We start from the raw sequence: 55,534 nt of genomic DNA, 5'->3' as shown, positions 1-55,534 counted from the left end.
CGTGCGTGCGCGGCTGCACGGGCGCCAGCGTGGACCTGTCGAGCGCCAACCCGAACGCCGAAGCGCAGCTGTACTCGCTGGTCGCGGTCGGCACGCCCGACGTGACCTCGCTGCCGAGCAATCTCGGCACCTTCGGCACCAGCGCCCTCAAGACGGCCCTGAACCTGTTCGTGCTGGGCGAACTGCAGCGCAACGTCGCCCGCGCGCTCGGCGTGGACGTCTTCAAGATCAACGCGGCCCTGCCCGGCGAGAACGGCAGCAGCGGGTTCGGCGCGACCTTCACGGTCGGCTCGTACCTGACGCGGGAACTGTACCTGCAGTACCGCGTGGACCTGAGCGGCCAGGGCCTGCTGGACGCCACGTACACCACGCCTGACAACCGCTTCACCTTCAAGGCCAGCACGCCGCTCACGGGCCTGGATTTCAGCACGCTGCAGCCGTCCTTCTCGGCCGCGTACAACTTCACGAACCGCAGCAGCGTCGCGCTGGGCGTGCAGTCCGGCATCAGCACCAAGTTCAACTTCAGTTACGTGTACCGCTGGTGACGGCCTGGAGGCAGCCCGCCTCCCGGGGCACGGAAGCACGGCAGCAGAACGCCGCCCGGTGATCCCGGGCGGCGTTTCGGTGGGCGGTGACGGTCAGGCCGTCAGCGGGGCACGGTTCAGCGGGTGGTCAGCGGTTGGCGCTCGCGCGGGGTTCCAGCGCGTAGAAGGCGACCACGGCGACCAGCGCGCCGACCCAGCCGGGCGCGGAGCCGAGCTCCAGCTGGAAGTCACGGCCGAGAACCGTGCTGCCCAGACGGCCGATCAGGGCGTTGCCCTGCTGCTGCGCGACGACGTTCCAGCCGGTGATCGGTTCACCGAAGAAGCCCGTCACGCGGTCCACGCCGCGCAGCGTGAGCTTCTCGCTGCCGACGTTGCCCTTCAGCTCGCCGGAGTCGAGTTCGATGACGACCGGGTCGTTGCCGACCGTGCCCTGCACGCCGCGCTCCGTGATCTCCAGCTCGATGTCCTTGCCGTGCACCTTGCCGCCTGCGCGGCCCCTGATCCGGTCGCCGTCGATGGAGCAGCGGATGTCGTAGCCGCCCTCCCCACCCAGACGACCCTTGAGAAAGTCTTCCATGCCGGGCAGTATAGCGGGCCGCTCGCGTTTCGCGCCGTTGCAGGGACCGCCGCCGTGTGAGGGCGCTCGCCCGGTCCGGCCGGGAGGGTCGTCAGGGGGCGCGGCCCGTCCAGCCGAGCCGTTCGAAGTACGCGCGGCGCGTGAGGGTGGGGCCGTGCTCGCCGAGCTGCACGCGGCCCCGGTCCCAGCGGAGCAGGATCAGGTCCAGCGCGCCGCCGAGCATCCACGCGCCGAACCACGTGGGCGGCGGGTCCGACCACCTCAGGGTCTGCCCGTCGTACGCGAGGTGCGGGCAGCTCAGGTCGTGGGCGGCCCAGAACATCGCGCCGCCCTCCGGGAAGCGCTGGGCACGCACGCGCAGCGGGCCGCTGCGGCGCTCCCAGTCGTACTGCGGCGCGTGGTACACCTCGGCGTACAGGCCGTACACGTCCTGCTGCACGGCGTGCCGGTCGGCGCGCGCACGGGCCTCCTCGCGGCCCGTGAGGGTCAGGCTGTCGAGCTGTGCGTTCAGGGCCGCGAGTTTCGCTTCCTGCACGCGCAGCTGGTCGCGGGCGGTGGGCGGCGGCGGGGGTGGGGGCGGGTCGCCGTCCAGGCTGCGGGCCGGGTCGAGCGGCGTGCGGTCGGTCCAGCCGGCCACCTCGCGCAGCGTGCCGTCCTCGATCATCCACAGGCGCGTGGCGACCTCGCGCGCGAAGCGGCGGTCGTGCGTGACGATCACGACCGCGCCGCCGTACGCCTGCACGGCCTCCTCCAGCGCTTCGAGGGCCTCCACGTCGAGGTGGTTGGTGGGCTCGTCGAGCAGCAGCAGGTCCGCGCGCAGGGCACTGACGAGCGCGAGGCCCGCGCGGGCGCGTTCGCCGCCGGACAGTTCAGCGGGCGGTCTGCGCCAGTCGTCGGGCCGGAAACCCGCGCGGCCCAGCAGGGCGGCGGCCCGCGCGCCGAACCGTTCATCAAACTGCACGTACAGGCCCTCGTCCGGGTCGAGGCCATGCCACGTCTGGTCGAGCGTGACGACGCTCACGCCCGGCGCGACGCGCAACACGGGCGGCCCGTCCGGCGTGACGGGGTCCGGCTGGTCCTCGCCGGACAGCAGGCGCAGCAGGGTGGTCTTGCCGGTCCCGTTCGCGCCCATCAGGGCGACGCGGTCCCCCTGGCGGATCTTGAGGGCCGCGCCGCGCAGCACGGTCCGGCCCTCCCCGCCCGCCGGTCCCGGCGCGTACGTCCGTGACAGCCGCTCGCCCCACAGCAGCAGGCGGGCGCGGGCCTGCCCGGCCAGGAGGCGCATGTGCAGGCGGCGCTCGCTGGGCGGCGCGTCCACCACGGCGGTCCGCGCGAGGCGCGAGCGGACGGCGCGCGACTGGCGGCCCCACAGGTCGAGGCGGTCGGCGCTGCCGCTCAGGCGTTCCTCCTCGCGGCGCGCGAGGCGGTGCGCGCGGCCCTGCGTGCGCCGCTCCAGTTCACGGAGGCTGCGGGCGCGGCTGTACCCGCCGGGGTACTCGGTGGCGTCCCCGTGTTCGATCCAGACGCTGCGCGTCGCGACGCGGTCCAGGAATTCCCGGTCGTGGCTCGTGAGGATCACGCCGCCCGCGAAGTTCAGGAGGGCGTCCTCCAGCCACTCGCGCATGCGGATGTCGAGGTGGTTGGTGGGCTCGTCGAGCAGCAGCAGGTCCGGCTCCCGGACGAGCGCGAGCGCGAGGCTCAGACGGGTGCGTTCCCCGCCGCTGAGCGTCGCGGCCTCCCGCTCGCGGTAGCGGGCGAGGTCCAGCACCGAGTACACGCGCGCCGCGCGGCTCGGCCAGCCGTACCCGCCGCTGTCCTCCAGCCGCCGCTGCAGCGCCATCCACGCGTCGAGGCGCGCGGGGTCCCCGAGCTGCGGTGCGAGGGCGTCCAGTTCGGCCCGCAGGGGCGCGTACGGGTCGGCGGCGTTCATCAGGGCGGCCACCGTCACGCCCGGCCCGAAGACCGGCTGCTGGTCCAGCACGGCGACCCGCAGGCCGTCCTCGCGCCACAGCATGCCGTCGTCCGGGCGGCGCTCACCGGCCAGCACGCGCAGCAGGGTGGTCTTGCCCGCCCCGTTCCGGCCGAGCAGCGCGGCGCGCTCGCCCTGCCGGAACGTGAGGGTCAGGCGGTTCAGGATGACGCGCTCCCCGTACAGGACGCTCAGGTCCTCCGCCTGCAGCAGCGTCCTCATGCTTCCTGTCCTCCCGGTGGTCGTGCGTGTCCTGCGGCGTTCACGCGCCCAGGGTAGCGCAGCCGCGCAGGCGGAACTGCGCCCGCAGGGGCAACCCACAGCGGAACGTGAACTCCGCATGAGAAAGACCGGGCGAACACGCGGTCCGCCCGGCCCGATCGACCGTGGTTACTTCAGGTCGGCCTGAATCTGGTCGAAGGTCTTCCCTTTCGTTTCCGGCACGAGGCGCAGCACGAACACGAACGCGAGGACCGTCACGGCCGCGTAGATGAAGAAGGTTGGGCTGGGACCGGCCGCCTGGATCAGCAGGGGGAAGGTCAGGGCCACGATGAGGTTGCTGCCCCAGTTCGCCATGGTGGCGACGCTCATGGCGCGGCCACGTACCTCCTGCGGGTAGATTTCCGAGATCAGCAGCCAGAACACCGGCCCGAGCCCGATGGCGAACGCCGCGATGTACAGGGCGAGGCTCAGCGCGGCCGGCAGTCCGGCGCTCTTCTGGAAGAACGACAGGCCCAGCGCGGCGAGGCCCAGCACCATGCCCGCGATGCCCACCAGCAGGAGCGTGCGGCGACCCGCGCGGTCCAGCAGGAACTGCGAGACGACCGTGAACAGCACGTTCACCACGCCGATCCCGGCCGTGGCGAGAATGGCCGCGCCCGCGCTCTGCAGGCCCGCCTGCTGGAAGATGGTGGGGGCGTAGTAGATGACGGTGTTGATGCCCGTCACCTGCTGGAAGATCGCCAGCCCCACCCCGATGATGAGGGCCGTGCGCACGCCGGGGCGCAGCAGGGCCGCCCAGGAGGCTTCGCCCGTCTCGGCCTGCAGTTCGCGGCGCAGGTCCGCCATCATGCTGTCCGTGAGGGTGTCGCTGGTGGTGCTGCGCGCCACGGCGGCCCGCGCACCCGCGTCGTCCCCGCGCGCCAGCAGGAAGCGCGGACTTTCCGGCAGCAGAAACAGGCCTGCGAACATCAGCAGGGCCGGAATGGCGGCGATGGCGAACATCCAGCGCCACCCACCGTCGTACGCGAACACGTAGTTCACGCCGTAACTGACGAGAATGCCGATGGTGATGAGCAGCTGGTTCGCGGTGACGAGCGCGCCACGGTACTGCGGCGGGCTGATCTCGCTGATGTACAGCGGCACCACGAAGCTCGACAGGCCGATCGCGAGGCCCACGATGACGCGGCCCACGATCAGCAGTTCCGGGGTGTTCACGAACGCCGTGAACAGCGCGCCCGCCGCGAACAGCAGACTCGTGCAGAACAGGCTCGTGCGCCGACCGAGGCGGTCCGTGAGGAACCCGCCCGCGAGCGCCCCGAAGAACGCGCCGCCCAGCACGGCCGACACGATGACGCCCTGCATGAGCGGCGTCAGGTTGAAGTCCTTCTTGATGTACAGCAGTGCCCCGCTGATGACGCCGGTATCGAAACCGAACAGCAGGCCGCCGAGGGCCGTGATGACGGCCGCGATGATGAGGTAGGAGCGGCGCAGCTGGCCGCCCGCCGGTTGGGAGGGTGAAGCGATACTCATAGGTTGACCTCTGGGTCCGGGCAGAAATGCCGGAACGACAATTCAGGATGATACGCCGTTGCGTCCAGGCGGGTGAAACCGCTTTAACATTTCACGAACCTTCCCGTAAAGAACTGTCATCAGAAGTCGTAACGGGCCGGGGAACGCCTGCATCCCGGACGCGCGACGACGCATGGACCGGCGTGGGGACGCGTGACCGGTCCGGTCGGAGATCGGCAGGCTGACCGTGTGCGGCTCGGCGATCCAGACCGTGAGAAGCGCCAGCCCAGGCCACGTAAGTTTCTCATCAGAAACCAAGGAAAAGTGGATAGTTCATAAATCACTTTTTATGGGCCGTTCAGGGCCTGAAGGCGGACAGCCCTCAGACTGGCTCCATCGCCCGCAGACGCGGGAACGCCCGTCCACACGACAGGCGCGCCATTGCGGAATCAGGAGACCCATGAAGAACATTTGGATGCTGAGCATGCTGTTGACCGTCACGCCCGCCCTGGCGACCGCCCCAAGCGCCACCTACGTTCAGGTGCAGTCCACCGATGCCAACGATGGAGCCGCCGAGAAGGCCGGTGCCGCCGTGGACAACGCCGCCGCCGCCACCGGTGAGGCTGTCAACAACGCTGCAGCTGCCACCGGGAAAGCAGTCGAGAATGCGGCGGCCGCCACCGGTCAGGCCGTGGACAATGCCGCTGCCGCGACCGGTGAGGCCGTCGACAACGCTGCAGCCGCCACCGGTCAGGCGGTCGACAACGCCGCAGCCGCGACGGGCCAGGCCGTTGACAATGCCGCCGCAGCGACGAGCGCCGCCGCCGCGAACACCAAGGACGCCGTCAACAACGCCGTCGACCCCAACCGTGACGGTGTGGTCGACACCAACAACGACGGCGTGGCCGACACGCGGCAGATCCCCTGGGGTCTCCTGGGCCTCTTCGGTCTGCTCGGCCTGCTGGGCGGACGTCGCCGTGAGGAGCGCGTCACGGTCACGCCCGGCGTGGTCACCACTCCGGCCGACCGCCGCTGACCCGACCCGGGCCGCTGGTCCACGGCGTGCCGTGAGGACGGGCGACCAGCCAGACGAATGCCGGGCCTGCAACACTGCAGGCCCGGCATTTCACGTTGCGTAGATTCCAGGCCGCCGCTGAGCGTCCGGGGCCGTCCGTCGTGAGGGCGGCTGGTTCCGGAATCCGGACTCAGACGGTTTTGATCCGATTACAGGGATGGCGGAAACAGCGCCGACATCCCTTCCATCTCCTCAAAACCGTACTTGTTGGTGCTCGCTTCGCTCGGCTGAACTCCAAAAGTTCAGCTCAAAATCGTATCAGACGGCTTCCATGCGGGTCTTCAGGAAGTTCGTCATGACGGCGCCGCGCCTGTAGAAGGCATTGTCCATGATCTTGACGTACAGCGGGATGGTCGTCTTGGGTCCCTGGATGACCGTCTCCTCCAGCGCGCGCTTCATGCGGGCGATGGCCTGCTCGCGCGTGTCGTGGTGCACGATCAGCTTGCCGATGAGGCTGTCGTAGTGCGGCGGGATGACGTAGCCGCTGTAGGCGTGGCTGTCGACGCGCACGCCGGGGCCGCCCGCGAAGTGCACCTCGTCGATCTTCCCGGCGGCCGGACGGAAGTCCTTGTCGGGGTCCTCGGCGTTGATGCGGCACTCGATGGCGTGCCCGCGCAGCGTGATGTCGGACTGCTGGAGGGCCAGGCCCTCACCGGCCGCGATCATGAGCTGCAGGCGCACGAAGTCCAGGCCGGAGATCGCTTCGGACACGCAGTGCTCCACCTGGATGCGGGTGTTCATCTCCATGAAGTAGTAGTTGCCGTCCCGGTCCACGATGAATTCCAGGGTGCCTGCCCCGGCGTAGTTGACGTGCCGGGCGAGGCGGACGCCCGCGTCGAGGATCTCCTGACGCAGCGTGTCGGGCAGGGTGCTGGGGGCTTCCTCGATGAGCTTCTGGTTGCGGCGCTGGATGCTGCAGTCGCGTTCCCCGATGTGGATGACGTGGCCTTCCCCGTCGCCCATGACCTGCACCTCGACGTGCCGGAATTCCTCCAGGAACTTCTCCATGATGATGGCGGGGTCCCCGAAGTACAGGCGCGCTTCCTCCTGAGCCTGCCCGAACGCGGCTTTCAGTTCCTCCTGGGTGCGGACGACCTTCTGGCCGCGTCCGCCGCCGCCCGCGCTGGCCTTGAGCAGCACCGGGTAGCCGATCTGCTTCGCGGCGAGGAGGGCCTCGTCCGTCCCTTCGAGGACGCCGGTGCCGGGCACGACGGGCACGTTGCTGTTCGCGGCGATCTCGCGGCCGCCCGCCTTGCTGCCCAGGGCGCGCATGCTCTCGGGCGTCGGGCCGATGAAGGTGATGCCGTGCTCGCGGCACATCTCGGCGAAGTCGGGGTTCTCGGCCATGAAGCCGTACCCGGGGTGGATGGCTTCGGCGCCGGTCATGAGGGCGGCCGAGAGGATGTTGGGGATGTTCAGGTACGAGGCGTTGCTGGCGGCCGGGCCGACGCAGACGGACTCGTCGGCGAGCAGGACGGGCAGGCTGTGCTCGTCCGCCTGGGAGTACACCACGACGGTCTTGACGCCCATCTCGCGGGCGGTCCGGATGACGCGCAGCGCGATCTCGCCCCGGTTGGCGATCAGGATTTTCTTGAACATGTCTGCCTCCGGCAGGGTCGGGGGGTCAGCGGGTCAGGATGGGGTGCGCCCTGGGCGTGACGCCCCTGCACCCTCGGGCCCGCTGACCTTCCGACCTCATTCGATGATGAAGAGCGTCTGGCCGTACTCGACCGGGTCGCCGTTCTTGACGAGGATCTCGCGCAGGGTGCCGCTCGTTTCGGCTTCGATCTCGTTCATGAGCTTCATCGCTTCGATGATGCACAGCACCTGTCCGGCGGCGATGGTGTCGCCGACCTTCACGTACGCGGCCGCGTCGGGGCTGCTGGAAGTGTAGAAGGTCCCCACGATGGGCGCCTTGACGGGCGTGCCGCTCGCGGCGGGCGCGGGGGCCGGGGCGGCAGCGGGCGCCGTTTCGGCTGCGGCAGGCACGGCGGGCGTGGGTGCGGCGCTGGCGGGCGCGCTGGCCGGGGCCTGCTGCGCGGGCACCGGGGCGGGCGCGTACTGCGGCTGGGCGTACACGACGGGCGCTTCCGCGCCGCGACGGATGCTCAGGTCATAGTCGGCGGTCTTCAGGTTGAACTCGCGGACGTCGGCGACTTCCAGCGCCCGCAAAATCTCTTTCAGGTCTTTGGGGTTCATAGCGACTCCTTGTGTTGCGTCCGGCGCCTCGGCCTGCCGTGGGTCCTGCTGGGCTGACGGCACGGCCGCGAACGTCGGGGGTTCCTCGGTGCCCACAGCATAACGGACGTTCGGCCCGCGTCCGCCCGCTTGCACCCGGTACAACGATGCAGACGAAACCGCCCCCCCGTGAGGGAGGGCGGCACGTTCAGACGAGCGGCACGTCAGGCGCGGCTGAGGTACTCGCCGGTCCGGGTGTCCACGTTCACTTCGGTGTCCTGATCCACGAACAGCGGCACCTGAACGATCGCGCCGCCTTCCAGCACGGCGGGCTTCGTGCCGCCGGACACGGTGTCGCCGCGCACGCCGGGGGCCGTCTCGACAATCTTCAGCACGACCTTGTTGGGCAGCACGATCTTGAGGGCCTTCTCGCCGAACATGGACACCTCGACCTCCATGTTCTCCTTCAGGAACTTCGCGGCGTCACCGGCCAGCACGGGCGGCAGGGACACCTGATCGAAGGTCTCCATGTCCATGAACATGAAGTCGTCGCCGTCCTTGTACAGGTACTGCATGGGCTTGGTCTCCACGAAGATGTCCTGCAGCTTTTCGGTGCTGTTGAAGGTCCGGTCGACGATGCTGCCCGTCTCGAGGTTACGGAACTTCGTGACGACCTTCGCACCGCCGCGGCCCATCTTGAGGTGCGAGTAGTCCAGGCACTCCCACAGGCCGCCGTCCATCTGCACTTTCGTGCCGTTTCTGAGATCCGTTACGCTAATCATGGTGTTCTCCTCTGTCCTGAACGCGCGGGCCGCCGGTGACCGCTGTTGGCCTCCGGCTGGCCCGCCCTTCAGTCGTCCGCGCTCGCCCGGTCCCGGAACCGCAGGGTGCAGCGTTGTGGTGCAGTCCCGTGCGGTGCCGGGGGTCGGGGGGCAGACAGCAGGCTCCATACTAGCGCAGCGCACGCCACGCTGTCCAAACACGCGGCAGGGCGTGACGCGCCCGCAGGTCGTTCGGTCCGGTCTCAGGGCAGGGCGCGCAGCAGGGCAGGCACACCGCCCGGGTACGCGCTGGCGTTCACGCCGTCGGCCCGCAGCAGCCGCGCGGCCAGGGTGCTGCGAACCCCGCGCTCGCACAGCACCACCACCTCGCCCGCACCCGCCGTGAGGCCGTGCCCGCCGTCCTCGATCACGTCCAGCGTGAGCGTCACCACGCGGTTCGGCAGGGCGGGGAGCGGCACGGCCGCCCGCAACGGCGCGGGCCTCAGGTCCACCAGCAGCGCCGAGGCGTCCGGCAGGCCCGGACCCGGCGCGGACGGGGGAACGGCAGGGGACTGCGGGTCGGGCGTGGACATGCAGGCAGTGTACCCGCACGCGCCTCCCCCCTGCCCGCCCGGGCGCCCACTCACGGGGCCGCGACCCGGCCGCACGGCACGATGCGAAATGCGACCACGCACAATGCGGCTCAACTCAGGGTCCGGCCCGCACTCGCCCTGTATGCTGGGCAGCATGAACGAGCTCAACCCGAAAGACGCCCAGGCCCGCCTCCAGCAGGGCGCCCTGCTGATCGACGTGCGCGAACCGAACGAGTACGACGAGGTCCACGCGACCGGCGCGCAGCTCATGCCGCTCAGCGACTTCCAGAACAGCTACGCTTCCCTCCCCAGGGACGCCGAGATCATCATGATCTGCCGCAGCGGCGCCCGCAGCGAACGTGCCGGTCAGTTCCTGATCGACCAGGGCTACGGCAACGTCAGCAACCTCACGGGCGGCACGATGGCCTGGGTGCAGGACGGCCTGCCCACCGGTGACGACAAGTGACCGGCGACGCGCACACGGACGCGGTGGACACCAGCGCCGGGGACGGCGTGTACAGCGGCGCGCTCGTGAACCCCAGCACCACGCCGGTCGCGGAGGGCCTGCCCAGCCAGGCGCAGGTGCTCGAAGCGCTCAAGGTCGTGAAGGACCCGGAGATTCCCGTGAACGTCGTGGACCTCGGCCTGATCTACGGCGTGGACATCAGCACCGCCGGGAACGTCGAGATCACCATGACGCTCACCTCGGTCGGCTGCCCCGTGCAGGACCTGATCCGCGCGGACGCGGAGATGGCCGTCATGCGCCTGGACGGCATCAATCAGGTCGAGGTGGAGTTCGTGTGGTCGCCGCCGTGGGCGCCCGACAAGATGAGCGACGACGGCAAACGCCAGATGCGCATGTTCGGCTTCAACGTCTGATACGGTTTTGATCCGATTCCAGGGATGCCGGAAAAAGCACCGACATCCCTTCCACCTCCTCAACACCGTACTTGTTGGTGCTCGCTTCGCTCGGCTGAACTCAAAAAGTTCAGCTCAAAACCGTCTGATCGGGATTCCGGTCCACCGGGCAATGCACACCTGAGGGGCTGCAGGGCGCAGGAACAGACAGGAGGGCGGCGGTTCCCGTGGGGGCCGCCGCCCTCTGCTGTCCCGGCCGGGTCAGCCGCCCAGATAGGCGTGCAGGACGCGTTCGTCGTTCACGAGCTGGTCGGACGGGCCGGTGAAGGTGACCTGTCCGGCCTCCATGACGTACGTGCGGTGGCTGTGCTGCATGGCGAGGCGGGCGTTCTGTTCGACGAGGAGCATGGTGACGCCCTGGGCATTCAGTTCGCGCAGGATGCCGAAGATTTCCAGCACCACGAGTGGCGCGAGGCCGAGGCTGGGTTCGTCGAGCAGCAGCAGTTTCGGGCGGCTCATGAGGGCGCGGGCGATGGCGAGCATCTGCTGTTCGCCGCCGGAGAGGGTCCCGGCGGGCTGGGCGCGGCGTTCGCGGAGCCTGGGGAAGCGGTCGTACTGCTGTTCGATGTCGGCGTGGATCTGGGCGTGGTCACGGCGGGTGTACGCGCCGAGTTCGAGGTTGTCGTGCACGGTCTGCCGGGCGAGGACCTGTCGGCCTTCGGGGCTCTGCGCGATGCCGAGCCGGACGGCTTCGTCGGGCGGGAGGCGGGTGAGGTCGCGGCCCGCGAAGCGCAGGGTGCCGCCGCGCGGTTTCAGGAGGCGGGAGACGGCGCGCAGGGTGGTGGTCTTGCCTGCGCCGTTCGCGCCGATGAGGGTGACGATCTCGCCTTCCTGCACGGTGAGGGACAGGTCCCTGACGGCCTGGATGGCGCCGTAGTTGACGCTGAGGTGTTCGATGTCGAGCAGGGCCATGCGGCCTCCTTTGTGCGCGGCGCGGGTGGGTGGGGGCGGTTCAGCCGCCGAGGTACGCTTCGATGACCCTGGGGTCACGCTGGACGGTGGCGGGGTCGCCCACCGCGATCAGCTGACCGAAGTTCAGGACGGCGACGCGGTCGCAGAGGTTCATGACGAGCGGCACGTGGTGCTCGATCACCATGACGGTCAGGTCGTACTCGTCGCGGACGCGGCGGATGAAGCCGGTCAGTTCGCCCTTCTCGCTGGTGTTCATGCCTGCGGCGGGCTCGTCGAGCAGCAGTACGCGGGGTTGCAGGGCGAGGGCGCGCGCGATCTCCAGGCGGCGCTGGTCGCCGTAACTGAAGTTCCCGGCTTCTTCGCCCGCGCGGTCCGACAGGCCGACGAGGTCGAGGAGTGCCCAGGCGCGTTCGGTCACGAGGCGTTCCTCGGCGCGGTCGCGTCCGCTGAGGCCGCTGATCAGGCCGGAGGTGGTGCGGGCGTGCTGGGCGATCTTGACGTTCTCCAGGGCGCTCAGCACGCGGAACAGGCGGATGTTCTGGAAGGTGCGGCCGATGCCGAGGGCCGCGACGCGGTGCGGCGGCTGCCCCGTGATGTCCTGCCCGGCGTACGTGAGGGTGCCGGAGGACGGCGGGGTGAGGCCCGTCATGAGGTTGAAGAGGGTCGTCTTGCCCGCGCCGTTCGGGCCGATCAGGCCGAAGATCTCGCCGCGCCGCACCTCGAAGGACACGTCGTTCACGGCGATCAGGCCACCGAAGCGGCGCGTGAGCCCGCTCGCCTGCAGGACGGCCTCGGCGGCCATGAGGGGGGCGGCCATGAGGGGGACGCCCGTCACGGCGTGTCTCCCAGCGCGGGGCCGCGCACGGCAGGCGGGGCGGGCGGCGCGGGACGCTGCGGGGGCGCGGGGCGGCGCAACCGGCCGAGGGCGCCCACGATGCCCTGCGGGAGGTACAGGCTCGCCACGACGAGCACCAGACCGTTGATCACGAGTCGCCAGTCGGCGAGGCCGCGCAGCAGTTCCGGCAGGCTCGCCAGGAGCGCGCCGCCGAGCAGCGGGCCCCACATGCTGCGGCTCCCGCCGATCAGGGTGTACGCCAGGAACGCGATGGACGCGTCGAAGGTGCCCTGCCGGGCGTTCCAGGTGTTCAGGAAGGGGGCACTCATGGCGCCGACCACGCCCGCCACGACCGCCCCGATCACGAAGGCCAGCACCTTGTAGCGGGTGGGCGGGATACCCATCGCGTCCGCCGCGAGTTCGTCCTCACGGATCGCGCGGAAGGCGCGGCCCACGCGGGACCCCTGCAGGCGGTGCGCGAACAGCAGCACGATCAGCACGGTCGGCAGGAACACGAACACGTACTGCCAGCGGTCCACGAACCCGAACGCCTGCGGGATGCCGAACAGGCCGACCGCGCCGCCCGTGATGGACAGGTTCAGGCTCAGCACCTGCAGGATCTGCACGAAGGCGATGGTGGCGAGCGCCAGGTAGATGCCGCGCAGCCGCAGGGCCGGAATGCCGACCAGCACGCCCAGCAGGGCCGACGCGAGCGCGGACAGCAGCCACGACACCGGGAAGATCCAGCCGCCCAGCGCGTCACGCCAGGGCGCGAACTGCGGCGCGGTCAGCAGGATGGCCGCGATGTACCCGCCGAGCGAGTAGAAGCCGGGACTGGCGAGGCTCAGCTGCCCGGCCATCAGCGGGAAGTACAGGCTCAGGCCCAGCAGGCCCTGCTGCAGCATGGTCACGATCAGGAAGCCGTAGGTTTGCAGGAAGTCCATGGTGTCCTCTGGAGTGGGTGGGGTCATACGGTTTTGATCCGATTCCAGGGATGCCGGGAACAGCACCAGCATCCCTTCCACCTCCTCAAAACCGTACTTGTTGATACTCGCTCCGCTCGGCTGAACTCCAAAAGTTCAGCTTAAAACCGTATCAGACCTTCTGGATCTGCAGGCGGCCGAGCAGGCCCTGGGGGCGCAGCAGCAGGATGACGAACAGCAGCGCGAAGGCGACGGCGTCCTTGTACGCGCTGTACTGGGCGGGCACGAACGCCTCGGCGAGCCCGATCACGAGGCCGCCCACGACGGCGCCCGGAATGCTGCCCAGGCCGCCCAGCACGATCACGGCGAGGCCCTTGAGGCCGTACGCCACGCCGAAGTACGGTCCGGCGACACTGAAGGCCGTGCTGACGAGCGTCCCGGCCAGGCCGCCCAGGAAGCCCGACAGGAAGAACGTGATGACGATGAAGCGCTCGACGCTGATGCCGAGCAGGCTGGCCGTGCCGGGGTTCTCGGCGACGGCACGCAGGGCCTTGCCGGTGCGCGTGCGGCCGATCACGTACCCGAGGATGAGGAGCAGCACCATGCTGACCGCGAAGATGATGACCTGCACGGTCCTCACGACCACCAGCTTCCCGCCGACGTGCAGGATCAGGGCGGGTTTCAGGTCGCCGTAAATGTCGGTGGGGAAGCTGTAACTTTCCGCGCCGACGAGGATCTGGATGAGGTTCACGATGACGAGCGCCACGCCGAGGCTGCTGACGAGCGCGAGGAGCGGGTCGGCGCCGCGCGCGCGCATGGGGCGGAACGCGAGGCGTTCGATGATCACGGCGACCACGCCGGACAGCAGGGCGCCGATCACGGCGGCGGCCGCGAAGGCCCAGGCGCTGCCGTGGAAGGGCGAGCCGGCCGGGAAGAGGTTCACGCCCTTGATGAGGCCGTTGTTCTCGAACTGGCCGACGACGAGGGTGTACGTGAAGTACGCGCCGAGCGTGAAGACCGCGCCGTGCGCGAAGTTGATGATCCCGAGGATCGAGAAGACGAGCGTGTACCCGAGCGCGAAGATGGCGTACACGCTGCCGATGGCGAGGCCGTTGATGAGGTTCTGCAGCAGTTCGGTCATGGGGCTCCCGGCGTGAGCGCGGGAAGCGGGCCGTGGGGGGTTCCCGTGCGTGCCGCTTCCCGCGCGTGTGCCTGTCCGTGGCTGGACCGTGGTGGCTGGGGCTGTCCGTGGCTGGGGCTGTCCGTGGTTGGGGTGCCCGTCCGCGTGCGGCGGGGGCTCAGGCGGGCGTCACTTCAGGAAGACGAAGCTGCCGGTCTTGGCGTCCTTCATCTTGATCTGCGCGACATAGAAGGACTGCTGCTGCAGTTCGCCGTCCTTGTCGAAGCTGATCGGGCCGAGGGGCGTGTTGTACTTCCCGGCGAGAATCTGGGTGTTGAGGGCCGTACGCAGGTCCGCGAGTTCCCAGTCGCCGAGTTTCTTCTTGTGGTCGAGGACCTTCAGGGCGTCCACCATGACCTGCACGCCCGTGAAGGCCTGCGCGGCGAACTGCGGCGGGGCCTTCTTGTACTGCGCGGTGTATTCCTTGACGAACAGCTGGTTGTTGGCGCTCGGCTGGGCGGGGCTGTACGCCTGCGCGATGATGATGCCGTCGCAGTACTGCTGGCAGACGGGGAACATGTTGCTGGTGTTCAGGCCGTTGCCGCCGATGATGCTGCCCTTGTAGCCCAGCTGCCGGAGCTGCTTGACGAGGTTGCCGCCGTCGTTGGCGAGGCCGGACACGATGACGAGGTCGACGTTCTCGTTGAGGACGGCCGTGACCTGCGTGGTGAAGTCGCTGTCGGTCGTGAGGAACTTCTGGACGGTGGCGACGGTGAGGCCCTGGTCCTTGGCGGTCTGCTGGAAGGTGCCGGTCTCGCTGGTGGAGAAGGCGTCGTTCTGGGCGTACAGCACCGCGACGCGCTTGATTTTGGGGTCGAGTTTCAGGGCCTGTTTCACGGCGTTGGGCGCGACGACCGAGACGGGCGCGGACACGCGGGCGACGTACGGGCCGATCTGCGGGATGCCTTTGGCGGTGTTGCTCGGCCCGAGGACCGGGACCCTGGCGCGGTCGGCGATGGGGTCGGCGCTGAAGGCCTGCTGGGAGAGGGTCGGGCCGACGATGCCGACGACCCTGTCCTTGGTGATGAGGTTCTGGAAGGCGTTGATGGCGCCGGCCTCGTCGCCGCCGGTGTCCTGGAACACGAGCCGGATGGGGGTGCCGTTGATGCCGCCGCGCGCGTTGATGTACTTCTCGGCGAAGCGTGCGCCGATCACCTGTTCCTGTCCGAGCAGGGCGGTGTTGCTGGTCTGCGCGACCGCGATGCCGATGGGGACGGGCGTGCCGACCTTGTCGGCGGTGGCGGCGGCGGTCAGGGCGAGTGCGGTCAGGGCGAGCAGGGGACGGGCTTGACGCATGGCGGGCTCCTGTGGGGCGCGGCAGGGGTGTGACCCAGGTCGCCTGCCGGGGGTGGGCGGGACTGGGGGTGGCCGGGTGGGGCGCTGGCTGGGGTTGGATGACGGGAGTCTTCGTGAGTGTATGCGGGCAGGCCGGTTAAGTCAATCGAATCATTGATCCGATCATTGAACCCGGTACATCAATTCTGGTGGGCGGCCTTGCCGTACCATGAGGACGTGCCCACCCCCGCCAGCGCCCTCTCCCCCGCCCGGCCCGCACCGCAGGGCGGGAGCCGCAGCCTGCTCGCCCGACTGCTGACCGTCACCGTGCTGCCCGTCCTGCTGCTCGGGCTGTTCGTCGCCGCCGTACTCGGCGCGGAACGCATGAGTGCCCTGCGCGCCGTCGACGACAGCCTCGCCGCGACCGTCGCCCGCATCCTCGGCACCACCCTCGACGTGAGCGACCTCACGCAGGTCGCCGCGCAGCTCCAGGCGGCCGTGACGGCCGACAACGTCGAATTCGTGGACGTGCGCCCCACCGGCGACACCCTGCGCTTCTTCCGCTCCAAGACGCCCGACACCGACTGGGCCCTGCGCCGCGCCTACGACGCCGCCCAGACCACCGACCCCGCCTCGCACCGCTTCGTGTTCCACGACACGCGCCTCGCCCTGTACCGGGACGCCGCCGCCCGCGTCACCGACCCCGCCGTGCGCGACCGCCTCAACCGCGTCGCCGACACCCTCTCCGGCGGCGACCGCGCCTACCAGGTCGTGCGCGCCCGCGTGTACGAGGACCGCAGCGGCCAGCGCGCCCTGCAGCTCCCCGGCGACCCCGCCCCCGGCGGCACCCCCCTCTTCGAGCTGGGCGTCGGCGTCAGCAACACCGGCATCGAGACGCTGCTGCTGCGCCAGCAGTGGCTCGTCGTGATCGCCTGCACGCTCGCCGCCCTGCTCGCGGCGGCCCTCGCGTGGCGCGCCACGCGCCGCGTCGTGACGCCCATCGTGCACCTCACGCGCACCGCCGACCGCCTCAGCCTCGGCGACCTGCAGGACCCCGTGACGCTCGACGCGCCCACCCGCACCATCACCGAACTGCACGACCTCGCGCTCGCCATCGAACGCCTCCGCACCAGCCTCGCCCTCGCCATGACGCGCCTGCGCCCCGCCCCGCCCCCCAGCAGCACCCGGAGCCGCGAACCGTGACGCCCTTCAACCTCGACCCGCAGGACAAACTCTCGCTCGGCGAGAACATCGCCCAGCACATCCAGAGCCTGCTGCACCAGGGCAAACTGCGCCCCGGCGACACCCTCCCCAGCCAGCGCGAACTCGCGCAGCAGTACGGGACCGGCGTCGCCGCCGTCCGCGAAGCCATCAGCATCCTGTCCGCCGCGGGCGTGGTGGACGCCCGCCCCGGACGCGGCACCCTGATCCTCGAAGCGGCCGAACAGCCGCCCAGCGTCAACCTCTGGCTGGGCGCCGTCACCAGCGAACAGGAAGCCCTGGACTTCCTCGACACGCGCCAGGCACTCGAACACTACACCATCGCCCGCGCCGCCCGGCACGCCACGCCCGAACAGCAGGACGAACTGCGCCGCGTCCTCGCGCGCATGCAGGCCGCGCGCGGCGACCCGGAACTGTTCGTGCAGGCCGACCTCGCCCTGCACTTCGCCATCGCGCGCGCCGCCGGGAACCCCGTCATGGTGCGCCTCCTGCACGCCATCCACACGCCCATCAGTCACGTGCTGCGCGTCATCAGTCACCAGCTGATCGCGGAAGGCCGCTTCCACGAACTGTACGCCGTCCACGAGACCCTGGTGGACGCCATCCTGCGGCGCGACCCGGACGCCGCCCTCGCCGCCTTCGACACCATGATGGGCGCCGTGCTCGGCGGTGAGGACGGCGACACGCTCGGCCTCGCGCTCGGGCGGGCCGCGCCGCAGGACGCGCCGCTCGGCGACGCCTTCACCGAGGACCTCCACTGGAACCTCACGCGACTGATCGGCCCGATGGCCGAAGTGCTCATCCCCGAGGCGGCCAGCGCCCTGGGACACACGCCCGCCACCCTCACCCCGCGCGACCTGACCGCGTACCTGCAGACTGTCGGACAGCAGCTCCCGAGCGGCAAGCAGGGCGAATGGCAGGCGCTCAGCGACCTGATCCTCGCCCGCTACGGCCGCAGCGACCGCTGACACGGTTTGATGCTGGCGTCCGGACGGCAACTTGCGTTCCGGGCGGGCGAACTACGCGCCGCGTGCCGCGCGCTGCGCCTGCACGAACGCCAGCAGTTCCGGGCGCGTCAGCGTGTTGATGACGTGCGCGGGCGTCAGGGCCGCCTTGCGGGCCGCCAGCACCCCGTACCGCACGTCCTGCAGGCCCGCCAGGCTGTGCGCGTCCGTGTTGATGGCGAACCGCAGGCGGTCCCGCCAGCGCAGCGCGACGCGCCAGTCGAGGTCCAGCCGGTACGGCGAGGCGTTGATCTCCACCACCGTGCCGCGCTCCGCGCACGCGGTCAGCACGGCGTCCAGGTCGAGCGGGTAGCCGGGGCGGCGCAGCAGCAGCCGCCCCGTCGGGTGCCCGAGCACCGTGACGAGCGGGTGACTGGCCGCGCGGATCAGGCGCTCCGTCTGCCGGGCGCTGTCGAGCGTGAAACCGCTGTGGACGCTCGCCACCACGTAATCCAGCTGCGCGAGCAGGTCGTCCGGGTAGTCCAGCGACCCGTCCTCCAGGATGTCCACCTCGGCGCCTGCCACGAGCGGCACGCCCGCCGCCTGCAGCTCGCGTACCTCACGCAGCTGCTGCGCGAGACGGCCCGCGTCCAGACCGTTCGCGTAGTGCGCCGCGCCGGAGTGGTCGCCCGTCCCCAGGTACGACGCACCGTCCCCCGCGAAGTCCAGCCGGGCCGCCTCGCGCGCCATGTCGGCGATGCTGGCCGCGCCGTCCGACCACGTGCTGTGCGTGTGCAGCAGCGCCCGCACGTCCCGCACCGCGATCAGGTCCGCTTCCGGCGGCAGGTCCCGCAGGGCCAGGTGCTCGTTCTCCCGGTGTTCGGGCGGCAGGTACGGCAGCTGCAGTTCGCGCAGCACGTCCCGCTCGGACGGCGTGTCCAGCACGTCCTCACCGCGCCGCAGGCCGCGCCCGCTCAGGTGCAGGCCGAGCTCCGTGGCGCGCGCACGCACGCGCAGCCGGTACTCCGGCCCGCCCCCGAACGTCAGGTCCAGAGCGCCGCGCGCCCCGGCCGGCGCGAACCCCACCTCGACCGGCAGACCCTCCAGGCAGCCCGTCACGAGCGGCTTGCCCGCCTCGGCCCGCAGGTCGTCCACGTGTCCCGCCAGGGCCGCCAGCACCTGCCCGGCCGTGCCCGTCACCGTCAGGCGAAGCGTGCCGACCGTGTCCAGGCCGCGCCGCAACTCGCCCGCCACGCGCGGCTCCAGCGCGTCCAGCCAGCGGGCCAGCTGCATGCCAAGCCCCAGCCCGATGCTCATGAACTGCCGCGACTGCGACGCCAGCGCGAACTCCGCCGCGTCCGACAGCGTCGCCGCACTCCGCGCCCCGAAGCCCTTCAACGCCGCGAGCCGACCGTCCTGCGCCGCCTCCCACAGCGTCTGCAGCGACACGATGCCCGCGTCCCACAGCGCCCGGATCTTCTTCGGACCCAGGCCACGCACGCGGAACAGCGTCAGCACGCCCGGCGGGATCTGCGCCTCGATCTCCGCCAGCGGCCCGAACACGCCGCTCTGCACGTACGCCGTCAGTTCCGCCGCGATGCCCGGCCCGACCTTCGGCACGCCCTTGAACGCCCGGCCCGCCAGCTCGCCCAGCTCTGCCGTCACGCCCTCCAGACTCCGCGCCGCCCCACGGTACGCGTTCGCGCGGAACCCGTCCTCGCCCAGCACGTCCAGCAGGTCCGCCGTGCGCTTCAGGGCCGACACGAGCGCCTTGCGGCCCCCCATCAGCTCCCCGGTGTCCGGGTCCAGCTCCGCCGCCCGCCCCTCCCCCTTCAGTTCAGCCATGACGCACCCTCCCCGAGTACCGCACGATCCGCCCGCCCGCCGCGCGCACCCGCTCGGCCGCCGCGCCGAACGACGCGCCCACCTCCGAAGGCCGGTGCGCGTCCGACCCCAGCACGAATCCGATCCCGCGGGCCGCTGCCGCCGCCAGCAGGTCCGGCGCCGGGTACGCCTCTCCCACCGGCTTGCGCTCCCCCGCCGTGTTGTAATCCAGGCTCAGGCCCAGCGCCGCCACCGTATCCAGCACCCGCAGCGCCGCCGCAGAATCCGGATCGCGGTGCCCGAACTTCTTCGGGAGGTCCAGGTGCCCGAGCGCGTCGAACAGCCCGCAGCGGGCCGCGCCCTCGACCAGCGCGTAGTAATGCCGGTACAGCTGCCCCAGGTCACGCCGGTCGTACTCGTCCACGAACTCCGGATTGTCGAACCCCCACGCGCCCAGGTAATGCACCGACCCGATCACGTAATCCCAGTCGTGCAGGGCCAGCACCTCCTCCACGAACCGCTCCGTGCCCGGATGGAAGTCCGCCTCCAGCCCCAGACCCACCTCCAGCCGCCCCGCGAACTCCGCCTGCGCCTCACGCACCATGCCCACGTACTCGTCCAGCTGATCCAGCCGCATCCGCCACGGCGCGTCGTACCACGCGGGCATCGGAATGTGATCCGTGAACGTGATCCCGCTCAGGCCCGCGTCGAGCGCCGCCTGCGCGTACTCGCGCGGATGACCCTCCGCGTGCCCGCAGAGCGGCGTGTGCATGTGCGAGTCGTACAGGCCGGACAGGGACGTGGACGGGACGGACGGAACGTCGGCGGGCGAAGTCATAGGTACAGGGTAAAGCAGCAGCCCCCGCCAGGCGCTTTCTGCTTCCTTGATGCGCTCGGTGGAAGCTGCACGACTGTATCCGCGTTCAGTATTGTCCCGGCGGACCTTCTCTCCGACAGGCGCGACAGCCCGTTCGGCACGGGCGGGCCGGACTCGGGTTCAGATGAGGTCGAGGTAGCGGTGGAGTTCCCAGGGGTGGACGGTGGCGCTGTATTCGGCCCATTCCTGGCGTTTGGCTTCGCTGTAGCGGTCGTGGAGGTGCTCTCCGAGCGCGGCGACGAGGGTTTCGTCGCGTTCGAGGGCATCGACGGCTTCGGAGAGGTTGCCGGGCAGTTCGCGGATCTTGTGGTGGCGTTTCTCGCGGACGGTCATCTTGAAGATGTTGCGCTGGATGGCGGGGGGCGGTTCGAGGCCCTGTTCGATGCCGTCGAGTCCGGCGGCGAGCATCAGGGCGAGCGCGAGGTAGGGGTTGCAGCTGGGGTCCGGCATGCGGAATTCGGCGCGGGTGCTGTTGCCGCGTTTGGCGGGGATGCGGATGAGGGCGCTGCGGTTGCTGGTGCTCCAGGCGACGTTGACGGGCGCTTCGTAGCCGGGCACGAGGCGTTTGTAGCTGTTGACGAGGGGGTTGGTGACGGCGACCATGCCGGGCGCGTGTTCGAGGAGGCCCGCGATGAAGTTCAGGGCGAGGCGGCTCAGGCCGTACTCGCCTTCGGGGTCGGCGAAGGCGTTGTGGCCGTCCCTGAAGAGGGACAGGTGGCAGTGCATGCCGCTGCCGCTGACGCCGGAGGCGGGTTTGGGGAGGAAGCTGGCGAGGAGGCCGTACTCCAGCGCGACGCGTTTCACCACGAACTTGAAGGTGCTGATGGCGTCGGCGGTCTGCAGGGCGGGCGCGTACCCGAAGTCGATCTCGTGCTGGCCGGGCGCGACCTCGTGGTGCGCACCTTCGATCTCGAAGCCCATCTCGACGAGTTTGTTGGTGATTTCGCGGCGGATGCGTTCGCCTCTGTCGATGGGGGCGAGGTCGAAGTATCCGGCGTGGTCGTTGGTGGTGGTGGTGCCGTGGCCGCTGGCGGCGCGTTCGAACAGGAAGAATTCCGGTTCGGGGCCGCAGTGCAGGCTGAGGCCGAGGGCGGCGGCGCGGTCGATCTGGCGGCGGAGGACGCGGCGCGGGTCGCCTTCGAAGGGGGTGCCGTCGGGCAGGTACACGTCGCAGATGAGGCGGGCGACCTTGCCGCGTTCGCCTTCCTCGCGGGAGAACTGCGGGTACACGAGGAAGGTGCTGAGGTCGGGGCGCAGCAGCATGTCGGATTCCTCGATGCGGGTGAAGCCTTCGATGGCGCTGCCGTCGAACATCACGTCGCCGCGCAGGGCTTTGGGGAACTGGCTCTGCGCGACCTCGATGTTCTTGACGGTGCCGAGGATGTCGGTGAACTGCAGGCGCAGGAATTTCACGCCTTCCTGCGTGAGGCGTTCGAGGATGCGTTCGGGCGTGTGGTCGGGGTGCGGGGCGGGGGCGGTGGGGGTGTCGGGGGTACTTCTGGGGGATTTTCTGGTCATGGCGGGCTCCGTGGGGCGTGCCGGGGGTGGGTGTTCGGGGGTGGGGATGGGTGCGGCCGGTGCGCTGGGTGAGGCTCCGGCGGTGTCCGTGGGTGGTCGTGACTGCTCCAGATGATACGTCGTCCGGTGCGGGTGGGGTCTGGCGGGGCGGGGAGAGCCCGGGTGGGGGCGCGTGCGGGTCGGCGCGCGGCGTTCGGTATTTTAGGGTCATTTGTCTAGAAATTCCTGAACATCCGGCAGGTTTTTTGGGAACTTCGGGGGGTTGCGAGCCTGATTTCTGGTTTTTGGCAGCGTTTTGCGTTGACGTGTGGTGTTCGGCGCTCCTATACTGCTGTTCAGCGAGGTGGGCGCGTCCAGCCGGTCCGGCATCCGGGCGTGGCGGGCGGCATCGCCCTCCGCAGTTTCAAAAGGAGTCCACATGAACCAGGAATTCGACGTACTGAGCGCGGCCAAGAGCTGGCGTCTGGAAGATTTCGCCGATCACTCGCCCAGCGCGGTCATCAACGATGTCTACGCCAGCGACGTGCTGACCCTGGAGGAACTGCGTCAGCGGCTGAGCCGCCCGGTCTTCAAGAGCCTGCAGGCGACGCTCGAGAAGAGCAGCACCCTGGACCCCAGCATCGCGGACACCGTGGCGCTCGCCATGAAGACCTGGGCGATGGAGAAGGGCGCCACGCACTACACGCACTGGTTCCAGCCGCTCACCGGCAGCACCGCCGAGAAGCACGACAGCTTCCTGACGCCCACCACGGACGGCCTCGCCATCGCGACGTTCTCCGGCAAGGAACTCATTCAGGCGGAGCCGGACGCGAGCAGCTTCCCGTCGGGCGGCCTGCGCGCGACCTTCGAGGCGCGCGGGTACACGGCGTGGGACCCGTCCAGCCCGGCGTTCATCATGCGTCACAGCAACGGCGCGACCCTGTGCATCCCGACGGCGTTCGCGTCGTGGACCGGTGAGGCGCTCGACCTGAAGACCCCGCTGCTGCGCAGCATCGAGGCGCTCAACCAGGCCGTGATGCCCGCCCTGAAGCTGATGGGCAGCGACGCGAACAAGGTCGGCAGTTCGCTCGGCGCGGAGCAGGAGTACTTCCTGATCGCCGAGGAGTACTACTACGGCCGTCCGGACCTCGTCATGACGGGCCGCACGCTGTTCGGCGCGAAGCCCCCGCGCGGCCAGGAGCTGGAGGACCATTACTTCGGTGCGATTCCCGACCGGGTGCTGAGCTTCATGGCGGACGCCGAGAAGCAGATGTACGCGCTCGGCATTCCCGTCAAGACGCGTCACAACGAGGTCGCGCCCGGCCAGTTCGAGATCGCGCCCATCTACGAGCAGAGCAACGTCGCGGCGGACCACCAGCAGCTCATCATGCAGATCCTGCGCAACACGGCCCGCAAGTACGGCCTGGTGGCGCTGCTGCACGAGAAGCCCTTCGCGGGCGTGAACGGTTCCGGCAAGCACTGCAACTGGAGCATGGGCACCGACACCGGCGAGAACCTGCTGGAGCCGGGCGACACCCCGCACGAGAACATGCAGTTCCTGTTCTTCTGCGCGGCCGTCATCAAGGCGGTGGACGATCACCAGGACCTGCTGCGCGTGTCGGTGGCGTCCGCGCAGAACGATCACCGTCTCGGTGCGAACGAGGCGCCGCCCGCCATCATCAGCATCTTCCTGGGTGACGAGCTGACCGACATCCTCGACCGTCTCACGAGCGGCCAGGGTGGGCGCGGCACGGCGGCGGGCGTGCTGGGCCTGGGCGCGCCGGTGCTGCCGAAACTCCCGCGTCACGCCGGGGACCGCAACCGCACCAGCCCCTTCGCGTTCACGGGGAACAAGTTCGAATTCCGCGCGGCGGGCAGCAGCCAGAGCATCTCCTTCCCCATCACGGTGCTGAACACCATCGTGGCGGACGCCGTGTCACAGCTCACCGTGACCCTCAAGGAGAAGCTCGGCGGGAGCCGCAGCAAGCGCAGCCTGGACGAAGCGATCGCGGCCGTGGTGCGCGACGTGTACAGCGCGCACAAGCGCATCGTCTTCAACGGCGACGGGTACAGCGACGCGTGGCACAAGGAGGCCGAGAAGCGCGGCCTGCTGAACCTCCGCACGACGCTGGACGCCATCGAGACCTTCAGCGCCGCCAAGAACGTCACGCTGTTCGAGGACTTCAAGGTGCTCAGCAAACGCGAGCTGGAAGCGCGTCAGGAAGTGATGTACGACATCTACTTCAAGACCGTGAACATCGAGGGCGAGACGACCGAGTACATCGCGCAGACGATGATCCTGCCCGCCGCGCTCAGCTACCTCGCGGCGCTCGGGGACGTGGACGTGAAGAGCAAGGCCGTCAAGGGCCTCAGCGAGGAAGTGAGCGGCCTGGCCGACGACCTGTACGAAGCGCTCGGCAAGCTCCGCAAGGTGAACGCCGAGGAAGGCGGCGAGGAAGTGCACGAGAAGGCGCACCACATGCGTGACCACGTGCTGCCCGCCATGCTGGACGTGCGCGCCGCCGCCGACGGGCTGGAGAAGCTGGTGGCCGTGAAGTACTGGCCCCTCCCGAACTACCGTCAGATGCTGTTCGTGAAGTGATCCCAGATTGAGCGCGCCCGCCCCCTGCATCCGGGGGCGGGCGCTTTCTTTCGTGCGTGCCGGGCGGGAATGCTGCGTCATGTCGCCATGTGCGGGCGCGGGCGTCGTAGACTGGTTCAATGCTCAATCTTGCCCGCCGGGTTCAGGTCACGCCTCAACAGCTGGACGAGGGGCTCTCGTCGCTGGGCCTGTCCGGCGCGGAGCACCTGATCGTGCACAGCAGCCTGCGGTCCTTCGGAACGCTGGAAGGAGGCGCGGACACGCTGCTGCGCGGCCTGGAGCGCAGCACGGCCACGCTGGTCGCCCCGGCCTTCAGTTATCAGACGCTGGTGCGTGGCCCGGACTCCCCCATTCACGCGCAGTTCCACCGGGATACCCGCGTGAGCCGCGACATCGGTCGGCTGTCGCAGACGATGGTGGAGCGCGCGGCCGCGCGGCGTTCCTTTCACCCGGCCCTGAGTTTCGTGGCGCTGGGCGAGCAGGCGGAGGCGGTGGTGGCGTCACAGACGCTCGACAACCCGTACGCGCCCATCGGGACGCTGTACGACCTGGACGGGTACGCGCTGCTGGCGGGCGTGGATCACAGTTCGAACACCAGCATCCATTACGGGGAGTACCTGGCGGGCGTGCCGCTCCTCACGCGGTACGTGGCGCTGGGCGGGCGCGTCACGCCGTGCGCCTTCCCGAACTGCTCGGCGGACTTCGACCGGATCGCGGCACACGTGCATCCGCGCACCGTGCAGGTGGGCCGTTCGCGCCTGCGGCTGTACCGGGTGCGGGAACTGGTGGACGTGACGGTGGACCTGCTGGGCCGCGACCCGGAGGCGCTGCTGTGCACGTACCCGAGCTGCCGGTGCCAGCAGGTGCGGCAGATGGTGCGGCAGCAGGGCCTCAGCCCGCGCGCGCACGCGTCCGTGACGGTGGCGCGCGGCGCGCCGCTGCAGCGCCTGAACTGAACGTCACGACTCCCCCTGGTTTCTCTCCTGCCGCCGCCCGCTGCTAGAGGCGGCGGTCGCTGCTGTGGCCGGGCCGGACACGCAGGTCGGGCCGGACGTGGTGCGCGGCGTGGTTGGCGCTCAGGGCGGCCTGCGCGAAGGCCTGCGCGATGAGTTTGAAGTCTCCCCCGGCGAGGCTCAGGTCGCCTGCCACGAACACGCCGGGCAGGCGGGTGCGGCCCGCGTCGTCGGCGGGCACGTACTCGCCCTGCCAGTCGAGCGGCCATGCGAGCAGGGGCGTCAGGTCCGGCAGGTAGCCGTTCAGGTGCCAGGTGGCGTCCACGTCCGGTGCGAGGTCGGCGGGCGCGGGCGCGTGCACGTCGATGCGGCCCTCCGCGCGCAGGGTGTTCAGCCGGGCGAGCTGTTCGGGCGTGCCGCGGAACAGGGCGCGGCGGTGGCTGAGCGTCACGTGCGTCCCGAGCTGCGCGAGCTCCAGGGCGGCGCGGGTGGCCTGCGGCACGCCGCCCTGCACCCAGGCGCGCCGGGGAGCGGGGCCGGGGAGGGGGGCGGGCCAGTCGGTGTGGTCGTCCGCGTGCGGGGCGGGGCGCGGCAGGAGGGCGCCCATTCCGGCAGCAATGATCACGGCGCGCGCCGGGTAGGACCGCAGGGCCGCGTCCGGTCCGGGCGCCGCGTGTCCTGCGGGGGCCGTGCCGACCAGCCAGCCGTCCGTGTGGGGCGTGAGGGTGCGCGCGACTTCCGAGAGCCGCATGTCGATCTCGAAGGGCGCGAGCTGCTGCACGAGGCGCTGCACGAGTTCCCCGGCGGTCGTGGCGGGCGCGGCGGGCACGTCGTACACCACGCGGTCCGGGTAGAGGGCCGCCAGCTGTCCGCCCGGTTCGGGGCGCGCGTCGAGCAGCCGCACGCTCAGGCCGCGCAGGGCGGCATAGAAGGCGGCGTACAGTCCGGCGGGACCGGCCCCCACGATGAGCACGTCCGTGGGTGGGAGCGGGGAAACGGGGTCCTGAATCACCCGTCCAGTGTAGGCCGGGCAGCACTCCCGCCTGTGCGGCCGGGGCGGCCGTTCAGATCAGGAAGGTGGGCAGGTTGAGGCGTTCGGCGGTGTCCCTGGCCTGCCGGAGCAGGTCGTGCCGGACGGGCACGGCGAGGTACTCGTCACTGTCGGTGTCGAGGTACAGCAGCGCGTACCCGAGGGCGTGCAGGTGCGCGGAGGCCTCCGCGAGCGCGTCGAGCATGGGGGCGTCCGGCGCAGGGGGCGGGCCGACCGCGTCCACGTCGAGGCCGAGGGTGCGGGCGATGGCCTGCGCCTGCCAGTGCACCTCGTCGCTGGCCTTCCAGTCGACGTGCAGGCACAGCCACCAGCGGCTGAGGTGCGGGTCGAGCCACCAGCCGGGCGGGTAATCGTCGGCGGGCGGGTCCTGCAGCGCCTCGCGCAGGGCGGTCACCTCGTCGCTGTCGAGGTCCTGGGCCGCGTCCTGGTAGCGTTGCCGGACGTGACGGCACAGGACCTCCTGTGACGCGCGCAGCGGCGTGAGCAGGAGGTCCAGCAGGTGGTGCATGGTGGGGGCAGGTCAGCGGCGCTGGCCGCGGATCACTTCGAGCATGTGGGCCTTGTGGGCGACCTTGGCGCGCGGGCGGCCGGTCTGCTGTCCGGTCTGCAGTTCGTGCGCGTCGAGGGTCTTCCAGTCGCTGAGCGTGACGACGTCCACGCCCCGGGCGGCGAGGAGGGCGTCCACGCTGGCCTGCGAGGCGTCCGGGACGGCGGTCAGGGTGCCGTCCTGCGCGTCCGCGAGGAGCTGTTTGACGCTCTCGACGGCGTCGGCCTTGTTCGTGCCGATCACGCCGCTGGGGCCGCGCTTGATCCAGCCGGCGGTGTACTCGCCGGTGCGGTCCGTGACGCGTCCGAGGGTGTTGGGGATGACGCCGCGCCGCTCGTCGAAAGGCACGCCGGGCACCTGCACGCCGCGGTAGCCGACGCTGCGCAGCACCATCTGGACGGGCAGCACCTCGTACTCGCCGGTGCCGACGGCGTTGCCCTGCCCGTCGAGGCGGTTGCGTTCGATCTTCAGGCCGCCGACGTGGCCGTTGCCGTCGTCGATGATCTCGACGGGCGACACGAGGAAGCGCAGGTGCAGGCGGCGCTCCTTGCCTTCGCTGCTGCGGGCGGCGAAGTCGCGGAGCACGTCGAGATTCTTCTTCACGGTGCTGTCGGCGGCCTGCTCGTCGGCCTCGCTGACCTCGATCTCGTGCGGGTGCACGACGGGTTCGGAGACGTGCAGTTCGCCGAACTCGCGGAGTTCCTTGGTGGTGAACTTGGCCTGCGCCGCGCCGCGCCGTCCGAGCACCCAGACGTCCCGGACGTGGCTGTGTTCGAGCGCGTCGAGGGCGTGGGGGGCGATGTCGGAGTCGCGGAGTTCCGTGACGGTCTTGGAGAGGATGCGGGACACGTCGAGGGCGACGTTGCCGACGCCGACCACGGCGACGCCCTGGGCGTGCAGCAGCATGTCGCGGGCGGCGGCGTCGGGGTGGCCGTTGTACCACGCGACGAATTCGGTGGCGCTCATGCTGCCGGTGAGGTCCTCGCCGGGAATGCCGAGGCGGCGGTCGCTGCTGGCGCCGAAGGTGTAGATGAGGGCGTCGTAGTGGGCGCGGGCCTCGTCGTAGGTGAGGTCGGTGCCGAAGTCGACGTTGCCGAGGAAACGGACGCGCGGGTCGCTGAGGGTCTTCTCGAAGCCGGCGGTGACGCTCTTGATCTTGAGGTGGTCGGGCGCGACGCCGTAGCGGACGAGGCCGTAGGGAGTGGGGAGGCGGTCGAGCACGTCGATGGAGACGGGCACGTCGGCCTGCTTGATGAGGGCGTCGGCCGCGAAGATGCCGCTGGGGCCGCTGCCCACCACGAGCACGCGCAGGGGACGGTCGGAGGTAAACGTCATGGAGTTAGTGTAGCCCAGACACCTGCGGCCCGGACACCTGCGGGACGCCTCCGGGCTGGACAGGCGGTGTCCTGCGCCGGGTGACGCCGGAGAGGCACTCGCAGGTACAGGGGGAACGACGAACGCCCCCGGCGTGGACCGGGGGCGCGTGCGGGTGAGGCGTGGGTTATTCGGCGGAGATGCGGGCGAGGGCCGTCTCGTCCTTGAGGGTGATCTTGCCGTAACCGGCGCTGATGACGCCCTCGCGGCTGAGTTCACCGACGACCTTGGTGACGGTCTCGCGGACCGAGCCGACGGCGGCGGCGAGTTCGTCGTGCGTGGCGTAGATCATGGTCTCGCCGCTGGGCTGGACGGTGGCGAGGGCCGTGTCCTTGAGTTCCAGCAGTTCGCCGGCGATCCGGGCGCGCAGGCGCTTGCCGACGAGGCGGTAGATGCTCTCGTAGGCGCGTTCCAGGGTGCGGACGAGGTGCGTGGTGACGATCAGGTTGTCCTCGGCGCTCATGAGGGCAGGATTGATGACGTCGACGCTGCTGTCGGTGACGGCTTCCGCGAAGTACTGGCGGTCGAGGCCCGCGAGTGCTTCCTCGCCGAAGTAGTCGCCGGGCTTGACGTAGCGAAGGGTGAGGCCGTTGCCGTCGTCGTCCATGGTGTGGACGCGGACGAGGCCGCTGGCGACGCGGTAGAGCATGTCGCTCTTGCCGGGGTACAGGATGACGCTGCCGGGCCGGTGGCTGACGGTGTCGACGAAGGTCGAGCGGTCCGGGCGGGCGGTCTGGGTGCTGGTCTGGGTTCGGGTGTTAAGGAGCATGTCTGGCCTCCTGGGTCAGTTCGGGGAGGGTGCTGCGGTGCAGGCCGGGCCGATCCCGGTCAATCCCAACGTTGAACACAGTGTACCCCTACGTCACAATTTTAGCAACCTTTTTATTTCTTTAATTCCAGCACACGCACCCCCCGACCGGGTCCCGCCAGGCAGGGGGTCTCCCCCGACCAGCCCACCCCTCCACATGAGATACTTAGGCATGAAGCGGGGCGAAACGTGATCCGGTACCCCCCCGGGTCCACAGGGTCCGGCAGGGTCAACACCTGCCGGATGGCCCTCACCCACCGGGGTCCGCACCCATCCATGCCGCACCGTCCACACGTCCCGTGCAGGTCCACATGACCGGCCAGCACGCCAGCACCCCCGCCGACCCGGACCGTGAACTGCGCGCCCTGCTCACGCGCCCACACCCACACGTCTCCCCCCTTGACCCCGTCCCGAACGGTCCGCCGTCCCGCCCGACCACCACCGACACCACATCCACGGACCCGACGCCGCGCCTGCAGGCCCTGGCCGCCTCGCTCGGCCAGATGCTGGGTCACGACGACCACGAAACGCTCGACCACACCGAACGGGTCGCCACGCTCGCCGCCCGGATGGCCGAACACCTCGGTTTCCCTGCGGCCCGCCGCGACGCGCTCGTCTGGGGCGCACGCATGCACGACATCGGCAAGCTCGCCGTGCCAGGCGACGTCCTCGCCAAGCGCGGCCCGCTCACGCCAGACGAGTGGCGCGCCATGCGCGGCCACGTCGAGGCGGGACTCGCCATCGCCGAGTCGCTCGGCTGCCTGCCACGCACCGCCCTGCTGGTGCTCGCGCAGCATCACGAACGCTGGGACGGACGCGGCTACCCGGCCCGCCTGCACGGCGAGCAGATCTGCCTGGAAGCGCGCATCTTCACGCTGTGCGACGTGTGGGACGCGCTCACGCAGGCCCGGCCCTACAAGGCCGCCTGGACAGCCCCGCAGGCCGGAGCGGAACTCGAACGGCTCGCCGGTCAGGCATTCGACCCGGCGCTCGTGCCCGCCTTCCTGGCGGTCGTGACGGCCGACATCTGATCCCAGACCGGGCTGAACTCCTGGCGTTCCGCTCCGTCTCGCCTGACCTGCCTGGCGCGGCCCCATCACAGTCTGGTGGGAGAGGAATGAAGTCTTTTTGTCAGAATCGTTAGGTTAGCCTGAGTCAAATGAGTGTCCTTCATGGTCTTCTGGCAGCAGTGGTGCGCGACGGCGCGAGTGACGTTCACCTCCGGGCGGGCAGCGCCCCGATGGGCCGCGTGAACGGCCTGCTGCGCCGCTACGGCGACACGCCCCTCACCCCGCAGCACCTGCAGGACTTCACCCGCGAGATGATGAAACGCCCCGGGCAGTGGGAGGAGTTCGTCACGCACCGCGACGGCGACTTCGCGTACGGCGTGCCGGGCGTCGCCCGCTTCCGCGTGAACGCGTACTGGCAGCGCGGCACCATCGGCCTGATCATGCGCGTCATCGAGGACAAACCCATCCCCAGCTTCCAGCAGCTCGGCCTGCCGCAGCGCACCTTCGAGGACCTCGTGTCGCAGGAGCGCGGCCTGATCCTCGTGACCGGCCCCACCGGCAGCGGCAAGACCACCACGCTCGCCTCCATGATCGACTTCATCAACGCCAACCAGCCGGTGAACATCGTGACGCTGGAGGACCCCATCGAGATCCTGCACCGCGACAAGATGGCGTCCATCTCGCAGCGGGAACTCGGCAGCGACACCCTGTCGTTCGGGGCGGGCCTGCGCGCGTCCATGCGTCAGGACCCGGACGTGATCCTGATCGGCGAGATGCGCGACAAGGAGACCGTCGAGGCCGCCCTGTCCGCCGCGCAGACCGGGCACCTCGTGTTCAGCACGCTGCACACCATGGACGCCATGCGGACCGTGACGCGCATCATCGACTTCTTCGCGCCGCACGAGCGCGCACAGATCCGCCAGGGCCTCTCGGAGAGCCTCGTCGGCGTCGTCAGTCAGCGCCTCCTGCCGCGCCTGGGCGGCGGGCGCGTGCTGGGCATGGAGATCCTGATCGGGACGCCCACCGTCCGCGACTGCATCAAGGACGAGACCAAGACCGAGGAGATCAAGCAGGCGCTCGAAGAAGGCTCGCTGCGCGGCATGCACACCTTCGACCAGCACCTCGTGCAGCTGGTGCGCGAGGGGCACATGTCCGAGGAGGAGGCCATGCAGTCCGCCACGAGCGCGCACGAGGTCAAGATCAAGCTGATGTCCGCCCGCTTCGCCTGACCCGGCACGCCACGGAGCCTGCGTCCCTCTCCCACCGGCAGGCGGGGATGGCGTAGGCTCCTTGCATGCAGCTCAGGCGCGTCACCGACCCCCACGACCCGGCCATCGAGGCGTTCGGGCACCTTCAGGACCGCGTGTACTTCGAGCCGGACATGCTGATCCCCGCCCGGTACATCGCCATGATGCTCGCCCAGACGGGCGGGGACCGCGAGAACGTGCTGCTCGTCGCCGAGCAGGGCGACCGGCTGGTGGGCGGCACGGTCTTTCACTTCCTGCCGGAGGCGGGCAGCGGCTTCAGCAGCTTTCTGGGCATCGACCCGGCCGCGCGTGGCCAGGGACTGGCGCGGCAGCTGCACGCTGCGCGCTGGCAGGCGCTGCAGGACGTGTCGGGCGGGACGTGCGCCGCGCTGTTCATCGACGTGGTGCACCCGGCCCGCGAGAGCGAGGAGCAGCGGGACGCGGAACGGCGGGCCGGGTCGGACGCCGTGGGCCGCCGCGCCCGCTTTCACGCGCTCGGGTTCCGCACCGTGAACGTCGCGTACCGGCAGCCGGTGGGCGGCCCGGACGGTGGGCCGGTCACGGACATGGACCTGCTGGCCTTCGTACCGGGCGACCCGCCGACCCTGCCTGCGGCGCTGGTGGCGGACACCATGCGCGCGTACTGGACGCCGTGGCTGGGCCGGGAGCGTGCGGAGCGCGAGGCGGCCCGCCTGCTGGGGGCGGGCGGCGAGGTGGACCTGCGGCCCGCGTGGGCCGAGCCCGACCCGCAGCCCTGAAGGTTCATCCGGTGTCGCCCCGGTGAAAGGAAAACCGGGAACAGCTCCGGCCCCCCCTTCCTGAGCACATCAACGTCCATGAAGACGACGGCCCGCGTCCTCCAGACCGGACCTGTTGCGGCTCGCGGCCGGGCGGCGGCTTCGCGGTCCGCCCGGCGGCCCTCCTGGAGTTCAGCTCAAGCGGGGATCAGGTCTGCGCGAGCGGCCATTCCGCGCCTGGGCGGTACGGAGCGCCCGGCACGGGCTTGCGGTACAGCACCGCGCCCGTGACGCGGAACGTGACGGGCGCGGTCTCCAGCGCCGCGAACTCTTGCCGGGCGTCGTCCTGCACCGCGTTCCAGTCGCCGTTCAGGTCGGGCCGCACGGGCCGCCAGCCGAGCGCGACGCTCAGGTGCGGCGAGTAGTGCTGCAGTTCGAACTCGCCGGGCGGGAGGTCCAGCGCCCCCACGAGCGCCGCGTGCAGGCGGTGCGGTCCGTCCCCGTCCACGCGCAGGTACACGACGCGCTGCCCGAACATCCTCACCCCGCCGAGCGTCACGTCGAAGGGCGGGTGGGCCGCGCACGCGGCGCGCAGGGCGCCCAGCTGGGCGGGCGTGTACGGGCCGGGCGCCTTGAGCGTCACGTGCGGTTCGGTGATGACGTGCCCCATCCGCGCCTGCCATGCCGTGACCTGCGCCGCCAGGTCCGGGGGGGGCCGCAGGCCGACGAAGGCCATGCGGGCGGACGGGTCCGGCGCGGCATCCGGGGAGGCGGGCCGCGTCATGCGAGTGGCAGCGCGGCGAGCTGAAGGAGGGCCTGCCGGACCTGCTGCGCGTTCGCGGGCCGCGCGTCCCGGTCGTGGTTGAGCAGCGCGATCCTCAGGCGGTCCAGGGGGTCGTCGCTGAGCCTGCCGTGCGGCAGGTCGTCGGCGGGCAGGTCGCCGTACAGGCCCCAGTGCAGCAGCAGGCCCACCCCGTACAGGTCGCTTTCCGGGCCGAGCGGCTCGCCGCGCAGCGCTTCCGGCGACATGAAGGCCGCCGTCCCGATCCGCACGGGGCTCTCGAAACGCTCCCCGACCGGGCCGGACAGGTCGAAATCCACGAGGCGCGCGCTGCCGTTGCCGTCCACGATGACGTTCTCGGGTTTCACGTCGCGGTGCACGATGCCGACGCCGTGCAGGTGCGCCAGCGCGTCCAGCAGGTGCGCGAGCGTCAGCAGGTACGCGCGCCGCTCGTTCGCGGCCTGCACGGACTCGAAGCCCCGGTGTCCCAGTTCCGGGTGCAGGCGCAGCGAGGGCCGGTGCACGTACCGGCTGAACATGACCTGCCCGCGCGCGAAGTCCAGCACCAGACTCGGGTGGTTCTGCACGACGGTCGCCTTCAGGACCCGCGCGAGCCTGGGGTGCTGCAGGCCCGCCCCGTTGCGGTACTCGCGCTCGGCGTGGCTGCGCAGTTCCGGCGGGAAGAGCTTGACGGCGTACGCGAGGCCGTCGCGGCCCACAGCGAAGTACACCACGCTGCTGGCTCCACGACCGAGCGGGCGCACCAGATGGTACTGCCCGTCCACGAGTGTCCCGGCAAGCGGCATCGCCCTCAAGGTACTGCATGACGCCCCCCGCTGGGTAGACCGCGTCCAGCAGGCGGGGGATGCCCGGCAGGGGAGCAGGGGGACGCCCGCCCTCCCCCGATCCGCTATGCTGCACGCCAGCAGTCGGGAAGACGCCACCGGGCAGACCGAGAACGTCATCACGGGCCGCCGTGCCGCCCACCGGCGACCGCTGCGGCCCGCCCACCAGAATCCAGTCATCAGCGAAGGCCAGCAGGCCCGGCCTTCCAAAAGGGTCCGTGTATGTCTCAACCTGAACCAACGCCGCCCGCCCGTCCCGCCGAGACCGGCAAGTCCCGCCCCAGCTTCCTGACGCGCCTGTGGAAGGAGCTGCTGGAGCCGATCGTGTTTGCGGTCGTCATCACGCAGTTCGTGGGCACGGTGGTCGGCGTGGACGGCGTCAGCATGATGCCGAACCTGCGTCACCACGAGCGCGTCTTCGTGCCGAAGTACGAGGCGTGGCTGCACAAGGTCGGCGTGGGCAGCTTCAAGCGCGGCGACATCCTGATCTTCAAGCCGCCCGCCGCCGCCGAGAGCCGCAACTTCTACGGCCTGTGGAACTACCGGCCGTTCCTGATCAAGCGCCTGATCGGCCTGCCGGGCGACAAGATCCGCATCGCGCAGGGCGTGACGTATGTGAACGGCAAGGCGCTCGACGCGGCCTTCACCACCGACTTCTGGAAGACGCAGGGCTGCTGGGACACGCAGAGCGACCGTGCCAACCAGGCGACCACGGCAGGCGGCAACCAGATCGTGCAGAACGCCGCCGAGATCACCGTGCCCGCCGGGCAGTACTTCCTGCAGGGCGACAACCGCACGTATTCCGGCAGCGAGGACTCCCGCTTCTTCGGGCCGATCCCGCTGCGCGACATCGCGGGCCGCGCCGCCGCCGTCATCTGGCCGATCATGCGGCAGGAGAACGTGAAGTACGACTGCAACTGGGCGAGCTCCAACCCCGCGGACGCCACGACCTTCACCGGCAAGAGCGTCCTGAACTGGCGCGTCCTGACCCGCCCCTCGGCCTTCAACACCCTCACCCCCTGATCCCGGCGCAGAAGGCGGGCCGCTCACCCCACCGGGAAGCGGCCCGCGCTGTCTTTATGTGTCGGCCTACGCGTCGTCGTCCGGGTCGTCGCCCGCGTCCCCGAGCAGGTCCGAGATCGCGCAGATGACGACCTCCTCGTCCGCCACGCGGTACTCGCCGCCCGCCGCGACGTAGTCGGACGCCATGCGCAGCGTCTGCTCGATCCACTCGTGGTCGTTGGAGATGGTGGTCACGCCGATCAGTTCCCAGTCGTGCGCGTCCAGCCCGTCCAGCCGCGCGACCGTGACCGGGTAGCGGACCTTGAGGCGCTCCACGACCGGGCGGACCAGAGCGCGTTTCTCCTTGAGGTTGGAGACCCAGGGCATCTCGAGCCGCAGGGTCAGCACCCCGACGTAACCGGTGTCCATGCTGCCCGCCAGGTTTCTCGCCATGCCTGGGACTATAGCGGAGCGCGGCGTGTCCCCCGCCCGCGTCATGCGGTGGCGGCTTCGCGTTCTGCCCGGCTGGACTTCAGGCGTTCAGTTCCGTCCGGGGTCAGTCGGGCAGGACGCCGAGCGTGCGGAGCGCCGTACGGAGCTGCGTGACGAGGGCCGCCTCGTCGTGGCCGTTGTCGAGGAGCACGCCGGACCGGCCGCGCATCAGGTCGAGCTTCTGCGGGACGGGCATCTGTGCGGCGTCGCGGGCGAGGACGGCGTCGCGGGTCAGGCCGTCGCGGGCCATGACGCGCCGCACGCGCGTGTCGAGGGGGGCGTCCACCAGCAGCACGGCGTCCATGTCGCGCCACGCGCCGCCCTCGAACAGCAGCGGGACGTCCTGCACGACCCACGTCTCGCCGCGCCGGGCTGCGAGCGCCTCCTGCCGGGCCAGTTCGGCGCGCACGCGCGGGTGCAGGATGCCGTTCAGGACGCTCCGGCGTTCCGGGTCGGAGAAGACCAGGGCGGCCAGCGCGGGCCGGTCGAGGGCGGGGCGCGGGCCGTCGTGCGTCACGTACTGCGGACCGAGCTGCTCGGTGACGGCCCGCAGCACGTCCGGGTCGTGACCGAGTTCGCGGGCGACGGCGTCCGCGTCGAGGACCGTGAAGCCCAGGTCGCGCAGATGACGTGAGGCGGTGCTCTTGCCGGCGCCGATGGAGCCGGTCAGACCGAGCCGCCGGGGGGTGGGGGCGGGCCGTTCGGCCGGGTCGGGGCGGGTCATGGCCCGGATGATACGGCAGGTGCGGCGCGTCATGCCGGGTCCGTGCCGGGTGGGGGGTCTGCTAGACTTCCGGGACGGCGCCGGGTGCCGATCAGGTCGCCGTCAAGTGTTCCGTGCCATGATGCCTGAAGGTCACCGGACGCACCCCGCGTGCCTGGCACGTCCGGACGCCCGGTCAGGCGCGCGCCTGCGGGCGTTCCCGCCCCCACCACTTCACACTCATGAGAGGCACGATTACTATGGGTTCGACGATGTTCTCCCTGACCGCTTTCCCGCCCGGCCACCACGGTGACCGGCGCCGGGCGGCGCAGCGTGAGACGTTCACGTCGATTCTGGAGGTTTGCGAGTGAAGCAACGTACCCTCGGCCTGCTGCTGACAGCGGCCCTCTTGACCCCGGCAGCGGCTCAGGGCACGGCGCCCGGCCAGGCGCCCGCCACCGCTCCGGCCTCCACGCCCGCTCCCAAGACCGCCCCGAAACTCATTCCGGCGGCGAACTACGTGGCGCTCGGGGTGTTCTACTACGACCAGGGCAACTACGACAGCGCGTACGTGGCGTTCCGCGCGGCGTCCGAACGCGACCCGCGCAACCCCGAGGCGCTGCTGGGACTGGGCCGCACGCAGGCGAAGCTGCGGCTGTTCACGGCGTCCATCGACACCCTGAAGAAACTGACGGCGCTCGACCCGCGCAACGTGAGCGGGTTCATCGCGCTGGCGCAGGCGTACCAGTCGCAGTACACCGGCACCAGCGACCGCAGCACCCTGGGCGGCAACCTCGACGAGGCGCTCAAGGTCCTGACGGACGCCGAGGCCACGGCGCGCACGGCGGGCGGCACCGGCATGAACGTCGACCTGTCCAAGATCTTCAACGAGCGCGGCTACGTGTACCGCCTGAAGGGCGACGCGGCGAGCGCCATCGTGGCGTTCCGGCAGGCGAACACCCTGAATCCCGACAACGGCGTGATCCTGTACAACCTGGGCGACATGTACTACGCCAGCGGCGACCTGACGGCCGCCATCGACAGCCTGCAGCAGGCGGTCGTGGTGGACCCGCGCGACGCGTTCAGCCGCGCGTACTACGCCAAGCTGCTCGCACTGAGCGGCAACACGGCCGCCGCGAAGCCCGAGGCGGCGCAGGCGGCGCGCCTCGCCCCGAACAACGCGTACGCCGTCGGGCAGTACGGCGTGGTGAGTTACCTCGCCAAGGACAGCGTGACGGCGACGGCGCAGCTGCAGGCGGCCATCCGGCTCGAACCGCTGCGCTACCCGGAGTTCTACTACTACATGGGGCGGCTGGAACTCGACCAGGGGCTGCTGCAGGCGGCGCGCGGCGACCTGACGAAGGCGGCCGCGCTCGCCAGCACCAACTGGGAGTACCTGTACTACCTGGGCTTCTCGTACGAGCGTGGGCAGGGCACCACCGCGCCGGACCGCGCGAAGGCGCTCGACAACTACCAGAAGGCGCTGGCGCTGAACCCCGGGTACCGGCTCGCGCAGGACGGCATCGCCCGCGTCAAGTGACGCGCGGGCGGGCCTGATCGCCTTCACCCGGCCGTCTGTTCCCCTGTCGGGCCGCCTCCACTCTTGATGGGGGCGGCCCTCGCCGTGGTATAATCCATGTTTGGGTGCCCCCCTGCCCAGAGCCGCACGCTGGAGCGTCGCGCGGCTGGTCGTCCGGCGGGGGTGAGCAAATCTTGACCTGAAACGCTCAGGAGTACCATGTCCTACATCGGAATGAAGCAGTTGCTGGAAGCCGGCGTGCACTTCGGCCACGAGACGAAGCGCTGGAACCCCAAGTTCAAGCGGTTCATCTTCGCCGAGCGCAACGGCATCTTCATCATCGACCTGCAGAAGACCCTGAAGCAGATCGACCGCAGCTTCGACTACATCAAGGACCTCTCGGAGCGCGGCGGCACCATCCTGTTCGTCGGCACCAAGAAGCAGGCCCAGGAGATCGTGGAGCTCGAAGCGCGCCGCACCGGCATGCCCTTCGTCACGAGCCGCTGGCTCGGCGGCATGCTCACCAACTTCCGCACCATGCGCACCCGCGTGACGCGCCTCGACGAGCTCGACGAGCTGTTCGAGTCGGGCCGCATCAACGACCGCCCCAAGGCGGAGCGCATCCAGCTCGGCAGCGAGCGCGACCGTCTCCTGCGTTACGTGGGCGGCATCCGCAAGATGACCCGCCTCCCCGACGCGCTCTTCATCGTGGACCCCACGAAGGAGATCATCGCGGTGCAGGAAGCGAACAAGCTCGGGATTCCCGTCATCGCGCTGGCCGACACCGACAGCGACCCGGACGTGCTCGACTACATCGTGCCCGGCAACGACGACGCCATCCGCAGCATCCAGCTCATCGCGCACCGCGTCGGTGACCTGATCGTGGAAGCGCGCGGTGGCGGCGAGGAAGTCGCCGAGGCCGCCGCCGAAGGCAGCGAGGACAGCGAGCAGGACGCCGTCCAGGCCTGAGCCTGACCCCGCACCGGGACGCTCTCCCGGTCCCAGCCGTCAGGTGCCCGAAGGGGGACTGACGGCTGTTTGGTGCGGCTGACACGTGCCTGCCACTCGGCAGCGATGATGCCGGGGAGCTTCACCACCCACACCTTCAATTCAGGAACGGGGGACTGCCCCCAGGAGGAACGACCATGATGGAATCGATCAAGAAGCTGCGCGAAATGACCGGCGCCGGCATGATGGACGTCAAGAAGGCCCTGGCCGACGCCGAGGGCAACGAGGAAAAGGCTGTGGCCCTGCTGCGCGAGCGCGGCATCGTCAAGGCCGCCAAGAAGACCGACCGTGAAGCCCGTGAGGGCCTCGTGCGCTTCGTGGTGAACGGCGACAAGGCCGCCATCGTCGAAGTGAACAGCGAGACGGACTTCGTGGCCCGCAACAGCGACTTCCAGGCGCTCGTGCAGCAGCTCGCCGAGGCGGCCCTCAAGGCGCAGACGAACGACGCCGAGGAGTTCAAGAACTTCAAGCTCGACAGTGGCGACACGGTCGGCAACGAACTCGCGGCCGCCGCGGGCCGCATCGGTGAGAACCTGGTGCTCAACCGCGTCGCGTACATCGAGGGTCAGAACCTCGCCGGGTACGTGCACAGCAACGGCAAGATCGGCGTGCTCGTCGACCTGGCGGGCGGCACCGAGACGCAGGCGAAGGACGTGGCCCTGCACGTCGCCGCCGAGCGCCCCCAGTACCTGACGCGCGACGAGGTGAACGCCGAGGACATCGAGAAGGAGCGCGAGGTGCTCACCAACAAGGCTATCAACGAGGGCAAGAACCCCGAGCTCGCCGCGAAGATCGTGGGCGGCCAGATCGGCAAGTTCTACGAGGAGCGCGTGCTGGGCGAGCAGAAGTTCGTCAAGGACAGCAGCATGACCGTGTCCAAGTACCTGGGCGACACCGGCATCCGCCGCTTCGTCCGCTTCGAGATCGGCGGCTGAACCCCTCCCCGAGGCCCCCGCACGGGGCCTCCATTTCATCCCGGTGCGCCGCGCGGGGACATCCAGTGGCACGCGCCGCTGGATTTTTTTGGGCCGGGTGGCGCGGCCCGTCACGCTATGCTGCGGGCGACCCGTCACGGCCCGCCGCGCCGCCCCAAGGTGGGCGAGCGTGACCAGCGACCGGGCTTCACCGAGGCATCTCACCCCGCGCAGGCGGAGGAGGACCACATGTACAAACGCGTCATTCTGAAAGTCTCCGGGGAGTTCCTGGCCGGCGAGAAGGGCTTCGGCATCGACCCGGAGCGCGCCCTGAGCCTCGCGCACAGCATCACGGAGGCCCTGTCGGGCACCGAGGTGGAGCTGGCCGTGGTGATCGGCGGCGGGAACCTGTGGCGCGGCGCGCGCAACGGCAGCGGCATGGACGCCGCGACGGCCGACTACATCGGCATGCTCGGCACGGTCATGAACGCCATGGCCCTGCAGGACGCGATGGAGCAGGCGGGACGGCCCACGCGCGTCATGAGCGCCATCCAGATGGCGGCCGTGGCCGAGCCGTACATCCGTCGCCGCGCGATGCGTCACCTGGAGAAGGGCCGCGTCGTGATCTTCGGCGGCGGGAACGGCGCGCCGTTCTTCACGACCGACACGACCGCCACGCTGCGCGCCCTGGAGATCGGCGCGGAAGTGGTGCTGATGGCGAAGAACAGCGTGGACGGCGTGTACGACTCCGACCCGCGCAAGAACGCGGACGCCGTGCGGTACGATTCGCTGACGCACATGGACGTGGTCGAGCAGCGCCTGGAGGTGATGGACGCGACCGCCATCACGCTCTGCATGGACAAGGGCCTGGACATCGTGGTGTTCGACATCTTCGAGCCGGGCAACCTGCGCCGCCTGTTCCACGGCGAGCGGGTCGGGACGCTCATCCACACCCCGAAAGCCTGACCAGCCCTGCCCCGTCCGGCCCACGCGGTGGGCGGGCTGGACGGGGCGGGCCTGGACGCTTCCCTCCGCATTTCGTGTTCTGGCGGCCCGCGCGGGGACGCACTACAATGGGCCGCAAGGAGTTTCACATGGACATCAAAGACATCAGCAGTGCAGCCCGCGAACGCATGGGCAAGGCCATCGAGGCGCTGGAGAGCAACCTCTCGATCCTGCGGACGGGCCGCGCGAACCCCGGCATCCTGAAGAAGATCGTGGTGGATTACCACGGGACGCCCATGCCGGTCGATCAGCTGGCGAACATCACGACGCCCGACTCGCGCACCCTGAACATCCAGCCGTGGGACCGCAGCGTGCTGCCCGCCATCGAGCGCGCCATCCGCGACAGCGACCTGGGCCTGAACCCGAACAACAAGGGCGACACCATCTTCATCAGCCTGCCGATGCTGACCGAGGAGCGCCGCAAGGACCTCGTCAAGAACGCGCGCGGGTACGCCGAGGACGCGAAGGTCGCGGTGCGCAACATTCGCAAGAACTCGCTCGACGACCTCAAGAAGCTGGAGGGTGTCGGCGAGGACGAGGTGAAGCGCGGCGAGACCGAAGTGCAGAAGGTCACGGACGAGTTCATCCGCAAGGTGGACGACGTGACGGCCCGCAAGGAGCAGGACATCCTAGGGTGAGGCCCCGCGCCCCCCTGACATTCCAGAGCCGTTGTCGGCCCCACCGCGCGTCCGCGGCCCGGAGTTCATGGAGACGCTGAGCGTCCGGGTCCTGACCTCCGTGGTGGGGTTCAGCGTGGTGGTGCTGGCCGTGCTGTTCGGCTGGCCGACGCTGCTGCCCGCCCTGCTGCTCGTGTCGTTCCTGTCGCTGCGCGAGTACGTGCGGATGCTGGACCGCCGTGATCTGGACGTGCGGCACATCAGCGTGTACCTGTTCGGGTCGGCGCTGATCGTGGCGAGCCTGCCGGGCCTCCCCTCCCCGTGGGCGGGCGGGTCGTGGCGCGAGGTGATCCTGGGCTTCGCGCTGTTCTACTTCCTGGTGATCGAGGTGATCCGTCCGGGCGAGCGGCCGCTGGAGCGGATCGTGTACAGCCTGTTCGGGCTGCTGTACATCCCGTGGCTGCTCGGGTACTTCCTGCTGCTGCGGTACACGCCGAACGGCACGGACGGCCTGATCTACTTCGCGCTGCCGCTCCTGGCGACGTTCGCGACGGACATCGGCGGGTTCTTCGCGGGGTACTTCTTCGGTCGGCGGAAGCTGGCGCCGGAAGTGAGTCCCGCCAAGACGGTGGAGGGTGCCATCGGGGGGCTCGTCGCGAGTTTCCTGCTGGTGCTGGTCGTGACGCGGCTGGCGGGCATCTGGTCGCTGTTCGACGCGTTCCTGTACTCGGCGCTCGTGGCGAGCGCGTCTCAGCTGGGCGACCTGTCCGAGAGCCTGCTGAAACGCTCGCTGGGCGCGAAGGACAGCGGCACCAGCCTGCCGGGGCACGGGGGGCTGCTGGACCGCCTGGATTCGCTGCTGTTCGCCGTGCCGATCACGTACCTGTTTCTGCAGCTCGGGGTGTTCTGATGCTCGCCGGGCGGCGTCCCCCGCCGTGAGGGTGTTCGTGCTGGAGGTCCGGCATGGTGCGGGGTTCGTGCGGGTGCATTTCGCGCAGTCGCTCGGAGCGGCGCAGCGGGCCGCGTCCGCCCGTCACGGGCACCGGGGAGCATGGAGCCCGCCGGAGAGCACGGACGCGGGTGCTGAGGAGCGGGTGCTGTCGCGCCTGCTGGACGCGGACGGGCAGGAGGTGGCGCGGGTGGCGCAGGTCACGCTCGACCCGCACCGCTGAGGTCCGGCACCGCTGCGGCGAGGCCTCGCGGCAGGCATCACAGGCATTCCGGATTGGGCGGGTGTGGCGCGGCCGTCCGAAGGGACGCCAGCGCCACACCCGCTCCCGCATGACACACACGGGTCCGGTCACGGCCCGGGGTTCAGCGTACCCCGAAGTCCTGCGTGTAGAAGGTGTTGTACTTTGCGCCCCTGTAACTCATGTAGCTGATGCCGATCTCCCTGAATTTCGGGTTCATGATGTTCTGGCAGTGGCCGGGGCTGTTCAGCCACGCGGTGACCATGTCGGCCAGAGCGTACCCGGCGGCGACGTTCTCGCCGCTGACGCGCCAGCCGTACCCGGTGGCCGTGATGCGCTGCTGCGGCGTGCTGCCGTCCGAGCCGGTGTGTGGCGCGTCCGGTTCCTGCGCGCTCGCCTCTCGGTAGCCGTTGTACGCCATGTCCTGCGTGTGACGCAGCGCGGCGGCGGCCAGCAGGGCGTTCCAGGTGAGGGGCGTGGTCGCGTCGTAGTGGGTGCTGCCGCAGTTGCGGGCGACGGCGCGCGCGGCGTTCACCTCGTCGAGGATGCGCTGCTCGTCGGCGCTCGGGGCGAGGTCAGGCGGCGCGCTGGGCGTCACGACGGTCTTGCTGCCGCCGTTGGAGTTGTTGCCCGACACGGCGGTCGGTGTGGTGGTGCCGCCACATGCGGAGAGGACGACCATCAGGAATCCCGTTGCGACCATCATCGACTGAACCTTCATGCGCTTACCTCCAGGGCCGTCCGCCCGCTCTGACACGTACGCTAGCCTCAGGCGTCTTACGCGGCGCTCACGGATTCCTTCCGTGATGTGGGGATTGCCACGCGCGGGCGCCTGCATGTGCGAAACCCCGCAAACACCCCCCCCGAACGGCCCGCAGGACCGTGATTCGGCCCACTTTGCTTCGTGCAAAAGTCACGCGTGCGGCGCCAGAAGAACGCACGGACCCGCGAACATGAAGACGCGAGGGTGTCAGGGTTGCGTGACTGCGCCGGGACTATGTTGAAACCTGTGATTGACGTTTCCGGATTCAGCAAACGCTACGGGCGGCACACGGCCGTGAACGACCTGAGCTTCACCGTGCCGCGCGGTGGCCTGTTCGGGCTGCTCGGCAGCAACGGCGCAGGCAAGACCACCACCATCCGCGCGCTCGTGGGCCTCACGCGGCCCAGCGCGGGCACGGTGCGCGTGGCGGGGTACGACGTGTGGGCCGAACCGATCCCGGCGAAATCGTCGTTCGGGTACATCCCGGACCGGCCGCACCTGTACGGCAAACTGACGGGCCGCGAGACCCTGCGCTTCGTGGCGGGCCTGCGCCGACTGCCGGACGCGGAACGCGAGATCGACCGCTGGCTGGAGTACTTCCGGCTGTCGGACTTCGGGAACGAACTGACCGAGACGTACTCGCACGGCATGCGGCAGAAACTGACGATCATCACGGCCCTCCTCCCTAACCCGAAGGTGCTCATCGTGGACGAGCCGATGGTGGGCCTCGACCCGCAGGCGGCGCGGCAGGTGCGGGAACTGTTCCGCGCGCACGCGGACGCCGGGAACGCCGTGCTGCTTACGACGCACAGCCTGCCGCTCGCGGAGGCCGTCTGCGACCGGCTGGTGGTGCTGGACCGGGGCCGCGTGCTGGGCGAGGGCACCATGGACGACCTGCGCGCCCAGACCGGCACGCGGGCAGGCGGCGTGGACGGCGACAGCCTGGAGCGCGTGTTCTTCCGGCTGCTGGAGGAGGAACAGGCGGCCGGCGCGGCGCAGGACGCGGCAGCCCCGGCGCAGGCCGGACGGGGCAGGCGCGCGTGAGCCGTCCCGTCACGGCGCGGCGCGCGGACGGCTCGCTGCTGCACCTGAAGGCCCTGGGACTGCGCAACGCCCTGACGCGCGGCCCGAAGATGGGCTTCGCGCTGCTGGCCGTCCTGGCGGGCCTGTTCGTGTGGGCGGAGGTGGCGGGCACGCTGCGCGCCCTGTCGTTCCTGGCGGGCTTCGGCTTCATCGGGCTGGGCGTGTTCCGGCGCGCACTGGAGACGGGCCTGCTGGTGCTGTCGGCGGGCGTGACGTTCTCGGCCGTGACGACCGCCATCAGCACCCTGTACCTGTCGGAGGACCTGAACTTCCTGCTGGCGCAGCCGATCCCGGCGTGGCGGGTCTTCGCGCTGAAGGTCGCGGAGACGTTCGTGGCGGCAGCCCTCGTGCCGACCCTGCTGACCCTGCCGGTGCTGTTCGCGCTCGGCGCTCACTTCGGGGCGCCCGCGTGGTACCCGCTGCTCGCGGCCCTGGCAGCGGTGCTGCTGTACGCGCTGCCGGTGGGACTGGGGGCGCTGCTGGCGGTGCTGCTGATGCGGGTGTCGCCCGTGTCGCGCGTGCGGGAGGTCGCAACGGGACTGGGCGTCGTGATCAGTGCCGCGCTGGTGTACGGTGTGCGTGCCCTGCACCCGGAAGCGCTCGTCGCGCGGGCCGCCGACCCGCTGCAGCTGCAGGGCGTGCTGCGGGAACTGTCGGGCGGCGGGAACCTCGCGTGGCCGCACGGGTGGGCGACCGAGACGATCTGGCAGGCGGCGCACGGCAGGCTGCACTGGGGGGTGCTGCCGCTGCTGCTGCTGTCCTGCGTGCTGGGCGTCCTCGCGCCGCTCGTGGCGGGGTACGCGTACCAGGCGGGCTGGGCACGCAGCCTGGACAGCTCGCGCCTGCGGCTGGACCCCGCGTCCCGCCCGGCCGGTCCCGTCCAGCGGGCGCTCGCGCGGTTCGGGGCGGGCGGGCGGCTGGCCGGGAAGGACCTGAACGTGACGCTGCGCGACCCGACCCAGTGGAGTCAGCTGCTCGTGCTGGTCGCGCTGGCCGCCGTGTACCTGGTGAGCGTCCGCAGCCTGCCGCTCCCGCCCATCCCGGCATTCCGGGGCGTGGTGGGCTACCTGCAGCTCGCCTTTCAGGGATTCGTGATCGCGGGCGTGGGCGTGCGGCTGGCCTTCCCGGCCCTGAGCACCGAGGGCCGCGCGTACTGGCTGCTGCGCACGTCGCCGCTCACGTCCTGGCAGGTGGTGCGCGCCAAGTTCCTGGGGCTGCTGCCCGTGATGCTCACCCTGAGCCTGACGCTGGCCGTCACGAGCGCCGCGCTGCTGGGCCTGGGGACGCTCACCGTCACCGCGTCGGTGCTGATCGGGCTGAGCAACGCCCTGACGCTCACGGCGCTCGGGGTGGGGCTCGGGGCGGCCCTCCCGCGTTTCACGGCCGACAACCCGGCCGAGATCGGCTTCTCACCGGGCGGCCTGCTGTACATCGGGTCGGGCCTGCTCGCGAGCCTGCTGGCGGTCGCGCTGCTCGCAAGGCCCGTGCTGCTGAGCGTGACGGTGCCGTTCCTGTACCCGGGCCTGAGCGCCCTGTGGACTCCGGCGGGCGCGGCGGGCCTCGCGGGCCTGCTGCTGCTGACGCTGCTGCTCACGTGGGGAACGCTGCGCTGGGGCGCCGCGAGACTCGACCGGCTGGAGTGATACGGTGTTGATCCGATCCCAGGGATGCCGGGAACTGCGGCGGCTTCGCGTTTCGCTCGGCTGAACTCTAAAAGTTCAGCTCAACATCGTATGAGCGTGCGGCCCACCAGCACCAGTCAGGCGACGGTGGTGGTCAGGTCCCACTCCAGCCGCAGCTGCTGACTGGCGAGCCAGGCGCGCACGTCGTACCCGTGCCGGGCGAGGCCGTTCAGCACGCCGTGCGCCGCCGAGATGGCCCGCGCGAATTCCGACTGCCCGATGAAACCCGCCTGCAGCGCCGCGTTCAGTTCGTCCGTGTCGGCGATCTCGGCGCACAGGCCGTCCCAGACGAGCAGGTCGAGGTAATGGTCCCGGACCGTCCACACGTCGCCCTGGCACGTGATGGTCGCGATGTCGATGTAGTAGTCGTGGACGCGCTCACCGTGGAAGTCGTAGCGGCACAGCTGGATGCCGAGGCGTTCCGTGCCGTCCTGCAGGGGGATCACGTCCGGCAGCAGGTGTGCCTGCCAGTACGCGATGCGCGGGTGGTCCACGAAGCGGCGCGACACGTACAGGCCGCGCTCGTGCGTGTGGTACAGGTCCACGGGGCGCTGCCCGGTGTTGGTGTGGTGGATGCGGGCCGCCGTGTCGTGGCGTTCGATCTTGACCGGGTGCGCCTGCATCCAGGGAGAGCATGTGGAGTGTTGCGCCTCTGCCGTCCCCGCCTGACCTGTCGTCATGCCTGAGCGTACACCAGGGACCGCACGGAACTCTTGCCGCCCTCACTTCATGAACACTCCGGAAATGAAGTTCAGCTGACATGACAGCCGGAGGAATCCGGGATGAGACGGAAGGCACGTCCCGGCGGAGTCACCGGCGGCGGTCCTGTCGGGGAGGTCCTCCCGGCGCGGGTCAGTTCCGGATGAGGTCCAGCTGCGGGAGGCCCTCGAACCCGGCCGGGACGAACAGGCTGCCTTCCGTGACGCCCTGACCGTTCGGCGCGTCGGGGCTCGTGACGGCCGCGAGGCGCGCCTCCAGTTCCGGGACGCTCACGCGGCCCGCCAGGAACGCCCGGAACGCCGTGACGACCTCGCGGACGCCCGCGCCGTCCTCGTGCACGAACTCCAGGCGGAAGTCGCGCAGGCCCGACGCGAGCCAGTCGTGCAGGTGCGCGGCGGCCGTCTGCGCGCGGCCCTCGAAGACGGTGTTGCGGCAGCCGACGTCGGCCATGACGGGATGCGTCTGTCCCCGGTGGTCGCGCAGCGCGACGCGGTGCGACTCGCAGGGGTGCCCGCAGTTGGTGTAGTCGGTGCCGTCCGACAGGAAGCGGCAGAACACGCAGTGCTCGGTGTGGAAGACCGGCAGGTGCGCGTACGCGGTCGCCTCCAGCCGCTCCGGTCCGACGAGCGACGCGAGGTCCTGCACCTGCCGCGCGTTGAGGTCCAGGCCGGGATTCAGGCGCACGAGGCCCAGGTCGAGGAGCGCGCGGGCGGAGAGGACGTTCGCGGCGTTCAGGGAGAAGTCACCGCTGAGGGCGGGGGCGTCCGGGGTGCCCTGCAGGCCTTCGAGCAGGCCGCCGCTGCGCACGAGGAGGCCCGCGCCGAGCGACAGCAGGAACTTCTGGATGTTCTGCTCGCTGGGTTTCAGGATGCGGGGCGACGCGACGCGCACCTCGATCCCGGCTTCCTGCACGCGCTCCACGCTGGGTTTCAGGCCGTACAGTTCGAGGTAGTCGAGGGTGATGCTGTCGGGGCGCAGGTCGATGGCGGCGTCCAGCTGTTCGGGCGTGCGGACGAGCAGGTGCAGGCGCGGCGTGCCCGGCGCGGCGTGCGGGGCGGGCGCGTCCGGCAGCAGGCGCGTCAGGGCGGGCTGCACGTCGCGTGCGGGCGCGGCGCCGCGCGCGGCGGTCAGGGCCGTGACGGCTTCGCGGCGCAGGGCGTTCAGGGCGCTGACGGGCAGGAACGTCTCCCCTACCAGTTCGCTGCTCAGGTCCGCGAGGTGGTACGGCGTGCCGCCCAGGCGGGACAGCTGGTCGCGGAGGGTGGCGTCGTCGAGGGCGCGGTTGCGGGCGGCACTGAGCGGCGCGTCGCCCGTCACGGTGACGGTATGGCCCGCGTCGTCCGTCAGGGTGAGGATGGGGGCCTCGCCGAGCACGCCGACGAAGTGCGCCCGGACGGGCCGGGTGTGCAGCGGGTCGGCGGCGTCCAGCAGCGGTTTGACGCGGGCGGTGAGGGTGGGGTCGGAGGTGCGCCACACCCAGTCGCCGGGCCGGATGCGGCGGCCGTTCACGGCGCCCTGCCCGAAGCGCAGTTCGGCCTCGCCGCTGCCCGCCTCGTCCTGACGGCCGCGGCGCGTGAAGATCTCGTACAGGAAGCCGCCCTCCTCGCGTTCGGCCGGGTCGCGCCAGTCGGCCGCGTCGAACACGAGGCCGTCGCCGGGGTGCAGGGTCACGCCGTCCAGTTCGACGCGCACGCCCTTCTGCGTCACCTCGGTCACGGTGCCGACGCGCACGCCCCGGTGCCGGGGGGCGCGGCCGCGCACGACCGTCTGGTGGTTCGTGCCCGCCATGAAGTGCGGCGCGAGGCCCCGCGAGTACACCTGCGCGATGTCCTGCTCCTGCTGCGGCGTGACGCTGAGCGCCTGCCCGGCCCACGCCTCGTCCACCGCCTGCCGGTACGCGGCGGTCGTGAGGGCCACGAACTCCGCGTCTTTGTAACGGCCCTCGATCTTCAGGCAGCTGACGCCCATCGCCATGAGGTCCGGCACCTGATGCAGGGCGTACAGGTCGCCGGGCGACAGCAGGTAACGCGCGTCGCCCAGGTCGCGCTGCGCGCCGTCCACCAGCAGGTCGTACGGGAGACGGCACGCCTGCGCACACTGCCCGCGGTTCGCGCTGCGGCCGCCCCACGCCTCGCTGGAGAAGCACTGCCCGCTGTAACTGACGCACAGCGCGCCGTGCACGAAGGTCTCCAGTTCGATGTCGGTGGCGGCCGCGATGCGCCCGATGTCCCGCAGGGACAGTTCGCGGCCCAGCACCACGCGGCTCGCGCCGAACCGCCGCGCGAGTTCGGCCCCTTCGGCGCTCGTGATGCTCATCTGGGTGCTGCCGTGGATCGGCAGGTCCGGGCAGACGGCGTGCGCGAGGCGCGCGGCCCCCCAGTCCTGCACGATGATGGCGTCCACGCCGCTCTGCGCGAGGTGCATCAGCTGCGCTTCGGCCTCGCGCAGTTCCCGGTCGAACACCAGGGTGTTGAAGGTCACGAAGCCCTTCACGCCGCGCACGTGCAGGTCGCTCATGATGCCGGGCAGGTCCTCCGGCTGGAAGCCGACCTTCGCGCGCGCCTGGAAGCTGTGGTCCAGGCCGAAGAACACCGCGTCCGCGCCCGCCTCCACGGCGGCGTGCAGCTGCGCGCGGCCACCGACGGGACTCATGACTTCGGGCTTGACTCGCGGGCGGGCATTCGGGCGCGGGGTGGGAACGGGGCTCGGCATAACACGCCAGTGTACCGGGCGAGGCGCGGGACGCGCGGGACCCCCGTCACGTTCACGCCGCGTGACGGGGGGCGGGTCAGGCGGGGAAGTCGCCTGCCTGCGCGAGCATGCCGGGCAGCGCGTGCCCCAGCTGCCGGGAGAGCCACTCGCCCGTCTGCGTGAGCGACGCGAGGTCCAGGCCGGTGTGGACGCCCATCTCGCGCAGCAGGTACGCGAGGTCCTCGGTGGCGACGTTGCCGGTCGCGCGCGGCGCGAAGGGGCAGCCGCCCAGCCCGCCGACGCTGCTGTCGAGGGACGTGGCGCCGGACTCGACGGCGGCGACCGCGTTGGCGTACCCGGTGTTGCGGGTGTTGTGGAAGTGCGCGCCGAGTCGCATGCCGGGCACGCCGAACCGGACGGCGCCGCGCAGCAGTTCGCGGACCGCGACGGGATTGCCGACGCCGATGGTGTCCGCGAACACCAGTTCGTCCGGCGCGTCCTGCGCGACCTGTTCCGCGACGCGCAGCACGTGCGCGGGCGCGACGCGGCCGTCGAAGGGGCAGCCGAAGCTCGTGGCGAGCACCACCCCGATCTGAAGGTCGTGCTCCCTGGCGCGGGCGACGAGCGTCCGGGCGAGCGCGAGGGCCTCCTCGACCGTCTGGTTCTGGTTGCGGCGCGCGAAGCCCTCCGTGACGGGGAAGGCGTAGCGCACGTGCCGCAGTCCGACCGAGACGGCCCGCTCGAAGCCGCGCTCGTTGAGGACCAGCCCGATCAGGGCGGGGGCGTCCGTGGCGGGCAGGGCGTGGCGGGCGAGCGTGACGACCTCCTCGGCGCCCGCCATCTGCGGCACGCGCTGCGGGTGCACGAAGCTCACGGCCTCGATCTCGCGCAGGCCCGACGCGGCGAGGCGCGTCACGAGTTCGGCGCGCACGGCGGGCGTGAGGTGCGTGGCGTCGTTCTGCAGGCCGTCGCGCGGGCCGACCTCCACGATACGGACGTGGTCCGGCGGCACGTGATGCTGCGGGACGGGCGCGGACGGGGCGGGCGCGGGTGGCTGGGTCATACCGAGAGCCTAGATCACGCCGTCCGCGGCGAGCTGAGCGAGCTGTTCCGGCGTCCGGCCCAGCCGTTCGCCGTAGATCTCGGCGTTGTGCTCCCCGAGGTCCGGGCCGAGCGTGCGGACGCTGCCGGGCGTGCCGGTCAGGCGCGGCACGACGCCCTGCATCGGGAAGTCCCCGAGCGTCCTGTGCGGCAGCGTCACGATGTTCCCGCGCGCCGCGAAGTGCGGGTCGTTCATCATGTCGCGCGCGCTGTACATCTTGCTGGCGGGCACGCCTGCCGCCTCCAGCCGCGCGACGACCTCGTCCGCGCCGAGGGCCGACGTCCACTGCGCGATGCGGTCGTCGATCTCGCGCATGTGCTGACCGCGCGCCTCGTGCGTCGCGTAGTCCGGGTGGTCGGCGAGGCCCGGCTCGCCCATCTCCTGCACGAGTCGCCGGAAGACGTTGTCGCCGTTCGCGCCGATCACGACCCACTCGCCCGGCTCGCCTGCCGCCGTGAGCGCCGGGTAGATGTTGCTGGGCGCGATGCCCGGCAGGACGCTGCCGCTGCGTTCGCGCGTCTGGCCGGTCAGGGCGTACTCGGGAATCATGCTCTCCATGTACGTGAGGACCGCCTCGTACAGGCTGATGTCGACCACCTGCCCCTGACCGCTCCGGAGGCGCCCGAAGAGGGCCATCATGGCGCCCAGCGCGCCGAGCGTGCCCGCCAGCATGTCCCCGATGCTGATGCCGACCCGGACGGGCGGCTGGCCCGGCTCGCCGGACAGGGCGCGCAGCCCGCCGACCGCCTCGCCGATGCTGCCGAAGCCCGCGCGGCCCCGGTACGGTCCGGTCTGCCCGTACCCGCTGACGCGCACGATGACGAGGCGGGGGTTGAGGGCGTGCAGTTCGTCCGGGCCGAGCCCCCAGCGTTCCAGCGTGCCGGGACGGAAGTTCTCGACGAGCACGTCGGCCCCGGCGATCAGTTCGCGGGCGATGTCCTGGCCCGCCTGCTGGCGCAGGTCGAGCGTGACGGACTTCTTGTTGCGGGCGATGACGGGGAACCACAGGCTCTGCCCCTGCGGTTTGTGCCGTCCCCAGGCGCGCATGGGGTCGCCCACGCCCGGCGGTTCGATCTTGACGACTTCCGCGCCGAAATCGCCGAGCAGCTGCCCCACGAAGGGACCGGCGAGGAGGGAGCCCATCTCGACGACGCGCAGCCCGTCGAGCGGGCCGGGCGGGGCGTCCTGCGGCTGGGGCGGGGTGTGGGGTTGGGGGCCGAGCGGGTCGTGGGTCATGGGGTCTCCTGTGGACGGGAGGGATGCGGGGCGGAGGGCAGCGTCAGGACGGCGGTGGAAGGTGCGTGAGGACCTCCGCGAGCGGGAGGACGTCGGCGTACTTGGCGTTCATGTCGAAGAGGCTCGCGTCGTGCGGGGCGGCGGCGCGGTCCCCGACGCACTCGCGCGGCACGATCACGCGGTACCCGTGCTGCAGGCCGTCCACGACGGTGGCGCGCACGCAGCCGCTGGTGGTCGCGCCGCACACGATCAGGGTGTCCACACGCCGCGCCTGCAGCCAGGCGTGCAGGGGCGGGCCGAAGAAGGCGCTCGCGAAGCGTTTCACCCATACCGGCTCGTCCGGGCGGGCGTCCAGGCGCGGGTCGAGGTCCGCCCAGCCGGACCCGTCGCGCAGCAGCGCCAGGGACGGGACCTTCGCGAGGAAGTGCGTCGCCTCGTGCGGCCCGTCCGGGTACGACACGGTCGTGAACGCGACCGGCAGCGCCCGCGTGCGCGCGGCGTCCAGCAGGGTGCGGGTGGCGTCCAGCTGCGGCGCGTAGTCCGCGCCGAGCGGGCTGGCGGGGTCGGTGAAGCCCCGGCTGAAGTCCACCACGATCACGCCGGGCCGGTCCCCGAAGCCGCTGGACGCGCCCAGGCCGCGCTGCCGGAAGGTGTCCTGCAGGTCGGTCACGTGTCCTCCCGCTGCGGGGGGTCCTCGCCGAGGAGCGGCGCGGCGACGTTGGCGTAGTGGGCCATCACGGCGCGCATGGCGGCCTCCGGTTGCGCGGCCGTGACGGCGTCCGCGACGGCCTCGTGCAGCGGCACGGCCCCCACGATGCGGGCGGGCGTCACGTCGTAGAAGGCGCGCCGGACACGCCGCGCGCCCTGCGACGCGAGCGGCGCGTGCAGCTGGGCCGCCACGGCGTTCAGGGCGGCGTTGCCGGTGGTGGCGGCCAGCGCGAGGTGAAAGTCGAGGTTGGCGCGCTCGAAGCCCGCCGCGTCGCCCTGCACGGCCGAGGCGCGCAGGGCCGTCACGGCGTGCCGCAGGGCACTCAGGCCGGCGGGGTCGCGGCGGTCTGCGGCGAGGCGCGCCACGCCCAGCTCGAAGGCGTAGCGGGCCTCGGTGAGCGGCAGGAAGTCCAGCTGTTCGTTCGGCGTGGCCGCGTCCGGGGCGAGATCGGCGGGCGGCGGGACGTGCAGCACGTAGGTGCCCTGCCCGTGGCGCACGTCGAGCAGGCCCGACATCTGCAGCACGCTGAGCGCCTCGCGGACGCTGGACCGCCCCACCCCGAACTGCGCGGCGAGGTCCCGTTCGGGCGGCAGGCGATCGCCGGGCGCGAGCCCTCCCGACGTGATCGCCTGCCGCAGCTCCTGCAGCACGTGATCGACCTTGCGTCCGGCAGGGGCAGGCTGGAAGGCGGGCATGGGCGGGTCGGGCGGGGACATGCGGACCTCCTGGGCGGGCGTGTGGACGACCGGGGCGAGGGCACGTGTCCCGCCTGTGGTCAGAGGTCTGACCACTGTACACAGCCTGACCCTCCCCCGACTAGCGGGGCCACCACACACGCCCCCCCACGCCTTCTCTAGACTCGGTGTCCATGAACCCCGCCCCCCGGGACCCGCGGTTCACCCTGCATGCCCGACCGATTCCAGTGGCGCCACGCGCCGCCCGCGTTCCATTCCCGTTGCCCCACCGCGCCCCCTTCCCGGCGCAAGAGGAGTCATCATGGATTTTGGCGTGTTCCTACCGATCGGCAACAACGGCTGGATGCTCTCCGCGACGAGCCCCCAGTACCAGCCCAGCTTCGAGCTGAACAGGGCCATCACGCTCGCTGCCGAGCGGCACGGCTTCGAGTTCGTGCTCAGCATGGTCAAGCTGCGCGGCTTCGGCGGCAAGACGGAATTCTGGGATTACAACCTCGAATCGTTCACGCTCATGGCGGGCCTCGCGGCCGTCACGAGCCGCATCCAGCTGTACGCGAGCGTCGCCACGCTCACCCTGCACCCCGCCATGGTGGCGCGCATGGCCGTCACCATCGACGACATCTCCGGCGGGCGCTTCGGGATCAACATCGTGTCCGGCTGGAACCGCAGCGAGTACGCGCAGATGGGCGTGTGGCCCGGCGACGAGCACTACGGCGCGCGGTACGACCACGCGAGCGAGTACGTGCAGGTCATGAAGGACCTGTGGCGCGACGGCGTCAGCAACTTCAAGGGCCAGTACTTCCAGATGGACGACTGCCGCCTCCTGCCGAAACCCAGCCACGACATCCCGCTCGTGTGCGCCGGCGCGAGCGAGCGCGGCATGGCCTTCTGCGCCGAGTACGGCGACCACAACTTCATGATCGCCGACACCGAGGGCACGAACCTGCGCGCGTTCAACGACACCCTGAGCGGCATCGCGCAGCGGGCCGGACGGCAGGTGGGCACGTACGCGCTGTACACCGTGATCCTCGCCGACACGGACGACGAGGCCCGCGCGCGCGAGCAGCACTACCGGGACGGCGCGGACCTGGACGCCATCGCGTTCATGACCGGGCAGGCGAGCCTCGACACGGCCGGAACGACCGCGCAGGTCATCTCGCAGCTGCAGGGCGCGACGTTCATGGGCATCGGCCTGCTGGTCGGCTCGCCCGCCACCGTCGCGCGCGAGATCGACCGCCTCGCGGAGATTCCCGGTACGTCCGGCATGATGCTGACCTTCGACGACTTCGTGCTGGGCGTGGAACGCTTCGGGAGCGAGGTCATGCCGCTCCTGAAGTGCAGGCAGGCCCTCGCCGCCGACTGACCGAGGAGGGAGCGGGGGCAGAGCACTGCTGGCCCTGCCCCCCGCCTTTCACGTACAGCGTGAGCGGCGGGGGCTGGCCCCTGCGGTTCAGTCGTTGCGGGCCGTCTCGCCGGTCAGGGTGAGGGTGAGGGTCCTGGGGCCGCCCCGATCTCGGTGCTCGCAGAGGTACACGCCCTGCCAGGTGCCCAGGTGCAGGCGGCCGTCCCGGACGGGCAGCGTGAGGGCCGGGCCGAGCAGCGCGGCCTTGATGTGGGCGGCCATGTCGTCGTCGCCTTCCAGGGTATGTTCGAAGGGGGGCCAGCCGTCCGGGACGGCGTGGTTGAAGTACGTCTCGAAGTCGCGGCGCACGTCGGGGGAGGCGTTCTCGCTGAGGGTGAGGCTGGCGCTGGTGTGCCGGATGAAGACGTGCAGCAGGCCCACGCGCAGCGTGCGGAGCTGCGGGACGGCGGCCTGCACCTCGTGGGTGATGAGGTGAAAGCCGCGCGGGTGGGGGCGCAGGGTCAGGTCGGTGGAGTGCCACATGAGTCCAGGGTAGCGGGTGCGGCTTGAAACTGTTCGTTGCAACGACTATATTGAGGGTCAGGAGCCCGCATGACGACCCACACCCCGAGCCCGGCCCAGAGCACCGCCCCTGCCCCGGCGCAGCCCACGGCCATCACCTCACCCGAACACCGCGCCTTCCTGGCCGTCCAGAAGCTCGCCGCCGACCTGACCGTCGCGTCCTCGGCCCTGCTGAAGTCCGCCGGGCTGAGCGGCCCGCAGTACAACGTGCTGCGGATCCTGCGCGGCGCGGGCGAGGGGCGCACCTGCGGCGAGATCTCGGCGGAACTCATCAACCGCGACCCGGACGTCACGCGGCTCCTCGACCGCCTGGAGGCCGCCGGGCTCGTCACGCGCACCCGCGAACGCCGGGACCGGCGCGTCGTGACGAGCCGCATCAGCGAGGCGGGCCTGGACCTCCTGGCCCGCCTGGACGGCCCGAACCTGGACGTGCACCGCCAGCAGTTCGCGCACCTGCCCCCGCAGCGGCTCGCGCTGCTGCTGGAGCTGCTGGAGGAGGCCACCCACCCGGAAGCGGCCGTCAGCCCGGACGTGCCGGAGGTGGCCGCGCCCTGAGGGGCGGCACGCTCTGCGCGCAGACATTCGTTTCAACGACCTTCCTCGTCCGCCCGACCCATACCGCCCCCCCCTTCACCGTCCGCCCGGACCACACCGCACCCCCAGGAGGCCCCATGACGACCCTGAACCCA

55 protein-coding genes (2 of these 55 only partly in view) are annotated in these 55,534 nt (G+C 70.6%); 24 read left to right on the top strand and 31 right to left on the bottom strand.

Annotated elements, in window-relative coordinates; all coding sequences use genetic code 11:
- On the top strand, positions 1-545 hold the end of the coding sequence (locus IEY33_RS14035; RefSeq protein ID WP_188963908.1) for a translocation/assembly module TamB domain-containing protein. It extends 9,502 nt beyond the left edge of the window; the window shows 545 of its 10,047 coding nt (coding positions 9,503-10,047); the start codon falls outside the window, past its left edge; the stop codon is at positions 543-545.
- A 127-nt stretch (positions 546-672) separates the two neighbouring features.
- Here IEY33_RS14035 and IEY33_RS14030 read toward each other — a convergent pair whose 3' ends face one another.
- The 3 genes from IEY33_RS14030 to IEY33_RS14020 form a co-directional block, all read right to left on the bottom strand.
- Positions 673-1,122 (bottom strand): hypothetical protein, encoded by a 450-nt coding sequence (locus IEY33_RS14030; protein ID WP_188963907.1) that lies wholly within the window; start codon positions 1,120-1,122, stop codon positions 673-675.
- A 91-nt stretch (positions 1,123-1,213) separates the two neighbouring features.
- Positions 1,214-3,313 carry an ABC-F family ATP-binding cassette domain-containing protein gene (locus IEY33_RS14025; protein ID WP_188963906.1) on the bottom strand — a complete coding sequence of 700 codons (2,100 nt, stop codon included), beginning with the start codon at positions 3,311-3,313 and terminating at the stop codon, positions 1,214-1,216.
- A gap of 168 nt (positions 3,314-3,481) precedes the next feature.
- Positions 3,482-4,843 carry a sugar porter family MFS transporter gene (locus IEY33_RS14020; protein WP_188963905.1) on the bottom strand — a complete coding sequence of 454 codons (1,362 nt, stop codon included), beginning with the start codon at positions 4,841-4,843 and terminating at the stop codon, positions 3,482-3,484.
- A gap of 439 nt (positions 4,844-5,282) precedes the next feature.
- On the opposite strand from IEY33_RS14020, the gene IEY33_RS19345 reads away from it, so the two are divergent.
- Complete coding sequence (locus tag IEY33_RS19345) at positions 5,283-5,858, top strand: hypothetical protein (protein ID WP_229671024.1); 576 nt, start codon at positions 5,283-5,285, stop codon at positions 5,856-5,858.
- Positions 5,859-6,155: 297 nt separating this feature from the next.
- Here IEY33_RS19345 and accC read toward each other — a convergent pair whose 3' ends face one another.
- The 4 genes from accC to IEY33_RS13995 form a co-directional block, all read right to left on the bottom strand.
- Positions 6,156-7,496 (bottom strand): acetyl-CoA carboxylase biotin carboxylase subunit, encoded by a 1,341-nt coding sequence (gene accC, locus IEY33_RS14010; protein ID WP_188963904.1) that lies wholly within the window; start codon positions 7,494-7,496, stop codon positions 6,156-6,158.
- 96 nt (positions 7,497-7,592) lie between these two features.
- Positions 7,593-8,096 (bottom strand): acetyl-CoA carboxylase biotin carboxyl carrier protein, encoded by a 504-nt coding sequence (gene accB / locus IEY33_RS14005; protein ID WP_188963903.1) that lies wholly within the window; start codon positions 8,094-8,096, stop codon positions 7,593-7,595.
- A 203-nt stretch (positions 8,097-8,299) separates the two neighbouring features.
- A complete protein-coding gene (efp, locus tag IEY33_RS14000) occupies positions 8,300-8,857 on the bottom strand; it encodes an elongation factor P (protein WP_188963902.1) in 558 nt (185 codons plus the stop codon).
- A gap of 242 nt (positions 8,858-9,099) precedes the next feature.
- Positions 9,100-9,429: a rhodanese-like domain-containing protein gene (locus tag IEY33_RS13995; protein ID WP_229671023.1), complete on the bottom strand. Its 330-nt coding sequence runs from the start codon at positions 9,427-9,429 to the stop codon at positions 9,100-9,102.
- Between the two features lie 154 nt (positions 9,430-9,583).
- Between IEY33_RS13995 and IEY33_RS13990 the strand changes: the two genes are divergently transcribed.
- Both IEY33_RS13990 and IEY33_RS13985 read left to right on the top strand, forming a co-directional pair.
- Positions 9,584-9,895, top strand: a complete 312-nt coding sequence (locus IEY33_RS13990) for a rhodanese-like domain-containing protein (protein WP_229671022.1) — start codon at positions 9,584-9,586, stop codon at positions 9,893-9,895.
- A gap of 98 nt (positions 9,896-9,993) precedes the next feature.
- A complete protein-coding gene (locus IEY33_RS13985) occupies positions 9,994-10,308 on the top strand; it encodes a metal-sulfur cluster assembly factor (protein WP_188963936.1) in 315 nt (104 codons plus the stop codon).
- A gap of 240 nt (positions 10,309-10,548) precedes the next feature.
- Here IEY33_RS13985 and IEY33_RS13980 read toward each other — a convergent pair whose 3' ends face one another.
- The 5 genes from IEY33_RS13980 to IEY33_RS13960 form a co-directional block, all read right to left on the bottom strand.
- Complete coding sequence (locus IEY33_RS13980) at positions 10,549-11,259, bottom strand: ABC transporter ATP-binding protein (protein ID WP_188963900.1); 711 nt, start codon at positions 11,257-11,259, stop codon at positions 10,549-10,551.
- A 40-nt stretch (positions 11,260-11,299) separates the two neighbouring features.
- Positions 11,300-12,061, bottom strand: a complete 762-nt coding sequence (locus IEY33_RS13975; protein WP_188963935.1) for an ABC transporter ATP-binding protein — start codon at positions 12,059-12,061, stop codon at positions 11,300-11,302.
- Between the two features lie 29 nt (positions 12,062-12,090).
- Complete coding sequence (locus tag IEY33_RS13970) at positions 12,091-13,038, bottom strand: branched-chain amino acid ABC transporter permease (RefSeq protein ID WP_188963899.1); 948 nt, start codon at positions 13,036-13,038, stop codon at positions 12,091-12,093.
- 151 nt (positions 13,039-13,189) lie between these two features.
- A complete protein-coding gene (locus IEY33_RS13965; RefSeq protein ID WP_188963898.1) occupies positions 13,190-14,158 on the bottom strand; it encodes a branched-chain amino acid ABC transporter permease in 969 nt (322 codons plus the stop codon).
- Between the two features lie 168 nt (positions 14,159-14,326).
- Positions 14,327-15,493 (bottom strand): ABC transporter substrate-binding protein, encoded by a 1,167-nt coding sequence (locus IEY33_RS13960; protein WP_188963897.1) that lies wholly within the window; start codon positions 15,491-15,493, stop codon positions 14,327-14,329.
- Positions 15,494-15,709: 216 nt separating this feature from the next.
- Between IEY33_RS13960 and IEY33_RS13955 the strand changes: the two genes are divergently transcribed.
- Both IEY33_RS13955 and IEY33_RS13950 read left to right on the top strand, forming a co-directional pair.
- A complete protein-coding gene (locus IEY33_RS13955; protein WP_188963896.1) occupies positions 15,710-16,675 on the top strand; it encodes a HAMP domain-containing protein in 966 nt (321 codons plus the stop codon).
- A complete protein-coding gene (locus IEY33_RS13950; RefSeq protein WP_188963895.1) occupies positions 16,672-17,661 on the top strand; it encodes a FadR/GntR family transcriptional regulator in 990 nt (329 codons plus the stop codon). Before IEY33_RS13955 ends, IEY33_RS13950 begins: the two co-directional genes overlap by 4 nt.
- Positions 17,662-17,712: 51 nt before the next feature.
- Here IEY33_RS13950 and IEY33_RS13945 read toward each other — a convergent pair whose 3' ends face one another.
- From IEY33_RS13945 to IEY33_RS13935, 3 genes are all read right to left on the bottom strand, one after another.
- On the bottom strand, positions 17,713-19,422 hold the full coding sequence (locus IEY33_RS13945; protein WP_188963934.1) for a DNA polymerase/3'-5' exonuclease PolX: 1,710 nt from the start codon (positions 19,420-19,422) through the stop codon (positions 17,713-17,715).
- A 52-nt stretch (positions 19,423-19,474) separates the two neighbouring features.
- Positions 19,475-20,299 carry a histidinol-phosphatase HisJ family protein gene (locus tag IEY33_RS13940; protein ID WP_188963894.1) on the bottom strand — a complete coding sequence of 275 codons (825 nt, stop codon included), beginning with the start codon at positions 20,297-20,299 and terminating at the stop codon, positions 19,475-19,477.
- A gap of 159 nt (positions 20,300-20,458) precedes the next feature.
- Positions 20,459-21,856, bottom strand: coding sequence for a glutamine synthetase family protein (locus tag IEY33_RS13935; protein WP_188963893.1), 1,398 nt, complete (start codon positions 21,854-21,856; stop codon positions 20,459-20,461).
- A 418-nt stretch (positions 21,857-22,274) separates the two neighbouring features.
- On the opposite strand from IEY33_RS13935, the gene IEY33_RS13930 reads away from it, so the two are divergent.
- Together IEY33_RS13930 and IEY33_RS13925 are read left to right on the top strand one after the other, a co-directional pair.
- Positions 22,275-24,437 carry a glutamine synthetase III family protein gene (locus tag IEY33_RS13930; protein WP_188963892.1) on the top strand — a complete coding sequence of 721 codons (2,163 nt, stop codon included), beginning with the start codon at positions 22,275-22,277 and terminating at the stop codon, positions 24,435-24,437.
- Positions 24,438-24,556: 119 nt separating this feature from the next.
- Entirely contained in the window at positions 24,557-25,393 is an 837-nt protein-coding gene (locus IEY33_RS13925) for an AAC(3) family N-acetyltransferase (RefSeq protein WP_188963891.1), read from the top strand.
- Positions 25,394-25,436: 43 nt separating this feature from the next.
- Here the strand turns inward: IEY33_RS13925 and IEY33_RS13920 are convergent, their stop codons facing one another.
- The 4 genes from IEY33_RS13920 to IEY33_RS13905 form a co-directional block, all read right to left on the bottom strand.
- Entirely contained in the window at positions 25,437-26,402 is a 966-nt protein-coding gene (locus tag IEY33_RS13920) for an NAD(P)/FAD-dependent oxidoreductase (RefSeq protein WP_229671021.1), read from the bottom strand.
- Positions 26,403-26,454: 52 nt separating this feature from the next.
- On the bottom strand, positions 26,455-26,949 hold the full coding sequence (locus IEY33_RS13915) for a DUF6630 family protein (RefSeq protein ID WP_188963890.1): 495 nt from the start codon (positions 26,947-26,949) through the stop codon (positions 26,455-26,457).
- 12 nt (positions 26,950-26,961) lie between these two features.
- Positions 26,962-28,323 (bottom strand): FAD-dependent oxidoreductase, encoded by a 1,362-nt coding sequence (locus tag IEY33_RS13910; RefSeq protein WP_188963889.1) that lies wholly within the window; start codon positions 28,321-28,323, stop codon positions 26,962-26,964.
- A gap of 166 nt (positions 28,324-28,489) precedes the next feature.
- The gene (locus tag IEY33_RS13905; RefSeq protein ID WP_188963888.1) at positions 28,490-29,131 is read right to left on the bottom strand and encodes a helix-turn-helix domain-containing protein; all 642 of its coding nucleotides are present in this window, start codon (positions 29,129-29,131) and stop codon (positions 28,490-28,492) included.
- A gap of 350 nt (positions 29,132-29,481) precedes the next feature.
- Here IEY33_RS13905 and IEY33_RS13900 point away from each other — a divergent pair, with 350 nt between their 5' ends.
- The 3 genes from IEY33_RS13900 (at position 29,482) to IEY33_RS13890 (ending at position 32,185) form a co-directional block, all read left to right on the top strand.
- The gene (locus IEY33_RS13900) at positions 29,482-30,201 is read left to right on the top strand and encodes an HD-GYP domain-containing protein (protein WP_188963887.1); all 720 of its coding nucleotides are present in this window, start codon (positions 29,482-29,484) and stop codon (positions 30,199-30,201) included.
- Positions 30,202-30,329: 128 nt separating this feature from the next.
- Positions 30,330-31,409, top strand: coding sequence for a type IV pilus twitching motility protein PilT (locus IEY33_RS13895; protein WP_188963886.1), 1,080 nt, complete (start codon positions 30,330-30,332; stop codon positions 31,407-31,409).
- 65 nt (positions 31,410-31,474) lie between these two features.
- Positions 31,475-32,185, top strand: a complete 711-nt coding sequence (locus IEY33_RS13890) for a GNAT family N-acetyltransferase (RefSeq protein ID WP_188963885.1) — start codon at positions 31,475-31,477, stop codon at positions 32,183-32,185.
- 187 nt (positions 32,186-32,372) lie between these two features.
- Here IEY33_RS13890 and IEY33_RS13885 read toward each other — a convergent pair whose 3' ends face one another.
- Positions 32,373-32,948, bottom strand: a complete 576-nt coding sequence (locus tag IEY33_RS13885) for a 2'-5' RNA ligase family protein (RefSeq protein WP_188963884.1) — start codon at positions 32,946-32,948, stop codon at positions 32,373-32,375.
- The gene (locus tag IEY33_RS13880; protein ID WP_188963883.1) at positions 32,945-33,751 is read right to left on the bottom strand and encodes a serine/threonine-protein kinase; all 807 of its coding nucleotides are present in this window, start codon (positions 33,749-33,751) and stop codon (positions 32,945-32,947) included. Before IEY33_RS13880 ends, IEY33_RS13885 begins: the two co-directional genes overlap by 4 nt.
- A gap of 261 nt (positions 33,752-34,012) precedes the next feature.
- Here IEY33_RS13880 and lepB point away from each other — a divergent pair, with 261 nt between their 5' ends.
- The gene (lepB, locus tag IEY33_RS13875; protein ID WP_188963882.1) at positions 34,013-34,813 is read left to right on the top strand and encodes a signal peptidase I; all 801 of its coding nucleotides are present in this window, start codon (positions 34,013-34,015) and stop codon (positions 34,811-34,813) included.
- 66 nt (positions 34,814-34,879) lie between these two features.
- Here lepB and IEY33_RS13870 read toward each other — a convergent pair whose 3' ends face one another.
- Positions 34,880-35,221, bottom strand: a complete 342-nt coding sequence (locus tag IEY33_RS13870; RefSeq protein ID WP_188963932.1) for a DUF503 domain-containing protein — start codon at positions 35,219-35,221, stop codon at positions 34,880-34,882.
- A 127-nt stretch (positions 35,222-35,348) separates the two neighbouring features.
- Positions 35,349-36,008: a dephospho-CoA kinase gene (gene coaE, locus IEY33_RS13865; RefSeq protein WP_188963881.1), complete on the bottom strand. Its 660-nt coding sequence runs from the start codon at positions 36,006-36,008 to the stop codon at positions 35,349-35,351.
- 346 nt (positions 36,009-36,354) lie between these two features.
- On the opposite strand from coaE, the gene IEY33_RS13860 reads away from it, so the two are divergent.
- The 7 genes from IEY33_RS13860 (at position 36,355) to IEY33_RS13830 (ending at position 42,222) form a co-directional block, all read left to right on the top strand.
- Positions 36,355-37,527 (top strand): tetratricopeptide repeat protein, encoded by a 1,173-nt coding sequence (locus IEY33_RS13860; RefSeq protein WP_188963880.1) that lies wholly within the window; start codon positions 36,355-36,357, stop codon positions 37,525-37,527.
- A 198-nt stretch (positions 37,528-37,725) separates the two neighbouring features.
- The gene (rpsB, locus tag IEY33_RS13855) at positions 37,726-38,475 is read left to right on the top strand and encodes a 30S ribosomal protein S2 (protein WP_188963879.1); all 750 of its coding nucleotides are present in this window, start codon (positions 37,726-37,728) and stop codon (positions 38,473-38,475) included.
- Between the two features lie 176 nt (positions 38,476-38,651).
- Positions 38,652-39,449, top strand: a complete 798-nt coding sequence (gene tsf, locus IEY33_RS13850) for a translation elongation factor Ts (protein WP_188963878.1) — start codon at positions 38,652-38,654, stop codon at positions 39,447-39,449.
- A gap of 228 nt (positions 39,450-39,677) precedes the next feature.
- The gene (gene pyrH, locus IEY33_RS13845; RefSeq protein WP_188963877.1) at positions 39,678-40,394 is read left to right on the top strand and encodes a UMP kinase; all 717 of its coding nucleotides are present in this window, start codon (positions 39,678-39,680) and stop codon (positions 40,392-40,394) included.
- Between the two features lie 128 nt (positions 40,395-40,522).
- The gene (gene frr, locus IEY33_RS13840; protein ID WP_188963876.1) at positions 40,523-41,071 is read left to right on the top strand and encodes a ribosome recycling factor; all 549 of its coding nucleotides are present in this window, start codon (positions 40,523-40,525) and stop codon (positions 41,069-41,071) included.
- Between the two features lie 67 nt (positions 41,072-41,138).
- Entirely contained in the window at positions 41,139-41,960 is an 822-nt protein-coding gene (locus IEY33_RS13835) for a phosphatidate cytidylyltransferase (RefSeq protein ID WP_188963875.1), read from the top strand.
- A gap of 25 nt (positions 41,961-41,985) precedes the next feature.
- Positions 41,986-42,222 (top strand): hypothetical protein, encoded by a 237-nt coding sequence (locus IEY33_RS13830; protein WP_188963874.1) that lies wholly within the window; start codon positions 41,986-41,988, stop codon positions 42,220-42,222.
- 142 nt (positions 42,223-42,364) lie between these two features.
- Here IEY33_RS13830 and IEY33_RS13825 read toward each other — a convergent pair whose 3' ends face one another.
- A complete protein-coding gene (locus tag IEY33_RS13825) occupies positions 42,365-42,961 on the bottom strand; it encodes a CAP domain-containing protein (protein WP_188963873.1) in 597 nt (198 codons plus the stop codon).
- A 288-nt stretch (positions 42,962-43,249) separates the two neighbouring features.
- On the opposite strand from IEY33_RS13825, the gene IEY33_RS13820 reads away from it, so the two are divergent.
- Both IEY33_RS13820 and IEY33_RS13815 read left to right on the top strand, forming a co-directional pair.
- Complete coding sequence (locus IEY33_RS13820; RefSeq protein ID WP_188963872.1) at positions 43,250-44,047, top strand: ABC transporter ATP-binding protein; 798 nt, start codon at positions 43,250-43,252, stop codon at positions 44,045-44,047.
- Positions 44,044-45,729 carry a putative ABC transporter permease subunit gene (locus IEY33_RS13815; protein WP_229671020.1) on the top strand — a complete coding sequence of 562 codons (1,686 nt, stop codon included), beginning with the start codon at positions 44,044-44,046 and terminating at the stop codon, positions 45,727-45,729. Before IEY33_RS13820 ends, IEY33_RS13815 begins: the two co-directional genes overlap by 4 nt.
- A 116-nt stretch (positions 45,730-45,845) precedes the next feature.
- On the opposite strand, the gene IEY33_RS13810 is transcribed toward IEY33_RS13815, so the two are convergent.
- The 6 genes from IEY33_RS13810 to IEY33_RS13785 form a co-directional block, all read right to left on the bottom strand.
- Positions 45,846-46,391, bottom strand: coding sequence for a DUF402 domain-containing protein (locus IEY33_RS13810; RefSeq protein ID WP_188963871.1), 546 nt, complete (start codon positions 46,389-46,391; stop codon positions 45,846-45,848).
- 229 nt (positions 46,392-46,620) lie between these two features.
- Positions 46,621-49,200, bottom strand: coding sequence for a U32 family peptidase (locus tag IEY33_RS13805; RefSeq protein WP_229671019.1), 2,580 nt, complete (start codon positions 49,198-49,200; stop codon positions 46,621-46,623).
- A 76-nt stretch (positions 49,201-49,276) separates the two neighbouring features.
- The gene (locus IEY33_RS13800) at positions 49,277-50,242 is read right to left on the bottom strand and encodes a hydroxymethylglutaryl-CoA lyase (protein WP_188963870.1); all 966 of its coding nucleotides are present in this window, start codon (positions 50,240-50,242) and stop codon (positions 49,277-49,279) included.
- A gap of 9 nt (positions 50,243-50,251) precedes the next feature.
- Complete coding sequence (locus IEY33_RS13795) at positions 50,252-51,517, bottom strand: CaiB/BaiF CoA transferase family protein (RefSeq protein WP_188963869.1); 1,266 nt, start codon at positions 51,515-51,517, stop codon at positions 50,252-50,254.
- Positions 51,518-51,560: 43 nt separating this feature from the next.
- Positions 51,561-52,187: an isochorismatase family protein gene (locus IEY33_RS13790; protein WP_188963868.1), complete on the bottom strand. Its 627-nt coding sequence runs from the start codon at positions 52,185-52,187 to the stop codon at positions 51,561-51,563.
- Positions 52,184-52,942, bottom strand: coding sequence for a FadR/GntR family transcriptional regulator (locus IEY33_RS13785; protein WP_188963867.1), 759 nt, complete (start codon positions 52,940-52,942; stop codon positions 52,184-52,186). The genes IEY33_RS13790 and IEY33_RS13785 overlap by 4 nt, the downstream gene beginning before the upstream one ends.
- A 280-nt stretch (positions 52,943-53,222) precedes the next feature.
- On the opposite strand from IEY33_RS13785, the gene rutA reads away from it, so the two are divergent.
- Positions 53,223-54,284, top strand: a complete 1,062-nt coding sequence (rutA, locus tag IEY33_RS13780; RefSeq protein ID WP_188963866.1) for a pyrimidine utilization protein A — start codon at positions 53,223-53,225, stop codon at positions 54,282-54,284.
- 87 nt (positions 54,285-54,371) lie between these two features.
- Here the strand turns inward: rutA and IEY33_RS13775 are convergent, their stop codons facing one another.
- On the bottom strand, positions 54,372-54,806 hold the full coding sequence (locus IEY33_RS13775; RefSeq protein ID WP_188963865.1) for a secondary thiamine-phosphate synthase enzyme YjbQ: 435 nt from the start codon (positions 54,804-54,806) through the stop codon (positions 54,372-54,374).
- 69 nt (positions 54,807-54,875) lie between these two features.
- Here IEY33_RS13775 and IEY33_RS13770 point away from each other — a divergent pair, with 69 nt between their 5' ends.
- The gene (locus IEY33_RS13770) at positions 54,876-55,400 is read left to right on the top strand and encodes a MarR family winged helix-turn-helix transcriptional regulator (protein WP_188963864.1); all 525 of its coding nucleotides are present in this window, start codon (positions 54,876-54,878) and stop codon (positions 55,398-55,400) included.
- Between the two features lie 116 nt (positions 55,401-55,516).
- Positions 55,517-55,534 carry the 5' end (the start) of a DoxX family protein gene (locus IEY33_RS13765; RefSeq protein WP_188963863.1) on the top strand. The gene runs 414 nt beyond the window's last position, so 18 of the gene's 432 nt are visible here — the first part of the coding sequence; the start codon lies at positions 55,517-55,519; its stop codon lies beyond the right edge, outside the window.

It is taken from the genome of Deinococcus aquiradiocola (assembly GCF_014646915.1).
GTDB lineage: Bacteria > Deinococcota > Deinococci > Deinococcales > Deinococcaceae > Deinococcus > Deinococcus aquiradiocola.
This window is presented reverse-complemented; position numbering and strand designations above follow the sequence as displayed.

Coding starts and splice junctions, on each gene's coding strand:
- IEY33_RS13835 (WP_188963875.1), top strand. CDS start 41,139: ATGGAGACGCTGAGCGTCCGGGTCCTGACCTCCGTGGTGGGGTTCAGC.
- efp (WP_188963902.1), bottom strand. CDS start 8,857: ATGATTAGCGTAACGGATCTCAGAAACGGCACGAAAGTGCAGATGGAC.
- IEY33_RS13825 (WP_188963873.1), bottom strand. CDS start 42,961: ATGAAGGTTCAGTCGATGATGGTCGCAACGGGATTCCTGATGGTCGTC.
- IEY33_RS13925 (WP_188963891.1), top strand. CDS start 24,557: ATGCTCAATCTTGCCCGCCGGGTTCAGGTCACGCCTCAACAGCTGGAC.
- rutA (WP_188963866.1), top strand. CDS start 53,223: ATGGATTTTGGCGTGTTCCTACCGATCGGCAACAACGGCTGGATGCTC.
- IEY33_RS13940 (WP_188963894.1), bottom strand. CDS start 20,299: ATGACTTCGCCCGCCGACGTTCCGTCCGTCCCGTCCACGTCCCTGTCC.
- IEY33_RS13885 (WP_188963884.1), bottom strand. CDS start 32,948: ATGACGCGGCCCGCCTCCCCGGATGCCGCGCCGGACCCGTCCGCCCGC.
- IEY33_RS13795 (WP_188963869.1), bottom strand. CDS start 51,517: ATGACCCACGACCCGCTCGGCCCCCAACCCCACACCCCGCCCCAGCCG.
- IEY33_RS13895 (WP_188963886.1), top strand. CDS start 30,330: ATGAGTGTCCTTCATGGTCTTCTGGCAGCAGTGGTGCGCGACGGCGCG.
- IEY33_RS13930 (WP_188963892.1), top strand. CDS start 22,275: ATGAACCAGGAATTCGACGTACTGAGCGCGGCCAAGAGCTGGCGTCTG.
- IEY33_RS13960 (WP_188963897.1), bottom strand. CDS start 15,493: ATGCGTCAAGCCCGTCCCCTGCTCGCCCTGACCGCACTCGCCCTGACC.
- IEY33_RS13870 (WP_188963932.1), bottom strand. CDS start 35,221: ATGGACACCGGTTACGTCGGGGTGCTGACCCTGCGGCTCGAGATGCCC.
- frr (WP_188963876.1), top strand. CDS start 40,523: ATGGACATCAAAGACATCAGCAGTGCAGCCCGCGAACGCATGGGCAAG.
- lepB (WP_188963882.1), top strand. CDS start 34,013: ATGTCTCAACCTGAACCAACGCCGCCCGCCCGTCCCGCCGAGACCGGC.
- tsf (WP_188963878.1), top strand. CDS start 38,652: ATGATGGAATCGATCAAGAAGCTGCGCGAAATGACCGGCGCCGGCATG.
- IEY33_RS13975 (WP_188963935.1), bottom strand. CDS start 12,061: ATGGCCGCCGAGGCCGTCCTGCAGGCGAGCGGGCTCACGCGCCGCTTC.
- IEY33_RS13770 (WP_188963864.1), top strand. CDS start 54,876: ATGACGACCCACACCCCGAGCCCGGCCCAGAGCACCGCCCCTGCCCCG.
- rpsB (WP_188963879.1), top strand. CDS start 37,726: ATGTCCTACATCGGAATGAAGCAGTTGCTGGAAGCCGGCGTGCACTTC.
- IEY33_RS13805 (WP_229671019.1), bottom strand. CDS start 49,200: ATGCCGAGCCCCGTTCCCACCCCGCGCCCGAATGCCCGCCCGCGAGTC.
- coaE (WP_188963881.1), bottom strand. CDS start 36,008: ATGACCCGCCCCGACCCGGCCGAACGGCCCGCCCCCACCCCCCGGCGG.
- IEY33_RS13800 (WP_188963870.1), bottom strand. CDS start 50,242: ATGACCCAGCCACCCGCGCCCGCCCCGTCCGCGCCCGTCCCGCAGCAT.
- IEY33_RS13785 (WP_188963867.1), bottom strand. CDS start 52,942: ATGTCCCCGCCCGACCCGCCCATGCCCGCCTTCCAGCCTGCCCCTGCC.
- IEY33_RS13905 (WP_188963888.1), bottom strand. CDS start 29,131: ATGCTCCTTAACACCCGAACCCAGACCAGCACCCAGACCGCCCGCCCG.
- IEY33_RS13995 (WP_229671023.1), bottom strand. CDS start 9,429: ATGTCCACGCCCGACCCGCAGTCCCCTGCCGTTCCCCCGTCCGCGCCG.
- IEY33_RS13880 (WP_188963883.1), bottom strand. CDS start 33,751: ATGCCGCTTGCCGGGACACTCGTGGACGGGCAGTACCATCTGGTGCGC.
- IEY33_RS13970 (WP_188963899.1), bottom strand. CDS start 13,038: ATGGACTTCCTGCAAACCTACGGCTTCCTGATCGTGACCATGCTGCAG.
- IEY33_RS13915 (WP_188963890.1), bottom strand. CDS start 26,949: ATGCACCACCTGCTGGACCTCCTGCTCACGCCGCTGCGCGCGTCACAG.
- IEY33_RS13990 (WP_229671022.1), top strand. CDS start 9,584: ATGAACGAGCTCAACCCGAAAGACGCCCAGGCCCGCCTCCAGCAGGGC.
- IEY33_RS13810 (WP_188963871.1), bottom strand. CDS start 46,391: ATGCAGGCGCACCCGGTCAAGATCGAACGCCACGACACGGCGGCCCGC.
- IEY33_RS13965 (WP_188963898.1), bottom strand. CDS start 14,158: ATGACCGAACTGCTGCAGAACCTCATCAACGGCCTCGCCATCGGCAGC.
- accC (WP_188963904.1), bottom strand. CDS start 7,496: ATGTTCAAGAAAATCCTGATCGCCAACCGGGGCGAGATCGCGCTGCGC.
- IEY33_RS14020 (WP_188963905.1), bottom strand. CDS start 4,843: ATGAGTATCGCTTCACCCTCCCAACCGGCGGGCGGCCAGCTGCGCCGC.
- IEY33_RS14025 (WP_188963906.1), bottom strand. CDS start 3,313: ATGAGGACGCTGCTGCAGGCGGAGGACCTGAGCGTCCTGTACGGGGAG.
- IEY33_RS13890 (WP_188963885.1), top strand. CDS start 31,475: ATGCAGCTCAGGCGCGTCACCGACCCCCACGACCCGGCCATCGAGGCG.
- IEY33_RS13945 (WP_188963934.1), bottom strand. CDS start 19,422: ATGGGGGGCCGCAAGGCGCTCGTGTCGGCCCTGAAGCGCACGGCGGAC.
- IEY33_RS13910 (WP_188963889.1), bottom strand. CDS start 28,323: ATGACGTTTACCTCCGACCGTCCCCTGCGCGTGCTCGTGGTGGGCAGC.
- IEY33_RS13775 (WP_188963865.1), bottom strand. CDS start 54,806: ATGTGGCACTCCACCGACCTGACCCTGCGCCCCCACCCGCGCGGCTTT.
- IEY33_RS19345 (WP_229671024.1), top strand. CDS start 5,283: ATGAAGAACATTTGGATGCTGAGCATGCTGTTGACCGTCACGCCCGCC.
- pyrH (WP_188963877.1), top strand. CDS start 39,678: ATGTACAAACGCGTCATTCTGAAAGTCTCCGGGGAGTTCCTGGCCGGC.
- IEY33_RS13935 (WP_188963893.1), bottom strand. CDS start 21,856: ATGACCAGAAAATCCCCCAGAAGTACCCCCGACACCCCCACCGCCCCC.
- IEY33_RS13980 (WP_188963900.1), bottom strand. CDS start 11,259: ATGGCCCTGCTCGACATCGAACACCTCAGCGTCAACTACGGCGCCATC.
- accB (WP_188963903.1), bottom strand. CDS start 8,096: ATGAACCCCAAAGACCTGAAAGAGATTTTGCGGGCGCTGGAAGTCGCC.
- IEY33_RS13900 (WP_188963887.1), top strand. CDS start 29,482: ATGACCGGCCAGCACGCCAGCACCCCCGCCGACCCGGACCGTGAACTG.
- IEY33_RS14030 (WP_188963907.1), bottom strand. CDS start 1,122: ATGGAAGACTTTCTCAAGGGTCGTCTGGGTGGGGAGGGCGGCTACGAC.